This is a genomic window from Micromonospora sp. NPDC049230 (assembly GCF_040647875.1).
Lineage (GTDB): Bacteria > Actinomycetota > Actinomycetes > Mycobacteriales > Micromonosporaceae > Micromonospora.
The window spans coordinates 1-57,351 of the sequence record NZ_JBEZCZ010000014.1; the positions used below are offsets into that span (position 1 = coordinate 1).

At 71.4% G+C, this 57,351-nt stretch carries 51 protein-coding genes, 1 tRNA gene and 1 pseudogene (1 of these 53 only partly in view); 21 read left to right on the forward strand and 32 right to left on the reverse strand.

Going from position 1 to position 57,351, the window contains the following annotated elements; genetic code table 11:
• Positions 1 to 110 precede the first annotated feature (110 nt).
• A complete protein-coding gene (locus AB0A95_RS14570) occupies positions 111 to 971 on the forward strand; it encodes a serine hydrolase (protein WP_357556209.1) in 861 nt (286 codons plus the stop codon).
• 21 nt (positions 972 to 992) lie between these two features.
• Here AB0A95_RS14570 and AB0A95_RS14575 read toward each other — a convergent pair whose 3' ends face one another.
• Entirely contained in the window at positions 993 to 1,790 is a 798-nt protein-coding gene (locus AB0A95_RS14575) for a tyrosine-protein phosphatase (RefSeq protein WP_357556211.1), read from the reverse strand.
• A gap of 44 nt (positions 1,791 to 1,834) precedes the next feature.
• Here AB0A95_RS14575 and AB0A95_RS14580 point away from each other — a divergent pair, with 44 nt between their 5' ends.
• Positions 1,835 to 2,932, forward strand: a complete 1,098-nt coding sequence (locus AB0A95_RS14580; protein WP_357556213.1) for a dipeptide epimerase — start codon at positions 1,835 to 1,837, stop codon at positions 2,930 to 2,932.
• A 59-nt stretch (positions 2,933 to 2,991) separates the two neighbouring features.
• A complete protein-coding gene (locus AB0A95_RS14585; RefSeq protein WP_357556215.1) occupies positions 2,992 to 3,912 on the forward strand; it encodes an NlpC/P60 family protein in 921 nt (306 codons plus the stop codon).
• A 206-nt stretch (positions 3,913 to 4,118) separates the two neighbouring features.
• Here the strand turns inward: AB0A95_RS14585 and AB0A95_RS14590 are convergent, their stop codons facing one another.
• Positions 4,119 to 5,117, reverse strand: coding sequence for a TerC family protein (locus AB0A95_RS14590; protein WP_357556216.1), 999 nt, complete (start codon positions 5,115 to 5,117; stop codon positions 4,119 to 4,121).
• Between the two features lie 435 nt (positions 5,118 to 5,552).
• Positions 5,553 to 5,747 carry an AAA family ATPase gene (locus AB0A95_RS14595; RefSeq protein ID WP_357556218.1) on the reverse strand — a complete coding sequence of 65 codons (195 nt, stop codon included), beginning with the start codon at positions 5,745 to 5,747 and terminating at the stop codon, positions 5,553 to 5,555.
• Between the two features lie 98 nt (positions 5,748 to 5,845).
• Here AB0A95_RS14595 and AB0A95_RS14600 point away from each other — a divergent pair, with 98 nt between their 5' ends.
• Positions 5,846 to 6,139: an antibiotic biosynthesis monooxygenase family protein gene (locus tag AB0A95_RS14600; RefSeq protein WP_357069740.1), complete on the forward strand. Its 294-nt coding sequence runs from the start codon at positions 5,846 to 5,848 to the stop codon at positions 6,137 to 6,139.
• 138 nt (positions 6,140 to 6,277) lie between these two features.
• Here AB0A95_RS14600 and AB0A95_RS14605 read toward each other — a convergent pair whose 3' ends face one another.
• From AB0A95_RS14605 to AB0A95_RS14615, 3 genes are all read right to left on the reverse strand, one after another.
• Positions 6,278 to 7,135, reverse strand: a complete 858-nt coding sequence (locus AB0A95_RS14605; RefSeq protein ID WP_357556220.1) for a helix-turn-helix transcriptional regulator — start codon at positions 7,133 to 7,135, stop codon at positions 6,278 to 6,280.
• A gap of 444 nt (positions 7,136 to 7,579) precedes the next feature.
• On the reverse strand, positions 7,580 to 9,688 hold the full coding sequence (gene uvrB, locus AB0A95_RS14610; RefSeq protein WP_357556221.1) for an excinuclease ABC subunit UvrB: 2,109 nt from the start codon (positions 9,686 to 9,688) through the stop codon (positions 7,580 to 7,582).
• A gap of 39 nt (positions 9,689 to 9,727) precedes the next feature.
• Entirely contained in the window at positions 9,728 to 10,513 is a 786-nt protein-coding gene (locus AB0A95_RS14615; RefSeq protein WP_357556223.1) for a hypothetical protein, read from the reverse strand.
• 40 nt (positions 10,514 to 10,553) lie between these two features.
• Between AB0A95_RS14615 and AB0A95_RS14620 the strand changes: the two genes are divergently transcribed.
• Positions 10,554 to 11,966 carry a hypothetical protein gene (locus tag AB0A95_RS14620; RefSeq protein WP_357556225.1) on the forward strand — a complete coding sequence of 471 codons (1,413 nt, stop codon included), beginning with the start codon at positions 10,554 to 10,556 and terminating at the stop codon, positions 11,964 to 11,966.
• 10 nt (positions 11,967 to 11,976) lie between these two features.
• On the opposite strand, the gene coaE is transcribed toward AB0A95_RS14620, so the two are convergent.
• Positions 11,977 to 13,158, reverse strand: a complete 1,182-nt coding sequence (gene coaE, locus AB0A95_RS14625) for a dephospho-CoA kinase (protein ID WP_357556331.1) — start codon at positions 13,156 to 13,158, stop codon at positions 11,977 to 11,979.
• 516 nt (positions 13,159 to 13,674) lie between these two features.
• Positions 13,675 to 15,186 carry a 30S ribosomal protein S1 gene (rpsA, locus tag AB0A95_RS14630; RefSeq protein WP_130402793.1) on the reverse strand — a complete coding sequence of 504 codons (1,512 nt, stop codon included), beginning with the start codon at positions 15,184 to 15,186 and terminating at the stop codon, positions 13,675 to 13,677.
• A 478-nt stretch (positions 15,187 to 15,664) separates the two neighbouring features.
• Here rpsA and AB0A95_RS14635 point away from each other — a divergent pair, with 478 nt between their 5' ends.
• The 4 genes and pseudogenes from AB0A95_RS14635 to AB0A95_RS14650 form a co-directional block, all read left to right on the forward strand.
• Positions 15,665 to 16,471 carry a class I SAM-dependent methyltransferase gene (locus AB0A95_RS14635; protein WP_357556227.1) on the forward strand — a complete coding sequence of 269 codons (807 nt, stop codon included), beginning with the start codon at positions 15,665 to 15,667 and terminating at the stop codon, positions 16,469 to 16,471.
• A 56-nt stretch (positions 16,472 to 16,527) separates the two neighbouring features.
• On the forward strand, positions 16,528 to 17,130 hold the full coding sequence (locus tag AB0A95_RS14640) for a Uma2 family endonuclease (RefSeq protein WP_357556229.1): 603 nt from the start codon (positions 16,528 to 16,530) through the stop codon (positions 17,128 to 17,130).
• Between the two features lie 53 nt (positions 17,131 to 17,183).
• Positions 17,184 to 17,402 (forward strand): DUF2945 domain-containing protein, encoded by a 219-nt coding sequence (locus AB0A95_RS14645; protein ID WP_357556230.1) that lies wholly within the window; start codon positions 17,184 to 17,186, stop codon positions 17,400 to 17,402.
• Positions 17,389 to 17,730, forward strand: a pseudogene (locus AB0A95_RS14650) (DUF3140 domain-containing protein); the annotation flags it as partial. The gene AB0A95_RS14645 and the pseudogene AB0A95_RS14650, both read left to right, overlap by 14 nt.
• A gap of 400 nt (positions 17,731 to 18,130) precedes the next feature.
• Here AB0A95_RS14650 and polA read toward each other — a convergent pair.
• The 8 genes from polA to AB0A95_RS14690 form a co-directional block, all read right to left on the reverse strand.
• Positions 18,131 to 20,830 (reverse strand): DNA polymerase I, encoded by a 2,700-nt coding sequence (gene polA, locus AB0A95_RS14655; protein WP_357556231.1) that lies wholly within the window; start codon positions 20,828 to 20,830, stop codon positions 18,131 to 18,133.
• 133 nt (positions 20,831 to 20,963) lie between these two features.
• Positions 20,964 to 21,677, reverse strand: coding sequence for an ABC transporter ATP-binding protein (locus AB0A95_RS14660; protein ID WP_357556233.1), 714 nt, complete (start codon positions 21,675 to 21,677; stop codon positions 20,964 to 20,966).
• Positions 21,664 to 22,569, reverse strand: coding sequence for an ABC transporter ATP-binding protein (locus AB0A95_RS14665; protein ID WP_357556332.1), 906 nt, complete (start codon positions 22,567 to 22,569; stop codon positions 21,664 to 21,666). Before AB0A95_RS14665 ends, AB0A95_RS14660 begins: the two co-directional genes overlap by 14 nt.
• Before the next feature lie 28 nt (positions 22,570 to 22,597).
• Positions 22,598 to 23,755 carry a branched-chain amino acid ABC transporter permease gene (locus AB0A95_RS14670; RefSeq protein WP_357556235.1) on the reverse strand — a complete coding sequence of 386 codons (1,158 nt, stop codon included), beginning with the start codon at positions 23,753 to 23,755 and terminating at the stop codon, positions 22,598 to 22,600.
• A complete protein-coding gene (locus AB0A95_RS14675) occupies positions 23,752 to 24,735 on the reverse strand; it encodes a branched-chain amino acid ABC transporter permease (RefSeq protein ID WP_357556237.1) in 984 nt (327 codons plus the stop codon). Before AB0A95_RS14675 ends, AB0A95_RS14670 begins: the two co-directional genes overlap by 4 nt.
• Before the next feature lie 66 nt (positions 24,736 to 24,801).
• Entirely contained in the window at positions 24,802 to 25,953 is a 1,152-nt protein-coding gene (locus AB0A95_RS14680) for a branched-chain amino acid ABC transporter substrate-binding protein (RefSeq protein ID WP_357556238.1), read from the reverse strand.
• A 353-nt stretch (positions 25,954 to 26,306) separates the two neighbouring features.
• Positions 26,307 to 27,494: a hypothetical protein gene (locus AB0A95_RS14685; protein WP_357556240.1), complete on the reverse strand. Its 1,188-nt coding sequence runs from the start codon at positions 27,492 to 27,494 to the stop codon at positions 26,307 to 26,309.
• Between the two features lie 70 nt (positions 27,495 to 27,564).
• The gene (locus AB0A95_RS14690; protein ID WP_357556333.1) at positions 27,565 to 28,188 is read right to left on the reverse strand and encodes a response regulator; all 624 of its coding nucleotides are present in this window, start codon (positions 28,186 to 28,188) and stop codon (positions 27,565 to 27,567) included.
• Positions 28,189 to 28,285: 97 nt separating this feature from the next.
• Between AB0A95_RS14690 and AB0A95_RS14695 the strand changes: the two genes are divergently transcribed.
• The 3 genes from AB0A95_RS14695 to AB0A95_RS14705 all read left to right on the forward strand — a co-directional run bounded on the left by AB0A95_RS14695 (position 28,286) and on the right by AB0A95_RS14705 (position 29,890).
• Positions 28,286 to 28,363, forward strand: a tRNA-Leu gene (locus AB0A95_RS14695).
• Between the two features lie 279 nt (positions 28,364 to 28,642).
• Entirely contained in the window at positions 28,643 to 29,146 is a 504-nt protein-coding gene (locus AB0A95_RS14700; protein WP_357556242.1) for a hypothetical protein, read from the forward strand.
• Between the two features lie 93 nt (positions 29,147 to 29,239).
• Positions 29,240 to 29,890: an NAD-dependent epimerase/dehydratase family protein gene (locus AB0A95_RS14705; RefSeq protein WP_357556244.1), complete on the forward strand. Its 651-nt coding sequence runs from the start codon at positions 29,240 to 29,242 to the stop codon at positions 29,888 to 29,890.
• Here AB0A95_RS14705 and AB0A95_RS14710 read toward each other — a convergent pair whose 3' ends face one another.
• Positions 29,891 to 31,069: a PLP-dependent aspartate aminotransferase family protein gene (locus AB0A95_RS14710; protein ID WP_357556246.1), complete on the reverse strand. Its 1,179-nt coding sequence runs from the start codon at positions 31,067 to 31,069 to the stop codon at positions 29,891 to 29,893.
• 83 nt (positions 31,070 to 31,152) lie between these two features.
• Between AB0A95_RS14710 and AB0A95_RS14715 the strand changes: the two genes are divergently transcribed.
• Positions 31,153 to 31,632 (forward strand): Lrp/AsnC family transcriptional regulator, encoded by a 480-nt coding sequence (locus tag AB0A95_RS14715; RefSeq protein ID WP_357556248.1) that lies wholly within the window; start codon positions 31,153 to 31,155, stop codon positions 31,630 to 31,632.
• An 11-nt stretch (positions 31,633 to 31,643) separates the two neighbouring features.
• Positions 31,644 to 32,687 carry an LLM class flavin-dependent oxidoreductase gene (locus tag AB0A95_RS14720; protein WP_357556334.1) on the forward strand — a complete coding sequence of 348 codons (1,044 nt, stop codon included), beginning with the start codon at positions 31,644 to 31,646 and terminating at the stop codon, positions 32,685 to 32,687.
• Positions 32,688 to 32,887: 200 nt separating this feature from the next.
• Here AB0A95_RS14720 and AB0A95_RS14725 read toward each other — a convergent pair whose 3' ends face one another.
• Positions 32,888 to 35,149, reverse strand: a complete 2,262-nt coding sequence (locus AB0A95_RS14725) for a cellulose binding domain-containing protein (protein ID WP_357556250.1) — start codon at positions 35,147 to 35,149, stop codon at positions 32,888 to 32,890.
• Positions 35,150 to 35,398: 249 nt separating this feature from the next.
• Here AB0A95_RS14725 and AB0A95_RS14730 point away from each other — a divergent pair, with 249 nt between their 5' ends.
• The gene (locus tag AB0A95_RS14730; protein ID WP_357556251.1) at positions 35,399 to 36,838 is read left to right on the forward strand and encodes a pyridoxal-dependent decarboxylase; all 1,440 of its coding nucleotides are present in this window, start codon (positions 35,399 to 35,401) and stop codon (positions 36,836 to 36,838) included.
• A gap of 840 nt (positions 36,839 to 37,678) precedes the next feature.
• Here the strand turns inward: AB0A95_RS14730 and AB0A95_RS14735 are convergent.
• On the reverse strand, positions 37,679 to 38,659 hold the full coding sequence (locus tag AB0A95_RS14735) for a sulfite exporter TauE/SafE family protein (protein WP_357556252.1): 981 nt from the start codon (positions 38,657 to 38,659) through the stop codon (positions 37,679 to 37,681).
• Positions 38,660 to 39,093: 434 nt separating this feature from the next.
• Positions 39,094 to 39,558: an Rrf2 family transcriptional regulator gene (locus tag AB0A95_RS14740; protein WP_357556253.1), complete on the reverse strand. Its 465-nt coding sequence runs from the start codon at positions 39,556 to 39,558 to the stop codon at positions 39,094 to 39,096.
• A 255-nt stretch (positions 39,559 to 39,813) separates the two neighbouring features.
• Here AB0A95_RS14740 and AB0A95_RS14745 point away from each other — a divergent pair, with 255 nt between their 5' ends.
• Positions 39,814 to 40,482, forward strand: coding sequence for a YceI family protein (locus AB0A95_RS14745; RefSeq protein WP_357556254.1), 669 nt, complete (start codon positions 39,814 to 39,816; stop codon positions 40,480 to 40,482).
• A 46-nt stretch (positions 40,483 to 40,528) separates the two neighbouring features.
• On the opposite strand, the gene AB0A95_RS14750 is transcribed toward AB0A95_RS14745, so the two are convergent.
• The 4 genes from AB0A95_RS14750 to AB0A95_RS14765 form a co-directional block, all read right to left on the reverse strand.
• On the reverse strand, positions 40,529 to 41,413 hold the full coding sequence (locus AB0A95_RS14750; RefSeq protein ID WP_357556255.1) for an acyl-CoA thioesterase II: 885 nt from the start codon (positions 41,411 to 41,413) through the stop codon (positions 40,529 to 40,531).
• Entirely contained in the window at positions 41,410 to 42,858 is a 1,449-nt protein-coding gene (pyk, locus tag AB0A95_RS14755; RefSeq protein ID WP_357556256.1) for a pyruvate kinase, read from the reverse strand. The genes AB0A95_RS14750 and pyk overlap by 4 nt, the downstream gene beginning before the upstream one ends.
• Before the next feature lie 199 nt (positions 42,859 to 43,057).
• On the reverse strand, positions 43,058 to 44,440 hold the full coding sequence (locus tag AB0A95_RS14760) for an FAD-binding oxidoreductase (protein ID WP_357556257.1): 1,383 nt from the start codon (positions 44,438 to 44,440) through the stop codon (positions 43,058 to 43,060).
• 133 nt (positions 44,441 to 44,573) lie between these two features.
• Positions 44,574 to 44,936 carry a YciI family protein gene (locus AB0A95_RS14765; RefSeq protein ID WP_357556258.1) on the reverse strand — a complete coding sequence of 121 codons (363 nt, stop codon included), beginning with the start codon at positions 44,934 to 44,936 and terminating at the stop codon, positions 44,574 to 44,576.
• 172 nt (positions 44,937 to 45,108) lie between these two features.
• Between AB0A95_RS14765 and AB0A95_RS14770 the strand changes: the two genes are divergently transcribed.
• Positions 45,109 to 45,981 carry an aldo/keto reductase gene (locus AB0A95_RS14770; protein WP_357556259.1) on the forward strand — a complete coding sequence of 291 codons (873 nt, stop codon included), beginning with the start codon at positions 45,109 to 45,111 and terminating at the stop codon, positions 45,979 to 45,981.
• Between the two features lie 25 nt (positions 45,982 to 46,006).
• On the opposite strand, the gene AB0A95_RS14775 is transcribed toward AB0A95_RS14770, so the two are convergent.
• Positions 46,007 to 46,396 (reverse strand): hypothetical protein, encoded by a 390-nt coding sequence (locus AB0A95_RS14775; protein WP_357556260.1) that lies wholly within the window; start codon positions 46,394 to 46,396, stop codon positions 46,007 to 46,009.
• An 11-nt stretch (positions 46,397 to 46,407) separates the two neighbouring features.
• Positions 46,408 to 48,630: a M48 family metalloprotease gene (locus tag AB0A95_RS14780; protein ID WP_357556261.1), complete on the reverse strand. Its 2,223-nt coding sequence runs from the start codon at positions 48,628 to 48,630 to the stop codon at positions 46,408 to 46,410.
• A 209-nt stretch (positions 48,631 to 48,839) separates the two neighbouring features.
• On the opposite strand from AB0A95_RS14780, the gene AB0A95_RS14785 reads away from it, so the two are divergent.
• Positions 48,840 to 50,198 carry a pentapeptide repeat-containing protein gene (locus AB0A95_RS14785; RefSeq protein ID WP_357556262.1) on the forward strand — a complete coding sequence of 453 codons (1,359 nt, stop codon included), beginning with the start codon at positions 48,840 to 48,842 and terminating at the stop codon, positions 50,196 to 50,198.
• 6 nt (positions 50,199 to 50,204) lie between these two features.
• On the opposite strand, the gene AB0A95_RS14790 is transcribed toward AB0A95_RS14785, so the two are convergent.
• A complete protein-coding gene (locus AB0A95_RS14790) occupies positions 50,205 to 50,780 on the reverse strand; it encodes a helix-turn-helix domain-containing protein (protein ID WP_357556263.1) in 576 nt (191 codons plus the stop codon).
• A 207-nt stretch (positions 50,781 to 50,987) separates the two neighbouring features.
• Between AB0A95_RS14790 and AB0A95_RS14795 the strand changes: the two genes are divergently transcribed.
• Both AB0A95_RS14795 and AB0A95_RS14800 read left to right on the forward strand, forming a co-directional pair.
• Positions 50,988 to 52,454, forward strand: a complete 1,467-nt coding sequence (locus tag AB0A95_RS14795; protein WP_357556264.1) for an MFS transporter — start codon at positions 50,988 to 50,990, stop codon at positions 52,452 to 52,454.
• Positions 52,455 to 52,555: 101 nt separating this feature from the next.
• Positions 52,556 to 53,542: an SEC-C domain-containing protein gene (locus AB0A95_RS14800; RefSeq protein ID WP_357556265.1), complete on the forward strand. Its 987-nt coding sequence runs from the start codon at positions 52,556 to 52,558 to the stop codon at positions 53,540 to 53,542.
• A gap of 24 nt (positions 53,543 to 53,566) precedes the next feature.
• Here the strand turns inward: AB0A95_RS14800 and AB0A95_RS14805 are convergent, their stop codons facing one another.
• Entirely contained in the window at positions 53,567 to 53,833 is a 267-nt protein-coding gene (locus tag AB0A95_RS14805) for a helix-turn-helix transcriptional regulator (RefSeq protein ID WP_357556266.1), read from the reverse strand.
• Positions 53,834 to 53,933: 100 nt separating this feature from the next.
• On the opposite strand from AB0A95_RS14805, the gene map reads away from it, so the two are divergent.
• On the forward strand, positions 53,934 to 54,752 hold the full coding sequence (map, locus tag AB0A95_RS14810; protein WP_357556267.1) for a type I methionyl aminopeptidase: 819 nt from the start codon (positions 53,934 to 53,936) through the stop codon (positions 54,750 to 54,752).
• A 181-nt stretch (positions 54,753 to 54,933) separates the two neighbouring features.
• On the opposite strand, the gene AB0A95_RS14815 is transcribed toward map, so the two are convergent.
• The 4 genes from AB0A95_RS14815 to AB0A95_RS14830 all read right to left on the reverse strand — a co-directional run.
• A complete protein-coding gene (locus tag AB0A95_RS14815) occupies positions 54,934 to 55,197 on the reverse strand; it encodes a DUF6244 family protein (RefSeq protein ID WP_088949318.1) in 264 nt (87 codons plus the stop codon).
• Between the two features lie 255 nt (positions 55,198 to 55,452).
• Positions 55,453 to 56,094, reverse strand: coding sequence for a hypothetical protein (locus AB0A95_RS14820; protein WP_357556268.1), 642 nt, complete (start codon positions 56,092 to 56,094; stop codon positions 55,453 to 55,455).
• A gap of 280 nt (positions 56,095 to 56,374) precedes the next feature.
• Positions 56,375 to 57,205, reverse strand: a complete 831-nt coding sequence (locus AB0A95_RS14825; RefSeq protein WP_357556269.1) for a hypothetical protein — start codon at positions 57,203 to 57,205, stop codon at positions 56,375 to 56,377.
• A protein-coding gene (locus tag AB0A95_RS14830) for an FtsK/SpoIIIE domain-containing protein (RefSeq protein ID WP_357556270.1) crosses the window boundary here: on the reverse strand, positions 57,202 to 57,351 show its 3' end. The gene runs 2,433 nt beyond the window's last position; 150 of the gene's 2,583 nt are visible here — the last part of the coding sequence; its start codon lies off the right edge, out of view; the stop codon is at positions 57,202 to 57,204. The genes AB0A95_RS14825 and AB0A95_RS14830 overlap by 4 nt, the downstream gene beginning before the upstream one ends.

Sequence of the window (57,351 nt, forward strand, 5' to 3'; positions counted from 1 at the left end):
TTCAGACGTGTGCTCTTCAGTTCTGCTTGCGGTCGACGCGCCCGCGCGTTCGCGGCGGGGGTACGCGGGCCGACCCGAGCGGCCGTCGCCGATCGGCTACGGTCACCGGCATGACCTGGGATGATCTCGACGCGCACCTGGACCGGGTGCCCGGCACCGTCTCGGCGTACGTGGGCCGGCTGGACGCACCACCGACCTGGACCCGCCACCCGGACGCCGCCCACTACGCGGCGAGCACCATGAAGGTGGCGGTGCTCGCCGCGCTCCACCGTGCCGCCGAGGCGGGCTCGCTGGACCTGGACGCCCCGGTCCCCGTGGTCAACGAGTTCGACTCCGCCCAGCCCGGCGCGCCCCGGTTCTCCTGCGCCCCGCACTACGACAACGACGACGCGGTCTGGGACCGGCTGGGCGACACGGCGCCGCTGCGCTGGCTGGCCGACCGGATGATCGTGCGATCCAGCAACCTGGCCACCAACCTGGTCATCGATCACGTCGGGTTGCCCGCGGTGGCCGAGGCGTGGGCGCTGGCCGGTGCCCGCACCAGCGTGACGGGCCGAGGCATCGAGGACTTCGCGGCCCGCGCCGCCGGCATCACCAACACTGTCACCGCCACCGACCTGGCCGCGCTGCTCGGCGCGCTGGGCACCGGGGCCAGCACCCCGGGCCGGCTCGCCTCGCCGGCCGCCTGCTCGGCCATGCTGGACGTCCTGCTCGCCCAGGAGCACCGCGAGGACCTGGCCGCCGGCCTGCCCGCGGGCACCCGCATCGCGCACAAGAGCGGTTGGGTACGCGGTGTGCGCCACGGCGCCGGCCTGGTGCTGCCCGCCGACGCCCCGCCCTACCTGATCGCCGTGTGCACCACCACCGACCCGACCGACGGCAACGCCACCGGCGACGAGACCGACGACGACGCCTGCCTGCTGATCGCGCACATCTCCGCGCAGGTCTGGGCCGCCCGCCACCGGCTCTGACCCCGCCGCCGAGTGCACCTGTCACTCCAGCAGCTGCGCCCGTAGTGCCGTGCGGTCGGAGTCGGTGAGCCCCAGCCCGTCGCGCAGGTACGCGTCGAACGAGCCGTGCACCCGGCGCACCTCGGCGTAGCCGGCGTCGAGGTACTCGGCGCGGACCTCCAGCACCGGCAGCACCGCGTCGACGTCCAACTCGGGATTGCGTCGGCGCATCGCCTCGACGATCACCGCCCGCAGGCTGTCGGTCAGCTCGTTGTTGCGCAGGTAGTCGGCGCGGATCGTCGCCTCGTCCACCCCGAGCGCCGTCAACAGGATGACGGTGAGCCAACCCGTGCGGTCCTTGCCGGCGGAGCAGTGGTAGACCAACGGCAGGTTCTCCGGCCGGGCCGCCAGCCGCACCGCCTCGGCGAAACCGACCCGCGCCGACTCACCCGTCACGAACCAGCGGTAGATCGCCGCCATCGCCCCCGCCGTGCCCTGCCGGGCCAACTCCGCGTACGCGTCCAGGTCGTGACCCAGCAGCACCGCCGAGACGTACGTGAAGACCGGGTGCTCCGGGTCGTGCACCGGCAGGCGCACCACCCGTGGCTCACCGGCCAGCCGATCCGCCGGGGCGACAGCGATCTCCGCGGGGGCGCGCAGATCGACCACGCACGCCGGGCCGAGTTTCGCCAGCACCGGTAGGTCGTCGTCGGTCAGCCGGCCCAGCGCCGGAGTGCGGATCAACTTGCCGACGCGCACCCGCCGCCCGCCCGCGCCGACGAGCCCACCCAGGTCACGAGCATTCGGTGCGCCCACCAGATCCCAGCTTCGCCCGGTCATCCGGTCCCCCATCCCGCCGTGTGCCTGCGTATAGGGTGCCGTACATGACGATCTCGGAGGTACGCACCCACCGGGTTTCCGCCCCCTTACACACCCCGTTCGTCACCGCGCTGCGTCGTACCACCACAGTGGACACCCTGGTCGTCGAGCTCGTCGACGCCGACGGCCGATCCGGCTTCGGCGAAGCACCCCAGGTCTGGCAGGTCACCGGCGCGTCGGTCGACGGCACACGGGCGTGCGTACGCGAGGTGCTCGGTCCGCTGCTGATCGGTCGCGATCCGGACGACCTGGTGACCCGTTGCGCCGAGGTGCAGCGCGCCGTGGCGGGCAACGAGGCGGCGAAGGCAGCGGTGGACGTCGCCCTGCACGACCTCGCCGCCCGGCGGCTGGGCGTACCCCTGGTGCGGTTGCTCGGGGGCACCACGCTGCGGGTGCCGACGGACGTCACGCTGGCGGCGGGCGACGCGGTGGACCTGGCGGCGGCGGCGCGGCAGCGGCAGTCCGACGGCTTCGGCGTGCTCAAGTTGAAGGTCGGCACCGACGCGGCCGGCGACCTGGACCGGGTGCGGGCCGTCCGCGCGGCCGTCGGCCCCGGGGTGCGGATCCGGCTCGACGCCAACCAGGGCTGGACGCCCCGGGAGGCGGTCCGGGTGATTCGTGGCATCGAGGACGCCGGGCTCGACGTGGAGTTGGTCGAGCAGCCGGTGGCCCGCTGGGACCTGGACGGGCTGGCCTGGGTCAGCGACCGGGTGTCCGTGCCGATCCTCGCCGACGAGGCGGTCTTCGGGGTCCGCGACCTGGTGGAGGTGATCCGCCGCCGGGCCGCCGACCTGGTCAACGTCAAGCTGGCCAAGTGCGGCGGTCTGCACCCGGCGCGTACCCTCCTCGACCTGGCCACCGCCCACGGGCTGGGCACTGTGGTCGGCTCGATGATGGAGAGCCAGGTCGGCGTCGGGGCGGCGGCGAGCCTGGTCGCCGCGTACGGCACCACCGCGGTCGCCGACCTGGACGCCGCCTGGTGGCTGGCCTGGTCACCGGTGCAGGGCGGCATACGCTACGACGGGGCTTCCGTGGTGCTGCCGAATGCTCCTGGCCTGGGCATCTCCGGTCTGACTGAAGCAAAGGTGCAGTCCTGTGCTTGATGACCGTTGGTTTCTTTCATAGGGTTCCCCTGGACAACCGACTCGATCTGGGGGTTGACGTGGAGCTGCAACCGGGCCGCGAGGCCGTCGTCCGGGTCGCGGTGGCAACACTGTGGACCTCACCCGAGGCGGTCCGTCCGGTCGACCGCCCAGCCCTGAGCGCCGGAGTGGACATCCCCGCCTGGGTCTCCGGTCTCACCACCGACCAGCAGGTCGGCGACTGTGTGCTGAGCCAGCTCCTGCTCGGCGAGCGGGTCCTCGTCAGCGAGCTGCGCCCGGACGGCTGGGCCCGGGTCGTCGCCGTCGAGCAACCGGCCGCCAAGCTGGACCCGCGCGGCTACCCCGGCTGGCTCCCCGCCGACCAACTGACCACTGTCGACCCGGCCACCGGCACCGACCAACCGCTGGTGGTGGACGCCACCCTCACCGGGCTGCGCGCCGCACCGGGCGGCGTGATGGTGTTGCCCGGCGTCGTCGTCGGCACCCGCCTGGTCCCGGCCGGCCCCGCACGCGACGACTGGCGGCCGGTGCGCGTCCCGGGGCAGGCCGCGCCGCTCTGGCTGCCCGACAGCCACCTGGTCCCGGCACCGGCGGCGTCACCGCAGGCCGAGCAGCCGCTCGAGGTGGCGCAGCGGCTGCTGGACGTGCTCTACATCTGGGGTGGGCTCTCCGCGCACGGCATCGACTGCTCGGGGCTGGTGCACCTGTCCTGGCGACGGTTCGGGGTGCTGCTCCCCCGCGACGCCGACGACCAGGCCGCGGCCACCACCCCGCTGCCGCTGGGCACCGAACGCCCCGGCGATCTCTACTTCTTCGCCCGACCCGGCCGCGGCATCCACCACATCGGCATCGTCACCGCCGCACCCGGCGACGACGGCGAGCGGCGGATGCTGCACGCCTGTTACCGGCGGCGGCGGGTCATCGAGGAGCCGCTGCCAGCCGATCGGACCGCCACCCTGGTCGGCGCGCACCGGGTCTGACCGGCTGGGCGGGTCGGACCTTGCCGGCCGGGCGCGTCGGGCCCTTGCCGGCCGGGCGCGTCGGATCTGGCCCGGCCGGCGCGTCGGGCTGAGCCTTCTGGATGCGTCGGACCCCAGGCCGGCAGCGGCGGAGGCGTCATATCCGCGCCTCGCCACCGACCTGGATGCCGCCGGCCGGGCGCCCGACGCGCCCGGCCGGTGTGCGGTCAGCGTCGGGCCTCGGCCAACTCGCGGCGCCGGTCCCGGGAGGACTTGACCAGGCTGGCGGCGGTGGCGATGCCCAGGGTGCCGATGATCACCAACAGCGACAGCCAGATCGGGATGTGCGGCGCCCACCCGACGTGCTCACCACCGTTGATGAACGGCAGGTTGTTGTCGGCCAACGCCTCCAACACCAGCTTCACCCCGATGAAGCCGAGCACGACGGCCAGGCCGTAGCTCAGGTAGATCAGCCGGTCGAGCAGGCCACCGAGCAGGAAGTAGAGCTGACGCAGGCCCATCAGCGCGAAGACGTTCGCGGTGAAGACCAGGTACGGCTCCTGGGTGATGCCGAAGATCGCCGGGATCGAGTCCAGAGCGAAGATCAGGTCGGTGGTGCCGATCGCGATCATCACGATCAGCATCGGGGTGAACAGCCGCTTGCCCGTCGCGTGGGTGGTGAGCTTCGCGCCGTCGTAGTCCTTGGAGATCGGCAGCGCCTTGCGGCTCCACCGGATCAGCACGTTCTCGGAGAACTCGTCCTCGTCCGGCTCACCCTGCCGGGCCAGGTTGACCGCGGTGTAGATCAGGAACGCGCCGAAGATGTAGAAGACCCAGGAGAACTGCGAGATCAACGCCGCACCGGCGGCGATGAACCCGCCGCGCATCACCAGGGCCAGCACTATGCCGACGAGCAGCACCTTCTGCTGGTACTGCCGGGGCACCCCGAAGCGGGCCATGATGATCACGAAGACGAAGAGGTTGTCCACCGAGAGGCTGTACTCGGTCAGCCAGCCGGTGTAGAACTGCCCGGCCGCGCCGGCGCCCGCGCTCAGCCAGACCCCCGCCCCGAAGAGCAGGGCAAGCCCGACGTAGAAGGCGACCCAGAGGCTCGACTCCCGCACACTCGGCTCGTGCGGGCGCCGACCGATGATCAACAGGTCGACGAGCAGGACCGCAGTCAGTGCGACAAGCGTCCCCGCCCACACCAATCCGGACACGTCCAACGTTCATTCCTCCGGCAGACACGCGGCGTCGGGCACACCGTACGCCCCCACGGGGGCCGGCGTGCCGCTGTCGCTCACTCTGGTGGCTGTCGGAGGTCTCTTCCGCCGCCGCCCCGCGAACAGGGCGACGACCCACGGGGCCGGGTCGGGTCACCGTGGTTCCGGCGATCGACCGTGCTGACGACTCCGTCGCGGGGGAATACTCCCCTCCTCGCAGACCATTGTTGCCCACCACGCCCCGTGATCACACCCCGGGCAGCCGGTGGCGCCGAACGGGCCCTCAGATGCGGTGCGTTCGCACGGGGTCGCACCCGGACCGGCGTCACCGGGCTGGGGGTCGCCGGCACACCTGGTCCAGCGATGATCGACTCGGGTTCATGAATGTCGGGGCGTCCCGGGCGCTGGGACACCCCGACATCAGCAAAACGGAGTCGATCATGCGGCCAGCCGCTCGGCGTGCGTCCCGGTCAACTCCACCACCGGCACCCCGCACCCGGCCAGCTCGCTCCGAAACCGCTCGGTCATCCAGGCCCGCAGGTGTTCGCCGTCGCGAAGTCCGTCGTCGGTGAAGGGCACGTCCCGGTGATCCGTCAGCAGGTACCGGGCCGGCCGGCGGGCCGCCGCCCGCACCTGCGACGACGTGCTGCCCCTGCCCCTAGGGGCAGCGTCGACAACGGAACGGACCCCGCGACGGCGCCGATCCGGTCCGCCGTGGGAAACTTCCCGCCATGGTGCTTGAGGTCGCGCTGATCGACGTACTGCCCGGACACGAGGACGCGTTCGCCGCCGCGTACGCCGAGGGTCACCCCGTGCTCGCCGGGGCAACCGGCTGCCGCTCCGTGCGGATGACCCGGGGAATCGAGTCGCCGACGCGCTTCGTGCTGCTTGTCGAATGGGACTCGGTCGAGGCGCACGAGGAGAACTTCCGGGCCACCGAGCGGTTCGACAGGTGGCGGGCGCTGATCGGGCCACACTTCGCCGGGCCGCCCGTGGTCGAGCACTTCCTCGACGTACCGGCCTGACCAGACGTACCGGCCGGACCAGACGCGCCAGTCCGAGCGACACTGTCGTACCCGGCGAATACCGTGCCTGCGCACGCGCCGGCCGCCGGTCCCGACGGGCTCGGGGGCGCCGGGCTCGGTGGCCGCGCGGCGTGCCACCTACTCCCCGGCGCGGCGGGCCAGCGCGGTGACCGTCTCCTCCGGTGACAGCGCGGCCCCCAGCAACGCCTCGGTCATCCGCTCGTAGCGGCCGACGTCGAGCACTGTGGCCAACCGGACGTCGGTGGTCAACGCCTCGATCATCACCGTCCGCGGGTCCGCCGGGTCGGGAAAGGCATAGCAGGAGTACGGCGTGAGCGGGTGCAGCCCGCCACCGGCTGCCCCGCGGGGCAGCAGCCGCACCGTGACGTGGGACAGCCCGGTCACGGTGACCAGGTGCCGCAGCTGCTCACGCCAGACCGCCACCGGCAGCTCACCCGGATCGCAGACGGCCGCGGCGAGCACCGCCGTGTAACGCGGCGGATAGGCCCGCCGCAACACCTCCTGCCGCAGGGCGCGGGCGCGCACCTCGGCCTCCACGTCGATCTCCGGCGTGAGCTGCGCGCCGGCCTCCACCAACACCCGGGTGTACGCGGGTGTCTGGAGCAGTCCCGGCACGACCGTCGGCTGGTACTCGACGATGTCGGCCGCACCCGCCTCCAACTCGGCGTAGGTGCGCTGGCGTTCGCTCATCTCGCCGAGCGTCTTCCACCAGCCTCGGCTGGTCGCCGCATCCCGAGCGATCACTATCAGCGCGTCCCGGGTGGAGGTGGGCACCTTGTAGATGTCCAGCAGATCGAGCACGTCGGCGAGGTCCGGACGGCTCTGGCCCAGCTCGATGCGGGACAACTTCGACGTCGAGGCCCACCCCAGCCGGTCGCAGACCTGCTCCAGGGTCAGCGCCTCGCGCCGGCGCAGCTGGCGCAGTTCTGCGCCCAGACGTGCACGTCGAATGACAGGACTCGTTGGCAGCGGCATCCCGGCCTCCCCAACGAGGGAGCGTACGCAGGACGATCACCCAGTGCAATAGCTCGCTCGCTCACCGCAATCAGGTCATTCGGCGCGGCCGGTCGCCCGGGCCGCCTCAGGGCCGGTAGGTGCCGAACGCCCAGACCGTGCCCGCCAGGTCCCGGGCGGCGTAGTCGCGGGACCCGTAGTCGGTGTCGAACGTTTCTCGGGTGATCTCGGCCCCGGCCAGGCGGGCCTGGGCGCAGTGGGCGTCGACGTCCGGTACGGCCGGCGGACCAGCGGGACGTCCGCCCGTTCCCGGTAGCCGACGTACCTGTCGACGAACGGACGCAGACTGACCTCGGGCAGCCCGAGGACCATCCCCCCGGCCGGTGCCACCGCCGTCACCCGCGCCCGCCCTCCGTACGCCGGCGGCGACCCAGCGGCTCGCTGGTCACGCCCGGCGACTGGTCGTCACTTCACGCCGGCGGCATCCATGCCGCGCAGCTCCTTCTTCAGGTCGGAGACCTCGTCGCGGATCCGGGCCGCCAACTCGAACTGCAACTCGCGGGCGGCGGCCAGCATCTGGTCGTTGAGCTCCTGGATGAGCTGGGCGAGGTCGGCGCGGGCCATCCCCTCCCGCGAGGTGGTGGTGGCGGCGCCCCGGCTCCGGCTGCGGGTCTCCTTGACCGGTGCCTTGCCTCGGGAGAGCTGGCGCACCGCGCCGCCGACCCGGGAGTTTTCGGTGTCCTCCGCCTCGCGGTAGATGTCGTCCAGAATGTCGTGGATCTTCTTACGCAACGGCTCCGGGCTGATCCCGTGCGCCTCGTTGTGCGCGATCTGCTTGGCCCGACGCCGATCGGTCTCGTCGATCGCCGCCGCCATCGACGGAGTGATCTTGTCGGCGTACATGTGCACCTGACCGGAGACGTTACGGGCGGCCCGCCCGATGGTCTGGATCAGCGACCGACCACTGCGCAGGAAGCCCTCCTTGTCGGCGTCGAGGATCGCCACCAGCGACACCTCGGGCAGGTCCAGACCTTCGCGGAGCAGGTTGATGCCGACCAACACGTCGTAGTCGCCCTTGCGCAGCTCGCGCAGCAGCTCCACCCGGCGCAACGTGTCGACCTCCGAGTGCAGGTAACGCACCCGGATGCCGTTTTCCAGCAGGTAGTCGGACAGGTCCTCGGCCATCTTCTTGGTCAGCGTGGTGACCAGCACCCGCTCGTCCCGGTCGGTCCGCAGCTTGATCTCGTGCATCAGGTCGTCGATCTGACCCTTGGTCGGCTTGATCACGACCTGCGGGTCGACCAGACCGGTGGGCCTGATGACCTGCTCGACGAACTCGCCCTGCGCCTGCTCCATCTCCCAGGTGCCGGGGGTCGCGGACAGGTAGACCATCTGGCCGACCCGCTCCAGGAACTCGTCGAAGCGCAGCGGCCGGTTGTCGGCGGCGCTGGGCAGCCGGAAACCGTGGTCGATGAGCATCCGCTTGCGGGACGCGTCACCCTCGTACATGCCGCCGATCTGCGGGATTGTCACGTGCGACTCGTCGACCACGGTGAGGAAGTCGTCCGGGAAGTAGTCGAGCAGGCAGTGCGGCGGGCTGCCGGGCAGCCGCCCGTCCATGTGCATCGAGTAGTTCTCGATGCCGGAGCAGAAGCCCACCTGCCGCATCATCTCGATGTCGTAGGTGGTGCGCATGCGCAGCCGCTGCGCCTCCAGCAGCTTGCCCTGCCGCTCCAGCTCGGCGAGGCGCTCGGCCAGCTCCACCTCGATGTCGCGGATCGCCCGCTCCATCCGCTCCGGACCGGCCGCGTAGTGCGTCGCCGGGAAGATCACCAGCTGGTCGACCTCGCGGACCACGTCACCGGTCAACGGGTTGAGGTAGTAGAGCTTCTCCACCTCGTCGCCGAACAGCTCGATGCGGACCGCCAACTCCTCGTACGCCGGAATGATCTCCAGCGTGTCGCCGCGGACCCGGAACGTGCCACGCTGGAAGGCCATGTCGTTGCGGGTGTATTGAATGTCGACAAGCCGGCGGAGCAACTGGTCGCGGTCGAGCTCCTGACCGGCCTGCACCTTCACCGCCCGGTCCAGGTATTCCTCCGGGGTGCCGAGGCCGTAGATCGCCGAGACGGTCGCCACCACGATCACGTCGCGGCGGGTGAGCAGCGACATCGTCGCCGAGTGCCGCAGCCGCTCCACCTCCTCGTTGATCGAGGAGTCCTTCTCGATGTAGGTGTCGGTCTGCGGGATGTAGGCCTCGGGCTGGTAGTAGTCGTAGTACGAGACGAAGTATTCGACAGCGTTGTGCGGCAGCAGCTCGCTGAACTCCTTGGCCAGCTGCGCGCAGAGCGTCTTGTTCGGGGCGAGCACCAGGGTCGGGCGCTGCAACCGCTCGATCAGCCACGCCGTCGTGGCGCTCTTGCCCGTGCCGGTCGCGCCGAGCAGCACGGTGTTGCGGTCGCCGCGCCGAACCCGGCGGGCAAGATCGTCGATGGCTGCCGGTTGGTCGCCGGCCGGCTGAAACTCACTGACGACCTGGAAGCGGCTGTCGAGCCGGGGAATGTCGAGCGCCATGCCGTCAACGGTACGCCGGAGGTCCGACAGGAAAGCCCGTCACGCCAGGTACGTGATCAGCTTCAATATTCCCATTGTGTGGCCGATGTCACCGGGACTACCCTCTCCATGTAGGCCGCTCGCGGCGGCCGACCGGGCCGGTGGCCAGGCCAACATCAGGCCGGCCACCCCCGGCACTGCGGTCGCAGCACCCGGCTCGTCCGGCGTGCGCACCCGTGTGGTCGCGCTCGAGGCGCAGACCGGCCGCCGCGAGCGCCCCTGCTCGTCACCACGGCGCCTCCCGCCCGTTTCACCTTCCGTGGACACCTCTGCGACCCCGCCGCCCGACACCACCACCCCCACGGGCACGCCCTCGCCGGAGGGCACCCAGCGGCGGAGCGCCTCCGCGGCGGGTAGGCCCGGCACCCCGGCCGGCGGACGACGCGGTGCCGGCCGGCACCGCACCGGTTCGGCCAACGCCCGCGCCGACGCCGACGCGGCCAACCGGTCGGCCGGGAGCCGGAGCCGGAACGGGTCCACCGCCAGCCGGCCCGCCACCGCGCGGCCCACCGACACCGGACAGCCCACCACCACCGGACAGCCCACCACCACCGCGCGGCCCACCACCACCGGGGGGCCCAGCGTCGGAAGGCGCAGCGACACCACCGCAGGGCGCGGCGACACCGAGCAGCCCACCATCCGGTCCGCCACCACCGAGCCCACCGCCACCGAGCCCACCACCGCCCAGCCCACCGCCACCCGTCGAACGGCCACCGGCCGGGGCGCCGACCGGACGCCGACGACCAGCCGCGCCGACGACAGCGCCGAGCCTCCCGCCGACACCACAGGGCCGGCCTCGGCCAGCCGCCGCAGACGTACCGTGCTGATGGTGCTCGCTCTGACCGCCGTGACGTCCGCGACGGCGTTGGTGTTCGGGCTGTTGAGCTGGGCGCCGGCTCCGCCCGAGCCCGCCCGGCCGCTGACTCTCGCGGAGGGCGAGCGGCTGGCTGCCGTGCGGGTCACCAACCTGCGGGACCTGCGCGCCGGGGTCCGCGTCACCGCCGGCGTCGACGCGGCCCGGATCGAGCTGGTCGGCTGGGTGGACTGGTCGCGGTCGCTGCTCTACCTCGACGTGGGCGGGCCCGGCGCGGGTGCGGAGCGCGGGCTGGTGCAGAGGGCCGGCCCGGTGCTGGTGATCCGGCCGGACGCGGTGGCGGTGCCCACTCCCGCCGTACCTCCGCTGGTGCCTCCGGCGGACCGTTGGCGGCTGCACCGCCTGACCTCCGGGGCGAGCCTGGCAGCGGTGCTCGACCTGCTCCTCGGCCTCGCCGCCGACCGCCCGGACGTGACCCCGGCGGTGCCGGACGGCGCCGCGCGCTGGATCGCCCGGGACACCGTGGCGGGCGGCCCGGTGGACGTCCTCCAGGCACCGCTGCTCGCCAGGACACCACCGGCGGGCAGCACCGCGGCACCAGTGCCGGCGGTCGAGTCGTCGGGCACCGGGCCGGACCGGCAGACCCGGTACTGGCTCGACCAGGACGCCCGGCTGCACAAGCTCGTCACCCGGCTGCCCGGCGTCGGACCGGTCACGGTGACCCTGCACCGGGCGGACCGGCCGACACTCCGGCCGGTGGATGCCCTCGGCGGCCGGCCCGGCCTGCCCCGCGCGCTGACCGACGCCGAGCAACGTCGACTGGATCGGCTGCCGGCCCGGCTCCGCGCCCAGGGCGGCGTGGCGGTCACGCTGACCGTGCCGACGGGCACCGACACCAACCTGCGGGGCGCCGGCTGGTTGAGCTGGACCGCGCGTACCGCGTACCTCACTGTCGCCGACCTGGGCACACCGGATCGGCGGACCCTGCTGCGCCGCGACACCGCTGGTCTGGCGCGGGCGGACCTGCCGGCGGCTGCCGCTGGCGGTGGCACGGCGGAGGAGCCGGGCCGGCCGCCCCTGCCGCCCCCGGTCGGAGCGTGGCGGGTTTCCCGATCCGGCGGGGACGACGTGAGCCTGCTCGTCGACGCCGCGGTGGCGGCCGGGTCGGTCGGGCCACACGGCGCGGCCGTGCGGGTACGCGAGGACGTCACCGCCGGACGGGCCGTGGACGTCGTCGAGGTGGGCCCGGCGGCCGCACGGCTGCGCTACTGGATCGACCGCGACGGGTCGCTGCGGCGGCTGGAGCTGCGCACCCGCGGCAACGCGTGGGCCCAACTGGATCTCCACCGCGCCGTGGTGCCCCGACTGGCCCCGGTGCCCCGGCCGGTTGCCAAGCCGGGCCCTCCGACCCCTCGGCCCCGCTGACCCGTGCCGCTCAGGGCCGCCAGCCGGTCTGCGCGGCCCACTGCTCGGCCCGCAGGTACTCCTCGTCGAACCACGGGTCCCGGGCCGTGCCGGAGTCGCCGGCGGCCGGAGCCGCATCGACCAGATCCCGCTTGAGCTGGAGGTACGCGGCCCGGCGATCCGGATCGGCGCGCAGGTGGTCGCGCAGAAGCAACGCGTACCGCCAGCCCGGCGACCCCTCCAGCCGCACGTGCAGGCGCACCGGACGAGCCGGGTCCGCGCTGCCGTGCAGCCGCTTCTCCCACCGCGCACTGCCGGCCGGGCGCGGATCGTCCCACCACTGCCCCGGCACCCGCGGGAACCCGGCGTTCGCCAGCCGGTCGGCCAGCACCCCGTCGGCGTCGACGAGGCTGGGCACTGCCACCTGCACGTCGATGACGTCCTGGGCGGTGAGGCCGGGCACCGCGGTCGAACCGATGTGGTCGATCCGCAGGGCGTCCGAGGCCAGCGTGTGCCGGATCCGGGCGGCCAGCCGCGCGTACTGCTCGGGCCAGCTCGCGTCGGCCATCACCGGGTCACCGCCACCCGGCGGGACCACCCGCCGCTGCCGCAGGTTGTCCTCGTAGGGCAGCAGCCGCTGCGACCAGAGCGCGTCGACGGCGTCGTGCAACGCCGCCAGGCTCCCGTCATTGCCGAGCACCACGTCGGCAGCCGCCCGACGGCGGGCGTCGTCGGTCTGCGCGGCGATCCGCCGCTCGGCCTCCGCGCGACCCATTCCCCGGTGGCGCACCAGTCGTTCCAGTCGGGTCGTCACGGCCGTCTGCACCACGATCACCAGGTGGTACGTGGGCGCGAGACCCACCTCCACCAGCAGCGGTACGTCGTTGACGACGATCGCGTCGGGTGGTGCCGCGGCGGCCAACTCCGCGGTGCGGGCCCGAACCCGGGGGTGGGTGATCGACTCCAGCCGACGGCGGGCGGCCTCGTCGGCGAACACCACAGCGCCCAGCGCGGCACGGTCCAGGGCGCCATCGGCATCCAGCACCGTGTCGGAGAAGGCGGCAACGATCTCGGCCAGCCCCGCGCTCCCCGGGGCGACGACCTCGCGGGCCACCTGGTCGGCGTCGATGAGCACCGCGCCCCGCTCGACGAGCCGTGCCGCCACCGCGCTCTTGCCCGACCCGATCCCGCCGGTCAACCCCACTCTCAGCACCCGACCAGTCAACCGGATCACGAGCCCTGCCGCCAAACCCACCACGATCGCGTGCCCCCGGCCCGCCGACCCACTGATCGGAGAGGCCCGCTCCCCGATCGACGCGATCTCCAGCGTCCGCGCCCAGCACCCAGCAAGACCGTGCTCGATCCAGGTCGTAGTGGTGTCCTGGTCGTCCGCGGCCCCGATATCCCGGGCAACGCCGTTGCGTTAGGTGGAACGGCTGTTCGTCAACCAGCACCGCCTCGCCGATCATGGAGTTGTGGTGGGTAACAGAGCGCCCGTAAACCCCCAAAGTCGGCACCACAACTCCATGATCGCCAAGCCGGGCCCAGATCGGGCACTCCTGTCCCGGGGTGCCTGCCGGCTACGGTCCCAACGCAGCGGTGTTGATATCCAGGGTCGAGCACGATCTTGCGAGCCCGGCGGTCGCGAGGAGGGTACGGCGAAGGCCCCGCCCCCGACGATCCGGAGATCGCGGGGGCGGGGCCCGTCGTCGTTCAGTCGTTCAGCGGGTCACTTGCCGCCGGCGAGCTTCTCCCGCAGAGCGGCGAGCGCCTCGTCGGTGGCCAGCGTGCCGGCCGGCTCCTCGGCCTGCCGGCTCGGGGCCGGGCTGGACGAGGAGGTGGTGCCACCGCCACCGGTGCCGCCAGCGGCCGGAACGGCCGGAGTCGGGTTGGCGGCAGCCTCGGCGTCGGCGGCCCGAGAGGTCTGCACCTGCTTGGTGTGGGCCTCCCAACGCTGACGAGCCTCCGCGTACTGGTTCTCCCAGGTCTCGCGCTGCTTGTCGTACCCCTCGAGCCACTCGCCCGTCTCCGGGTCGAAGCCCTCCGGGTAGATGTAGTTGCCCTCGGTGTCGTACGTCGCGGCCATGCCGTAGAGGGTCGGGTCGAAGTGCTCCTCGCCCTCGACGAAGCCCTCGTTGGCCTGCTTGAGCGACAGCGAGATCCGGCGGCGCTCGAGGTCGATGTCGATGACCTTGACCATGACCTCGGAGCCGACCTGGACGACCTGCTCCGGGATCTCCACGTGGCGCTCGGCCAGCTCGGAGATGTGGACCAGGCCCTCGATGCCGTCGTCCACCCGGACGAACGCACCGAACGGCACCAGCTTGGTGACCTTACCCGGCACGATCTGCTGGATCGCGTGGGTGCGGGCGAACTGCCGCCACGGGTCCTCCTGCGTCGCCTTCAGCGACAGCGAGACCCGCTCGCGGTCCAGGTCGACGTCCAGGACCTCGACCTCGACCTCCTGGCCCACCTCGACGACCTCGGACGGGTGGTCGATGTGCTTCCAGGACAGCTCGGAGACGTGCACCAGACCGTCGACGCCGCCGAGGTCCACGAAGGCGCCGAAGTTGACGATCGAGGACACGACGCCCTTGCGGACCTGGCCCTTCTGCAGCTTGTTGAGGAACTCGGTGCGCACCTCGGACTGCGTCTGCTCCAGCCAGGCCCGGCGGGACAGAACCACGTTGTTGCGGTTCTTGTCCAGCTCGATGATCTTGGCTTCGAGCTCCCGCCCGACGTACGGCTGCAGGTCACGCACACGACGCATCTCGACCAGGGAGGCGGGCAGGAAGCCGCGCAGCCCGATGTCGAGGATGAGGCCGCCCTTGACCACCTCGATGACCGAACCGCGGACGACGCCGTCCTCGTCCTTGATCTTCTCGATCGTGCCCCAGGCCCGCTCGTACTGTGCCCGCTTCTTGGAGAGGATCAGACGACCCTCCTTGTCCTCCTTCTGGAGGACAAGGGCCTCGATGTGGTCGCCAACCGTCACAACCTCGGCGGGGTCCACGTCGTGCTTGATCGACAACTCACGAGAGGGGATGACGCCCTCGGTCTTGTAGCCGATGTCGAGCAGGACCTCGTCCCGATCGACCTTGACGACGGTGCCTTCGACAATGTCGCCGTCGTTGAAGTACTTGATGGTCTCGTCGATCGCGGCGAGGAATGCCTCCTCGGAACCGAGATCGTCGTGGGTGACCCGGGTGGCGCTCGAGGGGGCCTCGATGCTGCTCGTCATGTGGGCGGTTGCTCCGGTCGGTGGGTTGTCACAGCAGGCTGGTGTCGCAGTGACCTGTTCGCGCCAGCGGATCCGTCGCCGGGCACACCGAACGATCGCCTAGTGAGATCATGATGTGGCTCCGTCGACCGCGCACCTGCTCCCTGCCGAGGCAACGCGATCCGCGAGCGCATCGTCTAGCCTACCGTGCGCATTACCACAGCGTGCAAGCCCTCCCGGCTTCTCTCCGTGTGATGACCTGCGAAAGACGAACAATCGCCCGGAAAACACCCCTGCTGTCTCGTGCGTCACAGCAGCCCCAGCCGCAGCGCTGCGGCACGCCTGATCGACTCGGTTTCCTGCAAGTCGGCGCATCCCACCGACCCGGACACCGCGACTTTACGAAAACCGAGTCGATCAAGCAGCATCGCGCGGAAGCCGCGCGGATCGTGGACGCGCCGCCGCTCCCAACCTGGCGGATGGGGCCTAGCGTGGGCGCGTGGATGACGACAACCGGGTCACCCGGCGCCGGGTGGGTGACGCCGAGGCCCGGCGGGCCAACCGCGGCTGGTGGGACACCGACGCCGACGACTACCAGGCTGAGCACGGCGCGTTCCTCGGCGACGTGGACTTCGTCTGGTGTCCGGAGGGCCTGCGCGAGGCCGATGCCCGACTGCTCGGCGACCTGCCCGGTCGCCGGGTGCTGGAGGTCGGCTGCGGCGCGGCCTCCGCCGCCCGCTGGCTGGCCACCCAGGGCGCCCGGCCGGTCGCCTTCGACCTGTCCGCCGGCATGTTGCGGCACGCCGCCAGGGCCGCAGACCGCACCGGGGTACGCGTACCGCTGGTGCAGGCCGACGCGCTCGCCCTGCCGTTCGCCGACCGGTCGTTCGACCTCGCCTGCACCGCCTTCGGCGCGATTCCGTTCGTGGACGACTCGGCGGCGCTGCTCGCCGAGGTGCACCGGGTGCTGCGCCCCGGCGGGCGGTGGGTGTTCTCGGTGACCCACCCGATGCGGTGGATCTTCCTCGACGACCCCGGCGAGGGCGGGCTGACCGCCGTGCACTCGTACTTCGACCGCTCCCCCTACGTCGAGCAGGACGAGGCCGGCGTCGCCACGTACGTCGAGCAGCACCGCACCCTCGGCGACCGGGTCCGGGAGCTGGTCGGTGCCGGCTTCCGGCTGCTGGATCTGGTGGAGCCGGAATGGCCGCAGGGGCACGAGGGCATCTGGGGGCAGTGGAGCCCGTTGCGCGGTCGGCTCTTCCCCGGCACCGCCATCTTCGTCACCGAGAAGCCCGCGGAGTGAGCGCGTCGCACCCGCGGTCCGCCGTGCGTCGCATCGACCGCCGGTAGGCTCGTCCCATGAGCGCCGAGCCCATCCCGACATCACCTGGCCCCTGGTGTCCGGACCCGATGCGGCAGCAGCGTGCCGACTACACGCTGGAGGACCTGCTCACCCTGCCGGACGACGCCCCCCGCGTCGAACTCGTCGACGGAGTCATCCAGGTGACACCCTCCCCCACCCTGGGCCATCAAGACATCTCGTTACTGCTTGCGCACTGGCTGCTGCAACACGTGCCGGCTGACCTCCGGGTAGTCCAAGCCGTCGGAGTCGGGCTGAGTCCCAACACCAGCCGACAACCGGACGTTCTCCTGCGGCGGGCCGGCGTGGCTCCCTCCCGATCCTCGCTGCGTCCGGCGGACGTGGTCCTCGCCGTGGAGATCGTCTCGCCCGGGACGCGACGGATCGACAGGTTCGCGAAGCCCGGCGAGTACGCCGCCGCCGGCATCCCGTTCTACTGGCGCATCGAGCAGGACCCGGTACACGTCTACGCGTACCGGATCGGCGACCGGGTGGGCCCCGGCGGTGAGCGGCAGTACGAGCTGGTCGCCGACGGCGCCGACGTGATCGAGCTGGCCGAGCCGTTCGACATCAAGCTGCCGATCGCCGAGATCACCCCGTAGCGCGTCCCCCGGACCGGCCGTTTCACCGCGCCGGTGTCGGGTAGCCGAGGAGCATGGCCGAACAGCGATTCCGCGCGGGCGACCACGTTTCCTGGTCGGCCCACGGCAGCCGCGCGTACGGCGTGGTGCAGGAGACGATCACCGAGCGGACGCGGATCCGCGGACGGGCCGTGAACGCGGCCCCCGACGACCCGCAGTACCGGGTTCGCAGTGACGGAACGGGCCGCGACGTGGCCCACCGACCCGAGGCGCTGCGTCATGAGCAAGGCTGACGACCGGGGCCGGGACACCTACCGGGACTTCACCGAGGCGGTGAACATGAAGCCCGGCGAGCTGTCCACCTGGCTGGAGACCGACGAGTCGAAGCAGGTTGGCTGGCACAAGGGAGGCCGCTCCGGTGGCGGCGAGTCCGTCGGACACGAATCCGGCCGAAAGATCATCAACCTGCTCCGGCGCAAACGTGGCGACCTGTCCGAGGGCGACTACAAGCACATGCGCAAGGTCGTCGGGTACGTACGCCGGCACATGGCACAGCGCCCCTCCGGCAACGTCCGCGACACCAAGTGGCGCTGGTCCCTGATGAACTGGGGCCACGACCCCATGAAGTAACCAACCACCCAACCAGCCCGCCCCGCCCGCGCAAGATCCGCACAACTTCGGCGAAGTTGGTGCCTCAGACCACCACGACCCGGCACTTTCCCCGAAGTTGCGCAGATCTTGGGAAGTGCACACCGGCCGGCGCCGGCAGTCGCCGGGGCGGGGCGGGCTGGCACGGCGGACGCGGCGCGGCGCGACACGGCGGACGCGGCGGTCCGGGGGGGCACGCTTGACCTGGCCCGCGCCCACGACCCAATGGCCGCCCCCAGGACGACCTGGTCAGGGGTTTCGGGGCAGCCCGACCCACGCAGGGATCAAGCCTGACCGCCCGGAGTGGGTCGGGCTGCCCCAAAACCCCCACACCGCAACCACCAAGAACCCCAAACCCGCGACCAAACGAAGATCAGTGATCGGCGCTGTTCCAGTCGCGCCCGTCGCCGACCGACACCGACAACGGCACCGACAGCGGGTACGCGTCGCCCATCTCCCGCCGGACCAGTGCCTCCAACGCCTCCCGCTCGCCGGGGGCGACCTCGAAGACCAGCTCGTCGTGCACCTGCAACAGCATCCGCGAGCGCAGCCCGGCCTTGCCCAGCGCGGCGTCGACGTGCAGCATCGCCACCTTGATGATGTCGGCGGCGGAGCCCTGGATCGGGGCGTTGAGGGCCATCCGTTCGGCGATGTCGCGGCGTTGCCGGTTGTCGCTGACCAGGTCGGGCAGGTAGCGACGGCGACCCAGGATGGTGGAGGTGTAGCCGTCCTGACGGGCCTTGGCGACGACCTGGTGCAGGTAGTCGCGCACCCCGCCGAAACCGGCGAAGTAGTTTTCCATCAGCCCGCGCGCCTCTTCGGTGCTGATGTTGAGCTGCTGGGACAGGCCGAACGCGCTCAGCCCGTACGCCAGGCCGTAGTTCATGGCCTTGATCTTGCGGCGCTGGTCGGCGCTGACCTCGTTGAGGGGCACCCCGAAGACCGACGAGGCGGTGGCGGCGTGGAAGTCGGCGCCGGAGTTGAACGCCTCGATCAGCGCGTCGTCCGACGACAGGTGCGCCATGATGCGCATCTCGATCTGGCTGTAGTCGGCGGTGAGCAGGCACTCGTACCCCTCACCCACCACGAAGGCCCGCCGGATCCGCCGGCCCTCCTCGGTGCGGATCGGGATGTTCTGCAGGTTGGGCTCGGTGGACGAGAGCCGGCCGGTGGCCGCCACCGTCTGGTTGAACGTGGTGTGGATCCGACCGTCGTCGGAGACCGACTTGAGCAGCCCGTCGACAGTCGACTTGAGCTTGGCCACGTCCCGGTGGCGCAGCAGGTGGGCCAGCACCGGGTGCGGCTGCTGCACGTAGAGCCACTGCAGGGCATCGGCGTCGGTGGTGTAACCCGTCTTGATCTTCTTGGTCTTGGGCAGGCCCAGCTCGGTGAAGAGGATCTCCTGCAACTGCTTGGGCGAACCGAGGTTGAACTCCCGACCGACCGCCTCGTAAGCGCCCTGCGCGGCGGCCTTCACCTCGGCGGCGAAGTGCGCCTCCAACTCGGACAGATAGTGCGTGTCGGCGGCGATGCCGGTGCGCTCCATGCCGGCCAGCACCCGCATCAGCGGCAGCTCCACGCCGGCCATCAGCCGGGCGGACTGCTCGCCGTCACGGGACAGCTCGGCGTCGATCGCGTCGGCCAGGTCGAGGGTGGCCCGGGCCTGGAGCATCAGGTTCTGCTCGGCCACGCCTTCGTCGCCGAGCCCGTCGAGGGTCAGCTGACCGGACTCCGGGACGTCCACCCGCAACTCCCGGTGCAGGTAGCGCAGCGCCAGGTCGGTCAGGTCGTAGGACCGCTGGTCGGGGCGGGCCAGGTACGCGGCGATCTGGGTGTCGCGGACGATGCCGGCGAGCTGCCAGCCGTGCGCGGCGCAGGCCAGCACCGCCGGCTTGCTGTCGTGCAGCACCTTGGGTCGCTGCGCGTCGGCCAACCAGCCGGCCAGGGCGCCCTCGTCGGTGGCGTCGAGCCGGGTGGGGTCGACCCAGGCCGCCGCACCGCCGGCGGTGGCCAACGCCAGCCCGAGGATGGCGGCGGTGTGCCGGCGGTTGGGGCCGGTGTCGAGCTTGACCGCCAACCCGACCGGGGTGCCGGTGGGGGCGTGCGTGGTCAGCCACCCCGCGAGCGCGCCGGGCTCGGTGAGCACCTCGCCGGTGAGGTCGAAGCCGGACTCGGCCTCCGGCTCGACGGCCTCCAGGTATTGATAGAGACGGTCGCGCAGGATGCGGAACTCCAGGGTGTCGAAGACCTGGTGCACCGCCTCCCGGTCCCAGCCGGCCCAGCGGGTGTCCTCCGGGCGCAGCGGCAGCTCCAGGTCGGAGACGAGCCGGTTGATCTCGTAGTTGCGGATCACGTCGGCGAGCCGCTCCCGCAGACTGTCGCCGGCCTTGCCCTTGATCTCGTCGGCGCGGGCGATCACGCCCTCCACCCCGCCGTACGTGGTGATCCATTTGGCCGCGGTCTTCGGGCCGACGCCGGGGATGCCAGGCAGGTTGTCGCTGGTTTCGCCGACCAGCGCGGCGAGGTCGCGGTACTGCTGGGGCCCGACGCCGTACTTCGCCTCGATCGCCGCCGGGTCCATCCGGGCCAGGTCGGAGACGCCCTTGCGCGGGTAGAGGACGGTGATCTGGTCGTCGACCAGCTGGAACGCGTCGCGGTCACCGCTGCTGATCAGCACCGACATGCCCTGGTCGCGGGCCTGGCAGGCGAGCGTGGCGATGACGTCGTCGGCCTCGTAGCCCTCCATCTCCACCACCGGGATCTGGAGCGCGGCCAGGACCTCCTTGACCAGGCTGACCTGGCCCTTGAAGTCGGTCGGGGTCTCGCTGCGGCCGGCCTTGTACTCCGCGTACTTCTCGGTGCGGAAGGACCGGCGGGAGACGTCGAAGGCCACGACGATGTGGGTGGGCTGCTCGTCACGCAGCACGTTGATCAGCATCGAGGTGAAGCCATACACCGCGTTGGTCGGCTGACCCGTCGTGGTGGAGAAGTTTTCCACGGGCAGGGCGAAGAAGGCCCGGTATGCCAGGGAATGTCCGTCGACGAGGAGCAGGCGCGGCGTCGTAGCTGTCACGGCAGCGACTCTAGTCCGTCGCACCGACATCCCTGGCCGGCGGCACCGGGTGACCCGGCGGGAAAACGGCAGCGGCCCGAACGCCGACGGCCGGCCACCCCCGGAGGGGACGACCGGCCGCCGCTCGGATGGCTCAGGCCACGCCGAGGTACGCCTCCTTGACCGACGGATCGTGCAGCAGGTCCTGACCGGACCCCTCCTTCACGATCTGACCGGTCTCCAGCACGTAGCCGCGGTGTGCCCGCGACAACGCCTGCTGGGCGTTCTGTTCCACGAGCAGGATCGTCATGCCCTGCTGGTTGATCTCCGTGATGATGTCGAAGATCTGCCGGATCACCAACGGGGCCAGACCCATCGACGGCTCGTCGAGCAGCAGCAGCTTCGGTCGGCTCATCAGCGCCCGCCCGACCGCGAGCATCTGCTGCTCGCCGCCGGAGAGGGTGCCACCGGCCTGCTTGCGCCGCTCGGCCAACCGCGGGAACAGGGTCAACACCCGGTCCAGGTCGGCGGCGATGCCGGCGGAGTCCCGCCGGGTGTACGCCCCCATGTCCAGGTTCTCCATGACCGTCATACCGGGGAAGATCTGCCGTCCCTCGGGCGACTGACACAACCCCCGGACCACCCGCAGGTCGGCCCGGAGCTTGCTGATGTCCTCGCCGTTGAACGTGATCTTCCCGTCGGCCAGTGACCTGGTCCCGGAGATGGCCCGCATGGTGGTGGTCTTTCCGGCGCCGTTCGCGCCGATCAGAGCCACCACCTCACCCTCGTTGACGGTGAGGTTGATCCCGTGCAGCGCCTCGATCCGGCCGTACGCGACGGCGACGTTCTCCAGCTCAAGCAGCGTCATCGGCGGGCTCCCCCAGGTAGGCGGCGATCACCTTCGGATCGCGGCTGACCTCCGCGGGCGCACCCTCGGCGATCTTGCGGCCGAACTCCAGCACCACGATCCGGTCGGTGACACCCATGACCAGCCGCATGTCGTGCTCGATGAGCAGGACGGTCAGGCCCATGTCACGGATCTGGCGAATCAGGGTGAGGAGCTCCTCCTTCTCCGCCGGGTTGAAGCCGGCGGCCGGCTCGTCCAGGCAGATCAGCTTCGGCTCGGTGGCCAGCGCGCGGGCGATCTCCAGTCGGCGCTGGTAGCCGTACGGCAGGTTGCGCGCCTCGTCGTTGGCCCGGTCGGCGATCCCGACGAAGCGCAGCAACTCGAGCGCCTTGGCCTCGGCCGCCCGCTCCTCCAGGATGTGCCGGGACAGACCGAAGACCTTCGCGGCCGACAGGCGCACCTGCTGCCAGGTCCGGGCGAGCCCGGACGCGGCAGTGACCTGCGGCAACTCCTCCGGCTTCGGTCGCACCCGGTAGAGCCGGAACAGCGCCCCGGGCACGCTCGTCTTGTGCCGGGAGTCGGTGCCGACCATCACGTTCTCGAGTGCTGTCATCTCCGGGAAGAGCCGGATGTTCTGGAACGTCCGGGAGATGCCCAACTGGCTGATCTGGTGCGGCTTGCGGCCGGTCACACGCTGACCGCGGAACCGGACCGCCCCCGAGGTCGGCTTGTAGACCCCGGTCATCACGTTGAAGCTGGTGGTCTTGCCGGCGCCGTTGGGCCCGATGAGGCCGAGGATCTCGCCCTCGTAGATCTGGAAATTGATCTTGTCGAGGGCGACAACGCCGCCGAAGCGGAGCGTGACGTCGTCGACTTCGAGCAGCACCGACCGAGGCCCCGCCTGAGTCGGGATCTTCGGCGTCGCGGTGCTGGTGGTCGGATCAGACACGAGCGGGCACCTCCTCTGCCTCTGCCGCGCGGTCTTTCAACTCACGGGCACGCCGCCGACTCGGGACCAGGCCCTGCGGACGCAGGATCATCACCAGGACCATGGCCAGCCCGAAGACCAGCCACCGGTAGTCGGCGAAGTCGCGGAACCGCTCCGGCAGGTACGCCAGCAGCACCGCGCCGAGCGAGACGCCGATCATGTTGCCGGACCCACCGACCACGACCATGGCGACGAACAGGATGGACAGGTTCGCGTTGAACTGGGTCGGGTCGATGAACGCGTTCCGACTGCCGAACAGAAAGCCGGACAGGCCGCCGAGCGCCGCGCCGATGGCGAACGCCCAGAGCTTGAACTTGAACGGGTACACACCCATCACCGCGGCGGCGTCCTCGTCCTCGCGGACGGCCAACCACGCACGGCCGACCCGGCTGTGCTCCAGTCGACGAACCAGGAACACCATCACCAGCACGAAGGTGATCGCCAACCAGTACCAGGGCTTCGCGTCGATCAGACCGAAGACCTTGTTGTCCGCCGACGGCGCACCCTCCGGGCCGGGGATGGCCGAGATACCCACCGGGCCGTTGGTCAGCCCGGTGGCGTTGCGCGCGACGATCCGGATGATCTCGCCGAAGCCCAGCGTCACGATGGCCAGGTAGTCACCGCGCAACCGCAGCGTCGGCCAGCCCAGCAGCACCCCGGAGATCATCGTCAGCACGATCGCGATGAACAGACAGATCGCCCAGGTCACCGCCCAGGTTGGCGGCAGGTTGAACTCCTGCTGGATCCACTTGACCACCGGCGAGTTCACCGAGCCGAACAGCGCCACGCTGTACGCCCCGATGGCGAAGAAGCCGATGTAGCCCAGGTCGAGCAGGCCGGCGAGGCCGACCACCACGTTCAGCCCGATCGCGACAAGCACGTAGATGGCACAGACGAAGAGCACGCCCGCCCAGTTGTTGCCGCCCTCGATCGAGTCGGTGCGCAACCAGGTCAGACCTGGGATGCCGAGCAGCGGCAGGTAGTAGAGGATCGCCACGAAGGCGGCCAGGCCGATGGCCTGCTGCCACTTCGGCAGCGCCCGCCAGCGGTCGCCGACCGAGGTCAGCGCACCGACCCGGCGACGGTCTGCGGAGCGAATCTTGTCGATCATGCGCGGGCCCTCCCGAGCGACTCACCCAACAGGCCGGTGGGCCGGAACATCAGCACCACGATCAGGACCACGAAGGCGATGACGTCCTCCCAGTTGGACGCGAAGAGCGTGGCGCCGTACACCTCGACGATGCCGAGGAAGAGGCCGCCCAGCAACGCGCCGCGCAGGTTGCCGATGCCACCGAGCACCGCGGCGGTGAACGCCTTCAGACCCAGCACGAAACCGATGCTGTTCTGCGTGAAGCCGAACCGCATGCTCCACAACAGCGCGGCGGCGCCGGCCATGATGCCACCCAGCACGAAGATCAGCATGATCACGCGTTCCTGGTTGACGCCCATCAGCGCGGCGGTCTCCGGGTTCTGCGCCACCGCCCGCACACCCCGCCCGTAACGGGTGCGGTTGATGAACCAGTCCAGCACGGCCATCATCGCCACCGCCGCGACGAAGACGATCAGCTGGATGTTCGTGATCGCCGTGTTGCCGATGGTGAACAGGGTCTCCTGCTGGATGATCGTCGGCATACCGACGATCTGCCGGGGCCGACCGAACGCCTCCGGCAACACGCCACCGAGCAGCTTCGGCAGCACCTGCCCGAAGAGCTCCACGAAGACCAGCGACAGACCGATCGCGGTGATCAGGAAGATCAGCGGCGGCGCGTTCTTGCGCCGCAACGGCCGGTACGCGATCCGCTCGAGCGCGAGAGCGGTGCCGCCCGAGGCGACCGCCGCGACGACCAGACCGAGCACCAGGAACAGGATCGCCTGTCCGACAGGCGGGTTATTTTGCACCCCGAGCTGGGTCCACAGGATCAGCACCGCGAAGGTACCGACCATGAACACCTCGGAGTGCGCGAAGTTGATCAGACGAAGGACGCCATAGACGAGGGTGTAGCCAAGGGCGATCAGGGCGTAGATGGCGCCCTTGGACAGGCCGTCGACCGTGTGCTGGCCGAGATGGCCGATCAGTTCATCGAAATGCACCGGGGGTCTCCTTGAATCGAGAGCGGCCGGGGTGAGACACCCCGGCCGCACTCCATTGCGTGGGCGTCAGCTGAGCTTGAGCTCCTGCAGCGCCTCGATGGCAGTGCCCTTGATCTGGTAGGCCCAGATGACGACCTTCGCCTTGTCCACGTCGCCGTTGGCGTCGAACTTGATGTACTTCGACACACCCTGCTTGTCGTACGACTTGACGAACTCCAGGATCTCGGCGCGGCTCTTCTTGCCAGCCTTGAAGGCGTCCAGGAAGATCGTCGCGCCGTCGAAGCCCTCGGCACCGTAGGAGCCCGGCGGGATGCCGTACTTCTTCTGGTAGTCAGCCGAGAAGGTGCCGCCGGCCTTGTCAGCCGGGAGGCACGGGCAGGTGATGATCGCGCCCTCGGCACCGCCGGAGGCACCCGCCGGGAACGCCGGGTCGTACAGACCGTCCGGGCCGACGAACTTGGCCTGGACACCGGCGGCACGCATCTGCTTCACCAGCGGAGCGGCCTCACGGGTGTAACCGCCGTAGAAGACGAAGTCCGCCTGCGCGGCCTTGATCTTGGAGATGGTGGCGTCGAACTGCGCCTGCCGCTCCTGGATCTTGTCCTTGTTCACGATCAGCGAGCCGAGCTGCTTGCCCAGTTCCTCGGTGATGCCCGCGCCGTACGCGCTGGCGTCATCGACGAGGAAGACCTTCTGCGCGTTCTGCGTCTTCAGGTAGCTCGCCACCGCGCCGGCCTGCGTGCCGTCGTTGCCGACCACGCGGTAGAAGGACTTGTTGCCCTTCTGGGTCAGGTCCGTCCGGGTCGCCGACGGGCTGACCATCGCCAGGCCAGCGGCCTGGTAGATCGGCATCGTCGCGTCCGACTCACCGGAGAAGTGACCACCGATGACACCGAGGAACGAGTTGTCCCCCGCGATCTGGTTCGCGAACGGGGTCGCCACCGCAGGGTCACCCTGGGTGTCGAACCGCTGCATGGTGACCTTGCAGTTCGGGTTCGCCGCGTTGAACTGCTCCAGGGCGAGCTCCGCGCCGTTGAGCGACGGAATCACCAGACCCGCGTTGTCACCGGTGAACGCGCCGAAGATCGCGATCTTGCCACCGCAACTACCGGACGCGGCCTTATCGTCGCCCCCACCAGAATCCTGGCAACCAGCCGCGACCACCAGGGTCGCGGCGAGCGCAACGGTACCCAGCGCCCGTACATAGCTTCGCCTCACGGCTTCTGACCTCCTCCAGATGCGGACGCGACTGACCCGTTGCGACGGCGACAGCAGCAGACCGCAATTCCACCCACCCCGCAGGGACTCCCCCTGCGTTACGGCTCGTGATGGCGGAGCGTACCGACACGACATACCGTCCCGGAAGGCCTGAAGGCGGGGTCTGCGAAACCGTTACGAAGACGTGGGCAATCATGTCGATGCCCGTAACAGGCGAATCCGCCAGTTGGTCCTTAAGCCCGGGCCGGGCCGGCGTCCGGCCACGCTCACAGAGGCCAGCACAATCCGACAGAACCCACGCTGAACAGCGAAAACAGCCGGACGAAGCACCGCTGGGGGCCTTGCGTCGGCTTTCAGACTCCCGGACCGGACGCCCACCACAGCCCGGCCCGCGAACCGTCGTCCGCCGCCAACCACCACCGGTCGCCCACCGCCACAAGCGTCACATCCCGATCGACGCCCGCCGACACATCCAGCGGCATCGTGACCTCCCGCCACGACCCACCCAGATCCGTCGACACCCACACCGAGTGCCGTGCGCCATCGGTCACCGCGGCGAACAGCCGATCCCCGGACGACACCAGCGACGCCACAGCCTGCACCCCGGCCCCGGCCCACCGCCCGAACGTCCCGCCGGCCACCCAGCCCCCGGCCTCCTGCCGCCACGCCCCGAACGTCGCCCCGCGCAGCCCCACCGCCACCGGCACCCCGCCGACAAGCGTCACCCGCTGCAACTCCTCGTACTCCGACCCGCCCGGCAACACAGTGCGCCGCCACGAGCGCCCGTCCGGCGACGACCACACCGCCGGGTCACGGTCGATCCGGCCAGCCGGCAACAAACCACCCACCGCCAGCCAACCCGACGACGTCGCCACCGCGTCGAACGCCCAGGTCACCCCCGCCGGGTCACTGGCCAACTCCGGCGCACCCTCCACGAGCGCGAACTCCGCCGCGGCCGGTGACGACACCCAGGAGGCCGCACCCGCCGAACGGTTGCCGACGATCAACCAGCCCGGCGCACCCCCCGTCAGCCGGGACACGTTCACCGCCGTCGGCCCGCCGTACGTCTCGAACGACGCCTGCACCTCGACCAGCGCGCCATCGGCCACCTGCCGCCACGTGCTCACCCGCGGATAGCCGTGCGCGCCGCCGACCTTGGCGCCGATCAACGCCGCCGCACCCTCGCGGCAGGCCACCGACAGGAACACGTTCTGCCGACCGTAGAAGGAATCCGCACGCACCGGTTGGACCGTCCACGTCGTACCGTCCACGCTGGTCCAGGCCGCCGGACGGGTGCCGCCCTGCGCGTCGAGCACACCACCGACCAGGAACCACCGACCCGCGCACGACGTCGCGTCGCGAAGCAGAAGGCGACCCGCACCGCCCGGCGGCGCCGGCAGCGCCACGGGTTGCCAACTCGGCCGCAGCGCCGGAGCGGCGGCCTTCGCCGAACCGCCGCCGCCCGGCGCGGTCGGCCCGTCACAGCCGGCGAGCAGCAGCGCGAAGAGGCCGAACACCGCGATCACCCGTCGGACGGACACCCGTCGATGCTAACCACCGGCGGTCGCGCGCGGTGGCCCCGGCGCGGCCCGGATCGCACGGATCGGGGACTCAGACAGAGGGCTGCTGGGACACCTCGCCGCCGGCGGTCTCCGCGAGGATCCGCTCGGCGACCTCCTTCATGGTCATCCGGTGGTCCATCGCCGTGCGCTGGATCCACTTGAAGGCCTGCGGCTCGGTCATCCCGTACGTCGTCATCAGCGCGCCCTTGGCGCGCTCCACCGCCTTGCGGATCTCCAGACGGTCGGTCAGGCTCGCGACCTCCGCCTCCAGGGCCGCGACCTCCGAGTAGCGCGACAGCGCGATCTCCACCGCCGGGACCAGGTCGCTCTTCTGGAAGGGCTTCACGAGGTACGCCATCGCGCCCGCCGCCCGCGCCCGCTCCACCAGGTCACGCTGGCTGAACGCGGTCAGGATGATCACCGGGGCGATCCGGGCGCCGGCGATCCGTTCGGCGGCGGCCAGCCCATCCATGATCGGCATCTTGATGTCGAGGATGACCAGGTCGGGCTTCAGCTCCTCGGCGAGGCGGACGGCTGTCTCGCCGTCACCGGCCTCCCCCACCACCTCGTAGCCCTCTTCGACGAGCATCTCGGCGAGGTCCAGCCGGATCAGCGCCTCATCCTCGGCGATCAGTACGCGCCTGCGCTCGGCATCCGTCGGCATCTCAGCCACCAGCCCTACCCCCACCAGTTCGAACGCGTCACCCGCCCAGCCGGGTGTCACCGCCCTCAGCGTAGTAGGTATCCTGTCAGTGCTGAATCAGGGAAGCGCCCTCGTAGCCCAACTGGCAGCAGGCAATGGTCTCAAACTCCATACAGTGTGGGTTCGAATCCCACCGAGGGCACCAAAATTTGTCGTACGGGTGTTCGAGAATCTTCTCGTGCATCCACCCGAGATACGTGCCCGTGCGCGACAGCTCTTCCTCGCTGGCGGCACGGTCGCCGACACCGCTCGTGCGGTCGGCCTGCCTTATCGGACTGTCTGGCACTGGTGCAACGACCGTCCAGAGACGAAGTTTCAGGGCACGCAGCACCGATGTTTTCGCTGTCGTGAGGGTGTCGACAGTCCGACAGACCCGAAGGCCTACGCCTACCTGCTCGGCCTCTACCTCGGCGATGGCCACCTGGTGACGACCGCACGCGTGCCGGTGTTGCGCATCTACTGCTCCGACGCATGGCCCGACCTGATCGAGGCGTGCGACATCGCCATGCGTGCCGTGCTCGCGTCGAAGGTGCAACGCGTCCAGAAACAGGGTTGCGTGGGGGTGCAGAGCTACGGCGTCCACTGGCCGTGCCTGCTCCCCCAGCACGGCCCCGGCAAGAAGCACGAGCGACCGATCGTGCTGGCCGACTGGCAACGACCGATCCTCGAACGACACCCCGGCGACTTCCTGCGCGGCCTGTTCCACTCCGACGGCTGCCGCATCGCCAACCGGGTCACCGTGCGCGGCCGGGCGTACGTCTACCCGCGCTACATGTTCGTCAACGAGTCGACCGACATCATGGCGCTCTGCCAGTGGAGTCTCGACCTGCTGGGCATCGCCTGGCGGATGAACCGGCGCAACTCGCTCTCGGTGGCCCGGCGGGCCGCCGTCGCCACCCTGGACCGGCACGTCGGCCCGAAATCCTGATCGTCTGTCGCGCGGATCACGTCGATCGTGGGAGCCTGACCGACGCGCGGGCGGATGGCCGGTTGCCGGGTCGACGACAGGGGTGCAAAAGCGATGCGGGTGGTTGTCTTCGGCGCGACCGGCATGGTCGGCCAGGGCGTGTTGCGGGAGTGTCTGCTCGCCGACGACGTGCGGGAGGTGCTGACGGTGGGCCGCCGGCCGACCGGTCGGCAGGATCCGAAGTTGCGGGAGCTGACCATCGCGGACGTGGGCGAGTTGGACCCGGTGCGGGCCGACCTGACCGGTGTGGACGCCTGTTTCTACTGCCTGGGGGTGTCCTCGTTGGGTCTGGACGAGGCGGCGTACACGCGGGTCAGCTACGACTATCCGCTCGCGGCGGCACGACTGTTGGCGGAGGTGAGCCCGCGGGTCACGTTCGTCTACGTCTCGGGGCAGGGGACCGACTCGTCGGGTCGGGGCCGGGTGATGTGGGCGCGGGTCAAGGGTCGCGCCGAGAACGCGATCATCGAGTTGCTGCCCAACGGCTACGCGGCACGACCGGGTTTCATCCAGCCGACGTACGGGGCGGTGTCGAAGACACTGTGGTACCGGTTGGGGTACGCGGTCACGCGTCCGCTGTTCCCGGTGTTGCGGCGGTTGCTGCCGAACCAGGTCACCACCACCGACGGGATCGGTCGGGCGATGCTGCGGGTGGCCCGGCAGGGCTCGTCGACACGGGTGTTGGGCAACCGCGAGCTGCGCTGATCAGGCGATCGTGTCGAGAGCGGCGGCGAGGTCGGCGCGCAGGTCTTCGGGGTCTTCCAGGCCGACCGAGAGGCGCAGCAGGGCGGCCGCGGGTTTCGCGTCGCCCTCGACGGGGCGGTGGGTGAGCGAGGCGGGGTGCTGGATCAGGGTGTCGACGCCGCCGAGGGACACGGCGTGGGTGATGAGCTGGCAGGCGCCGGCGACGGCGGCCGCGGCGGGTGCGCCGCCGCGTACCTCGAAGGCGAGCAGGCTGCCGGGTCCGGACATCTGGCGGCCGACGAGCGCCGCCGGGTCGTGCGTCGAGGGGTGGTGCACCCGGTGTACGGCGGGGTGGCCGGCGAGCCAGCCGGCGAGCTTCTCGGCGGTGGCCTGCTGGGCGCGCACGCGCAGCGGCAGGGTTTGCAGGCCGCGGTGCAGCAGGTAGCCGCCGAGCGGGTGCAGGATCGCGCCGGTGACGGCGCGGACCTGGCGTAGTCGCACGGCCCAGCCGTCGTCGCAGGCGACGACGCCGGCCAGCACGTCACCGTGCCCACCGATGCTCTTGGTGGCGCTGTGCAGGACGAGGGCGGCGCCGTGTCGGGCGGGTTGTTGCAGGACAGGGGTGGCGACGGTGTTGTCGACAAGCAGCGGGACGTCGCCGGCCGCGGTGGCGAGGGCGGCGATGTCGACCAGGTCGAGTGTGGGGTTGGCGGGTGTCTCGGCGATGACGAGCGCGGTGTCGGGGCGGATGGCGGCGGCGACCTCGTCGGGGCGGGCCCAGGTGACCGTGGTGCCGAGCAGGCCGGTGGCGAGGACGTGGTCGGTTCCGCCGTAGAGGGGTCGGACGGCGACGACGTGCCGACGGTCGTCGCGGGCGGCGGCGAGCAGGGTGGCGGTGAGGGCGGCCATGCCGCTGGCGAAGGCGACGGCCTGGGCGGTGCCTTCCAGCTCGGCGAGGGCGGCTTCGAAGCGGGCGACTGTGGGGTTCCAGAGCCGTTGGTAGACGGCGCCGCCGTCGGTGGGGAGGGTGCCGCCGGTGGCGAGTTGCTCGTAGGCGGCGCCGCCGTCGTCGACCGAGGGCAGGGGGTTGGTGGTGGACAGGTCGATGGGTGGTACGTGCACGCCGAGGGTGCGCAGGTCGTCGCGGCCGGCGTGTACGGCCCGGGTGTCCATCGTTGTCATGGCGGTAGCGTCGAACATCTGCCGGCCTAAGAGCAACGGTTCGGTAGATGATTCTGTGAATCCGGCTTGTTTCCGTGTTGGGTTCGGGCGAGGATGGCGTAATGCCCGCTGAGCCGAATGATCTGCGGCCGTATCCGGCTCTGGACGAGGTGGATCGCGCGATTCTGACCGAGTTGGCCGCCGATGGTCGTCTGCCGAACAACGCCCTCGCCGAGCGGGTGGGGGTGGCGCCGTCGACGTGCCTGACCCGTACGCGGGCGCTGCGCGACCGGGGGGCGATCCGCGGTTTCCACGCCGAGGTGGACCCGGCGGCGCTCGGTCTGCCGTTGCAGGCGTTGGTGTCGGTGCGGCTGACCGCGCACGAGCGGGCGGCGGTGGATGCCTTCCGGGCCCGGTCGGTGCGGCTGCCGGGGGTGGTGTCGGTGTTCCACGTGGCGGGTGCGGAGGATTACGTGCTGCACGTGCGGGCGGCGTCCGGTGACGCGTTGCGCGACTTCGTGCTGGACCACCTGGCGGTGGATCCGGTGGTGCAGCACACCCAGACCAGTCTGATCTTCGAACAGGCACGTGGGAGGGGGTGAGCGGCGGTGGAATGAACGGGCCGGCCGGGGAGTTGGCACTGCGTGTGATCACCGTACCGTTGTCTGTTCTTGATCTTGCCCCGGTCGCCAAGGGCACCACCGCCGGCGCGGCACTGGAGGCCACCACCGAGCTGGCCCGCCGCACCGAGGAGTTGGGCTACCGCCGGTTCTGGGTGGCCGAGCACCACAACATGCCGGCGATCGCCAGCTCCGCCCCCGCGGTGCTGCTGGCGCACCTGGCGGCGAACACGTCGACGATCCGCCTCGGGTCGGGCGGAGTGATGTTGCCCAACCACGCGCCGCTGGTGGTGGCGGAGCAGTTCGGCACCCTGGAGGCGCTGCACCCCGGTCGGATCGACCTGGGCATCGGCCGGGCGCCGGGCACCGACCAGGTGACCGCGCTGGCGTTGCGGCGCACCATGGAGGGCCTGTCCGCGGAGGGTTTCCCGCGCGAGCTGGCCGACCTGATGAACTATTTCAGCGGCGAGAAGCCGGGGCAGATCATCGCCACGCCGGGCCGCGGTGAGCAGCCGGCCGTGTGGCTGCTGGGTTCCAGCGGTTTCAGCGCCCAACTGGCGGGGCTGCTGGGTCTGCCGTTCTCCTTCGCGCACCACTTCAGCTCGGCGAACACCCTGCCGGCGCTGGCCCTGTACCGGCAGAACTTCCGGCCGTCGCAGTGGCTGGACAAGCCGTACGCGATGGTGGCGGTCAACGCGGTCTGCGCGGAGACCGACGAGCGGGCCGAGTGGCTGGCGGGGCCGAGCGCGCTGTCGTTCCTGAAGTTGCGCTCCGGTCGGCCGGAGCCGTTGTCGACGCCGGCCGAGGCGGCCGCGTACCCGTACTCCGAGATCGAGCGGGAGTTCGTGCTGCAACGCCGCGACGGTCAGGCGATGGGTTCGCCGGAGACGGTGCGCCGGCAGCTCACCGAGCTGGTGGAACGTACCGGCGCGGACGAGCTGATGCTGACCACGCTCGTGTACGACGTCGCCGACCGGGTGCGGTCGTACGAGTTGATCGCCGAGCAGGTGGTGGGCGGTCTGCGCCGGGGCGCATGAAACACGATCTTCACGTCAGTGTCACCCCAGCGACCCCGACGCTGCCTAATGTTGGTGCCGGTGGTGGTACGGCATTCCCGGTCGGGACGGGTCGGGAATGCCGCGGTGTGGCGCACCGGGCCGGAGCTGAGCGGATTCCGCGGCTGCGGCCCGGTGCCTGCCACCCTAGGCGACCCCGATCGGGACCGCCAGGGGTCAAATCAACGTAGGTAGATGTTCGGGGCCGGTGGGCTGGCCATCTGGTCGCCGATGAAGAACCCCGGGTGCGGCGGCTGGTTGTAGGCGGTGTTCTGCCACGCGATCGCCACCCGATACTGCGGGTCGTGCATCAGGGTGTGGATCCGGGTGCTTGTCGGCGTGGGCGTGCTGTAGATGCGCAGAGCCCGACTGTCGGTGGTTCGCCAGATCACCTCCTCCCGCCAGTCACCGAGGATGTCGCCGGAGAGCGCCGGCGTGGACTTGGTGCCGTTGTTCGACGCCACCCCGCTGCCGTCGAGCAGCCGGGTCTCGCCGCCGGTGCCGTACTTGTCGATCTTCGTGCCGTCGAGCAGTTCGCGTACCGGGTCGCCGTCCCACCAGGCCAGGAAGTTCGCCGACGACGGCTTGCGCCCCACGTTCTGCCCTCTGGTGTTGGCCAGACCGCCGACGGCCGAGGACCAGGACTCCGCGCCGGGGCTGCCGGCCCAGATGTCCGCGGAGACGCCCCGGCCGTTGTCACCGGAGGCCGGTGTGGACCAGAGGATCTGACCGGTACGCGCGTCGGCGAAGTAGGAGCTGGGCTTGCTGCCGTCCTCGTCGACCTTGAAGACCTCCAGGCCGGAGCGGCCCGGGTCGAGGTCACCGACGTGCATGGCGTCGCCGTGCCCGTTGCCCGTGGAGTAGAGCAGCCGGCCGTTGTCGTCGATGGTGGCGGCGCCGTAGACGATCTCCTGACGGCCGTCGGCGTCGACGTCGGCGACGGAGAGTTGGTGGTTGCCCTGGCCGGCGGCGGCGCCGTTGCCGGAGGAGTTCGAGTCGAACGTCCAGCGCTTGGTCAGCGTGCCGTTGCGGAAGTCCCAGGCGGCGATGACCGCGCGGGTGTAGTAGCCCCGGGCCATGATCAGTGAGGGACGCTGTCCGTCCAGGTACGCGGTGCCGGCGAGGAACCGGTCGACGCGGTTGCCGTACGAGTCACCCCAGGACGACACGGTGCCCCGCGGCGGGTCGTAGCTGACCGTGGAGAGGATCGCGCCGGTCTGGCCGTTGAACATTGTCAGGTACTCCGGGCCGGCCAGCACGTAGCCGCTGGGGTTGCGGTGGTCCGCCGACGACGAGCCGATGAGCTGGCCGGTGCCGGAGCGGGTGCCGTCGGCGGTCTTCACTGCCACCTCGGCGCGGCCGTCACCGTCGTAGTCGTACACCTGGAATTGGGTGTAGTGGGCGCCGGCCCGGATGTTGCGTCCCAGGTCGATCCGCCACAGCCTGGTGCCGGTGAGGGTGTACGCGTCGACGTAGACGTTGCCGGTGTAGCCGGACTGGGAGTTGTCCTTGGCGTTCGACGGGTCCCACTTGAGGACGATCTCGTAGGTGCCGTCGCCGTTGAGGTCCCCGACCGAGGCGTCGTTGGCGCTGTAGGTGTAGTTCTCCCCGCTGGGGGTGGTGCCGCCGGCCGGGACCTGCAACGGCACGTCCAGGTAGCCGTTGCCGAACTGTAGGGCCGGTGCCGACGCCGCCTGCTCGGCGCCGCCGACCACGGCCCGCACTGTGTACGCCGAGCCGGCCGCCGCGCCGCTGTCGAGGTAACTGGTGGCGCCGGTGATCGGGCTGGCGTTGACCCGTGTCGACCCCCGGTAGAGGTTGAACGCCACCCCGGAGGTCTCGGTGCCGAGCAGTCGCCAGGAGACCAGGTTGCCGCTGCCGGAACGGACGCTGACCAACCCCCGGTCCAGGTTCTCCATCTGTTTCGCCCCGGCCGGCGGAGTGGTCGGCGGCGGGGTCGTGGTGGGTGGTGCCGTGGTCGGGGGTGCGGTGGTCGGGGGTGGCGGGGTGGTCGGTCCGTCGGTGGCCGGGGTGCCGGTGCAGGTGGTGCCGTTGAGCGCGAAGCTGGTCGGCGCCGGATTGCTGCCGGTCCACGAACCGTTGAAGCCGAACGCGGCGGTGCCGTTGGTGGCGATGCCGGCGTTGTGGTCGACGTTGCGGGCTGTCACCTGGGCGCCGGACTGGGTGACGACCGCGTTCCACGCCTGGGTGACCTGTTGCCCGGCCGCGTACGACCAGGTGAGGGCCCACCCGTCGACCGGGTCGCCGAGGTTGGTGACTGTGACGTTGGCGCCGAAGCCGCCCTGCCACTGGTTGGTTACTTGATAGTCGACCCGGCAGCCGACGGCGGCGGCCGAGGCGACCACAGTGCCGAGGGCGCCGGCCACGACGGCGGCCGCCGTCGTGCCGGCGAGCAGGATCAGCCGATGTCTGGACGGGTGCATGACTGCCTCCGAGGATCCGCGGATGATCGCGGCGGCCCACCTCGCCCGGCCCGGGACACGCGGTGGACCCGTCGCGCCGCCACGGCGGCGGACGGCGATCTGATCGGGGTGAACGCCCTGGAACTCGCGGATCCGACTCACCGCGCATCGTAGGGCAAGCGCTTTCCGCCCCGCAACATCGATGACCATTGCTGGCTGCCGCTCCGGCCCGTCTTGCCTCCACCATCGATGGCTGATCAACTCGTAGGGGTGAGCAGCCCGCACATGGACCCCGCCGAGTTCCGTCGCGCCGGCCACGCGGTCGTCGACTGGATCGCCGACTACTGGACGACGCTGGCGCAACGACCTGTCACCTCCGCCGACCCGCCGGGCACTGTGGCCGCCGCCCTCCCCGCCGCGCCGCCCACCGCCGGCGGCGAACCGGTCGAGGCGCTCCTCGCCGACCTGGACTCGATCGTCCTGCCCGGGCTGACCCACTGGCAGCACCCGGGCTTCTTCGGCTACTTCCCCGCCAACGCGTCCGGTCCGAGCGTGCTCGGTGACCTGGTCAGCTCCGGGCTCGGCGTCCAGGGCATGCTCTGGGCGACCAGCCCCGCCTGCACCGAGTTGGAGACGGTGTTGATGGACTGGCTGGCCCAGCTGATGGACCTGCCGCACCGGTTCCGCTCCACCGGCACCGGCGGTGGGGTCATCCAGGACTCGGCGTCGTCGGCGACCCTGGTGGCCACCCTGGTCGCGCTGCACCGGGCCAGCGGAGGCCGGTGGCGCGACACCGGCATCGACAGGCGCTACCGCGCGTACACCTCCGTGCACGGGCACTCCTCCATCGAGAAGGCCGCCCGGATCGCCGGGCTGGGCACCGACGGCATCCGGTCGATCGACGTCGACCCGAAAAGCCAGGCCCTGCTGCCGGCCGCGCTCCGCGCGGCGATCGAGGCCGACCTGGCCGCCGGGGACGTACCCGCCATCGTGGTGGCAACAATCGGCACCACCTCCACCACCGCGATCGACCCGCTGCCGGAGATCGGTGCCATCTGCGCCGAGTACGGCATCTGGCTGCACGTGGACGCCGCGTACGCGGGCGCCGCCGCCGTCTGCCCCGAGCTGCGGTGGTCGCACGCCGGCCTGGAGTACGCCGATTCCTACTGTTTCGACCCGCACAAGTGGCTGCTCACCGGCTTCGACTGCGACGCGTTCTGGGTGGCCGACCGTGCCGAACTGATCGACGCGCTGACCGTACTGCCGGAGTTTCTGCGCAACGCGGCCTCCGAGTCCGGCGCGGTGATCGACTACCGGGACTGGCAGGTGCCGCTGGGCCGACGGTTCCGCGCCCTGAAGCTGTGGTTCGTGGTGCGCTGGTACGGCGCCGAGGGACTGCGGGCGCACATCCGCTCCGGCGTGGCGCTGGCCGACCGGTTCGCCCAGCGGGTCCGCGCCGACGACCGGTTCGAGGTGACGGCGGCGCACCCCTTCTCGCTCGTCTGCTTCCGACTGCGCGCCGACGACGACGCCAACGCGGCACTGCTGGCAGCGGTCAACGCCACCGGCCGGGTACACCTGACGCACACCCGCGTCGCCGGCCGTTACACGCTACGGCTGGCGGTCGGCTCGCCACAGACCACCGAAGCACACGTCGACGAGGCCTGGACACTGCTCGCCGAGAGGGCCGACAACCCGCGTTCTCCCTAACCGCCGCAGCCCCGTCGGCCAGCGATCCGGCGACCCGGCCGGTGCCGGTGCCCGTCCCCGTGTGCCCGCGCCCGTGCCCGTGCCCCATGATCGACTCGGTTTCATGAAAACCGGGCTGTCCGCGCGACCAGAACACCGCGACTTCCAGAAACCCGAGTTGATCAACGCCCACACCCACCGGCTCACACCCCGCCACCCCACCAACCCCGCCCACTCAGCCACCGAGCCATCCGGCGACCCGGCCACTTGGCACTTGGCACTTGGCACTTGGCACTTGGCACTTGGGCCGATGATCGACTCGGTTTCACGGAAGCTGGGCTGTCCATGTGGGAGCAATATCCTCGATCTTGCGCGATCTTGACGACGAACACCATCGCCGGAAGACCGAGGGCGGGATGTGGGGCGCACGCGGCGGGATGTGGGGCGCTCGCGGCGCCATGGTCACGCTCGAACCAGGATGTAGTGGCCACGACGCGCCGGGGAGGCCACTACATCTGGATCGTGCACGATCTTGGTGACCCGGCCCTGGCAGTCGCGGCGCTAACCGGGTCCCACGGCGCTCCGGCCCGTGCGCCACACCCCCGGCGCGGCACCCACCGTCGCTCATGGAGTTGTGATGCCTCATCGTCGGGGCAAGGCCGGACCGCGGAGCAAAGCCTCACCACCGGGGCAAGACCTCGCCACCGGGGCAAGACCTCGCCACCGGGGCAAGACCTCGCCACCGGGGCAAGACCTCGCCACCGGGGCAAGACCTCACCACCGGGGCAAGACCTCACTGCCGCGGCAAGACCTCCGGCGCAAAGCCTCACCGCCGGAGCAAAGCCCGAAGCGGAACGGCGGTCAGCGTGTCGTGGGCGTAGCTGTGGCGGCCAGATCGGCCGCTGCCTCATCGGTGGTAGCAACCTCGGGCAGCGCGGCGGGGACGGTCGCGGCGGAGGGAGCGCTCGCGGCTTCGGCGCGGGCCCGTCGGGTGCGGCGGAGTGCCCGGACGGCCAGCACCAGGGCGGCCAACCAGCCGGCGGCCAGCAGGGCGTACGTGACCGGGCGGACCGGGCCGTCGAGTTCGGCGGAGCGGATCAGCGTGCGGGCGTTGGTCAGCACGATCACGCCGCCGACCGCCGCACCGAGCAGTTGGGCGGGCACGATGCGCACCAGCCAGGCGGCCAGCGGGGCGGCGATGAGCCCGCCGATCAGCAGCGCGGCGACGGTGGGGAGCAGGAACCCTTCGGACCCCAGCCCGATCAGGAAGCCGACACTCGCCGCACCGGCCACGACGAACTCGGCGGTGTCCACCGAGCCGATCACCTTGCGGGGCTCCATGCGGCCGGAGACCAGCAGCGCGGGCGTGGCCACCGGCCCCCATCCGCCGCCGCCGGTGGCGTCGACGAAGCCGGCGACCAGACCCAGGGGGCCGAGGAAACGTCCGCGTAGCCGCCCGCCGACCCGATCGGTGCGCAGCGGTCGGGCGAAGCGGACCAGCAGGTACGCGCCGAGGGTGAAGAGGATGCCGGCCATCCATGGCGCGGCCGCCTCGGTGGAGATCGAGCTGAGCAGGGTGGCACCGGCGAATGCACCGATGGCGCCGGGTAGGGCGATGCGGGTCACCACCCGCCAGTCGACGTTGCCGAAGCGCCAGTGCGCGACCCCTGCGGCGAGGGTGGTGCCGATCTCGGCCAGGTGCACCGAGGCCGAGGCGGCGGCCGGGGCGACCCCGGCGACCAGCAGCAGAGTGGACGAGGTCAGCCCGTACGCCATGCCGAGCGAGCCATCGATCAGCTGCGCGACGAGCCCGACCAGAGCGAGTACCAGCAGCTTGCGCACGAGCGCCCCCTGACTTTGCGGTATCTCCTATCGACTTAGTCGACAATGCGGCACGGAGCGGCCGGGGTCAAGCCTCTGATCGGTGGATGGGACGCCCACCGTGCGACGCACCGCGGTCGATGCCGACACGACCGGCGAGAGCCGACGCGACGCGACGCAACACGGTAAGGCACGGCACGACGCGACACGGCACGGCACGGCACGACGCCACGCCACGCGACACGGCACGACGCCACACGACACGGCACGACGCCACGCGGCACGACGCCACGCGGCACGACATCACGCAGCACGACGCCACGCGGCACGACATCACGCAGCACGACGCCACGCGGCACGACACGACGCCACGCGACGCAACACGGCAAGGCGCGGCGCGGCACGACACGACCGGTGAGAGGCGGGTGACGCGGGGCCCGGGACCGGGCCGGCGCTCAGATCCAGGCGCGCGGGTCGGCGACCAGTTCGGTGATACGCGGGGGCAGGGTGCCCGCGGCCACGTCGGCGACGCTTACCAGTTCCAGGATCTCCCGTTCGCTCGCCCGCAGCGCGATCCAGACCTCCTGGAGCGCGCGGGCCGGGCCGTGGTAGCCGAGTTGCTCGGGGCGTTGCCCGCGGACGTGGGCCAGCGGCCCGTCGATGACCCGGATCACCTCGGCGAGCGTGATCTCCTCGGCGGGGCGGGCCAGCCAGTAGCCACCCTCCGGGCCGCGCTGGGCGTGCACGATGCCGCCCCGGCGCAGTTGCAGCAGGATGCTCTCCAGGAACTTCGGCGGGATTTCCTGGGCACGGGCGATCTGGTCGGCCGTGACGGGCCGGCCGCGCCCAGGACCACTGGCCGTCGCGGCGAGCTCGGCGGCCGCGCGGAGGGCGTAGTCGACCCGGGCGGAGAGGCGCATGCCGGCAAGGTTAGCCCCCGGTCAACCGGCCGGGCGGGCGACCCTCGGCCGATCGGTCACGCATCGATGGAATTCGCGTCATTCGCGCCCGTTCCGGCTGTCGTCGAGGACCAGTCAAAGCACGCCATGATCCACCGTAAGGTGGGGGCCGAAATGCCGGTATGGAGCGTCCTTATGCTGGGCGGGGGTACGACCGCCAGACCGTCGCGGCGGTGCCGGTCAGCAGATTGACAAACATCGGGGGAAGGCAACACGATGACCGATATCGCGACACGCACCTGGGATGGCATGACCATCCCGGTGGCCGGCACCTATCTTCTCGATCAGGCGCACAAGCGGATCGGTTTCCTGTCCCGGCACATGATGGTGAGCCCGGTGCGGGGCGAGTTCGCCGAGGCCACGGCGCAGATCTTCGTGGCGGAGGACCCGCTGCTCTCCTCGGTGACGGCGACCATCGCGTCGGCCAGCATCACCACCGGCAGCGGCGACCGGGACACGCATCTGAAGAGTGCCGACTTCCTCGACGTGGAGCGCTATCCCACGCTCGAATATCGAAGCACCGGTATCAGGTGGCAGGGCAACGAGGACCCCATCTTCCAATGGGCCCGGCTGCGCAGCCATCGGCTCGGTGGACGTGGTCGGAGTCCGATTGTGCCGCCGCAGTCCGACGCCACACCGGGGCGATTCGTGCTGACCGGTGAGTTGACAGTGAAAGGAATCACCAGGGCTGTCGACCTGGAGGTGAATTTCGGCGGCGCCCGTCGTGATCCGTACGGGCAGAACATCTTCGGGTTCAGCGCGACGGCCGAGATCAACCGCGAGGATTACGGCCTGCTCTGGAATGTGATGCTGGAGAGCGGCGGGGTCCTGGTCGGCAAGACGGTCCAGATCGAGATCGCGGGCGAGGCGATCCACCAGGCCTGACCGAGGCCATCCCCGCCAGGTCCTGGCGGGGGACGTGTCGACAGCGTCAGGCGCCGACTCGGCGCAGGAGGCCCTCCTGGACGGCGCTGGCGATCTGCTGGCCGTCGGTGGTGAACATCCGGCCGGTGGCGAGGCCACGCGCGCCGGACGCCGACGGGCTCAGGCAGTCGTAGAGGAACCACTCGTCGGCGCGGAACGGCCGGTGGAACCACAGCGCGTGGTCCAGGCTCGCGCCGACCAGCCCGCCCGGCCCCCACACCTCGCCGTGCACGGAGAGCACCGAGTCCAGCAGGGTGAGGTCCGAGGCGTACGTCAGCGCGCAGGCGTGCAGTAGCGGATCGTCGGGCAGTTTGCCGTCGATGCGCATCCAGACGCGCTGGTGCGGGTCGGCCGGCCGGTCGCCGGGACGGACCCAGCCGGGCTCGCCGACATAGCGCACGTCGATCGGTCGCGGGATCTGACCCCACATGCCGAGGCGTTCCGGGTAGCGGGAGAGCCTGTCGCTCATCGTCGGGACGTCCTGCGGCGGCGGCACGTCCAGCGGAGCCGGGGCCTGGTGGTCCAGACCCTCCTCGGCCCGCTGGAACGACGCCGACATGAAGAAGATCGGCTTGTCGTGCTGGAGCGCTACCGCGCGGCGGACCGAGAAGGACCGGCCGTCGCGGATGTTCTCCACCTGGAAGGCGATCGGCTCGACCGGGTCGCCGGGGCGGACGAAGTAACCGTGCAGCGAGTGCACGAACCGCTCCGGGTCGACGGTGCGGCCGGCGGCGACAAGCGCCTGACCGGCGACCTGGCCGCCGTACACCCGTTGTGGGCCGACCGGGGGGCTCATCCCCCGGAAGGCCATCTCCCCGGTCGGGTCGAGGTCCAGCACTTCCAGCAGCTGGTCGACAGCCGCCTGGCCGACCGCGACCCGACCGTCGCTCACTGCAGCGCCCGTGCCGACGCCGCGTCGACAAGCGACCCGAGCTGGTGTACGCGCAGCGTGTTGGTCGAGCCGGGGGTGCCGGGCGGGCTGCCCGCCACGATCACCACGTAGTCGCCGGGGTTGGCCCGGTCGAGGCCGAGCAGCGCCTGGTCGACCTGGCGGAACATGTCGTCGGTGTGCTGCACGAACGGCATCAGGAAGGTCTCCACGCCCCAGGTGAGGGCGAGCTGGTCGCGCACCTCGGGGACCGGCGTGAAGGCCAGCAGCGGCAGGTCGCAGTGCAGGCGGGACAACCGCCGGACGGTGTCACCGGTCTGCGAGAAGGCGACCAGGGCCTTGGCGTTGATGGCCCGGGCGATCGACGAGGCGGCGACGGTGAGCGCGCCACCGTGGGTGCGCGGGTCGTGCTGCAACCGCGGCACGCCGATCGAACCGGCCTCGGTGGTCGTCACGATCTTGGCCATGGTGCTGACCGTCAGCACCGGGTACTTGCCGACGCTGGTCTCGCCGGAGAGCATCACCGCGTCCGCGCCGTCGAGCACCGCGTTGGCGACGTCGGAGGCCTCCGCCCGGGTGGGGCGGGAATTTTCGATCATGGAGTCGAGCATCTGGGTGGCCACGATGACCGGCTTGGCGTTTTCCCGGCAGAGCTGCACGGCGCGCTTCTGCACCAGGGGGACCTGGTCCAGTGGCATCTCGACACCGAGGTCACCGCGGGCGACCATGACGCCGTCGAAGGCCAGCACGATGGCCTCCAGGTGCTCCACCGCCTCCGGCTTCTCGACCTTGGCCAGCACCGGGCGGAACACGCCCTCCTCGGCCATGATGTTGTGGACGAGCTTGATGTCCTCGGCCGAGCGGACGAAGGACAGCGCGACCAGGTCGACGCCGAGACCCAGCGAGAAGCGCAGGTCCTCGGCGTCCTTCTCGGACATGGCGGGCACGCTGACCGCCACGTTGGGCAGCGAGACGCCCTTGTTGTTGGAGACCGGGCCGCCCTCGGTGACCAGGCAGCGGATGTCGTTGCCGGTGACGTCGGTGACCTCGACCGCGACACGACCGTCGTCGATCAGCAGGCGATCACCGGGCTTCACCTCGTGTGGCAGCTTCTGGTAGGTGCAGGAGACCCGCTCCTTGGTGCCCAGGATGTCGTCCCCGGTGATCACGACCGAGTCACCGGTGCGCCACTCGTGCGGGCCGTCGGCGAACTTACCGAGCCGGATCTTGGGGCCCTGTAGGTCGGCGAGGACCGCCACCGGCTTACCCGCCGCCTCGGACGCCTCCCGGACGAGTCGATAGACCGACTCGTGGTCGGCGTGGCTGCCGTGGCTGAAGTTGAGCCTCGCCACGTTCATGCCGGCCTCGACGAGACCCCGGATGCGCTCCGGGGACGAGGTGGCGGGACCAAGGGTGCAGACGATCTTCGCGCGGCGTGTCACGCCCATCAGGCTAGTCTCTCCTTCAGGTCGGACTCGGGGCCGACCCATTGCAGGCAGCGGAACATGTGTCGAACGACGCGCGGCGCGCGTCGGGCCGGCGGGCGGAACCGCACCGGAAACGTTGTGGCGACGGGCAACGGCGACCGCGCGCCGGGAATCGTACGCCTCCGTCGGTGTGCGCTGTCGGGGTGCTCCCGAGGAACGCTCACCGTGGGTGCACCGACGGCGGCAGGGTGGGCACGGCGGTCAGCAGGTCACGGGGATCGTAGCGACGCTTGGCCCGGCGCAGTCGCGCCCAGTTCGCGCCGTAGGCGAGCCGAACCCGGTCGGTCTCCTCCGGGGCGAGCAGGTTGGGGTAACCGCCGGGCAGGGCGTGCCCGGCGAGCGCGGTCGAGGTGCGCTCGGCCCACTCCCGGTGCGGCCCGGCCTGCTCGCCGGGCGCCCAGACCGCGATGATCTCGGTCAGCAGGTGGTCGCGGCGCAGGCCGAAGGCCGTGTCGGCGAGCCGGACCCGGGTGGCCGCACCGTGGAAGTGGTGCACGGCCAGCGCCGAGAACGGCGAGCTGACCTGCCGGGCCGCGTCGACGAGCGCGTCCGCCACACCGTCGGTGAGCGCGGGCAGCCAGCGGGTACGCAGCAGGTAGTGGTTGCCGTCGACCATCCCGCCGTCGAACATCCGCAGCGCGTCCGCGTACGGCATCGGGGCGATCTGGTCGACGAGCGGGGTGCCCAGCGCGCGCAGCCGGGCCATCCACGGCAGCCCGGCGGCCAGGTCCGGCCCGCTGTAGAACGGGCAGACGAAGACCGTCGGCTCACCGGCCGGGCCGGGCAGGAAGCCGGTCATCACGGTCAGCTCGTCCGGGGCCTCGGCGATGAGCGTGCCGTAGCCGCGCAGCACGGCGGGCGCCTCGGCCAACGGGAACATGATCATGCCGGCCAGCACGCCGGGCAGCCGGTGCGCGCGCAGGCGCAGTTCGGTGACGACGCCGAGGTTGCCCCCGCCGCCGCGCAGCGCCCAGTACAGCTCGGCGTCGTGGTGGGGGTCGGCGGTGACCCGACGGCCGTCGGCGAGGACCACCTCCGCACCCAGCAGGTTGTCCAGGCTCAGACCGAACCTGCCGCACAGCGGGCCGTACCCGCCGGCGAGGGTGAGCCCGGCCACGCCCACGTCGCGGACCACGCCGGTGGGCACCACCAGGTCGTACGGGCGGGTGGCGGCGAGCAGCTCGGCCGTCGTGGCACCACCGCCGACGCTCACCGTGCACGCGTCCGGGTCGACCCGGACGGCACGCAGCGCGGTCAGGTCGAGCACCAGGCCGCCGTCGCGCAGCGCCCGGCCGGCCCAGTCGTGCCCGCCGGAGCGGACCGACAGGGGCAGGTGGCACCGGGCGGCGATGCGCACCGCGCCGGCCACCTCGTCGGCGTCCCGGCAGCTGGCGACCAGGATGGGCGCGCGGTCCACGGCACCGTTCCAGAGCCTTGTGGTGGTGTCGAAAGCGGGATCGCCCGGCTCGTGCAGCCGGTCACCGAGCAGGGCCCGCAGGCGGGCGGTGGCCGTCGCGACATCGGGGGTGGCAGCGGAGATCATGGCGACTCCTCGACCGGGCCGGCCCCACGCTTCCGGGTGCGCCCCGGCGGCGGCCCGCACTGGGCGCGACCGTAGCACCGGCACGCCGCCGAGCACCGTCGCCAACACGACAGCGCCTCGACTGACCGACAGCTCAGCTCTCGGTCTTGACCAGTGGGAACTCCAGGGACCCGGCCGGGCAGAGGAAGGTCAGCACGTCCACCCGGTAGAGCCCGGCCTGCACCGCCGGGTCGGCCTCCAGCACGCTGCGGACGTCGTCGACGCTGCCGGTGCGGGCCAGCCCGAAGCCGATCGGCGGCTCCGGCTCGCGGGCCGGCCCGTCGATCGAGCCGGCGACCAGGATGATTCCGCCGCGCTGCAACGCCTGCATGTGCTCGGCGTGCTCCGACTGCAACCGCTGCACGGTCTCGGCGGGCAGGGCCCGACCGGCCGCGCCGGGATAGATCACGATGCACTCGTACGTGTCGAGCGCGAAGTTGACCTGCGGCACTCCCATGGGTGCTCCCCTCCGCCGTCGCGCCGGACGGCACCGGCCCCGCCAGCGTCGCACGGACACCCCGGTCGTACCGGGCGCTTCCCGGCAATCCGCTCGACCGCACACGGCGGGTCCACCCGGACAGTCGGCCGACGTGCGGCATGCCCGTCGACTTCCGGGGGATGATCTACCCATGGCGACAAACATCAGTGAGCAGCCCGCGAAGGCGTCCGGCACGTACCGGATCGGCGGGGATGTGACAGTCAACCGGCTCGGCTACGGGGCGATGCAGATCACCGGCCCCGGCGTCTGGGGTGATCCGAAGGACCCGGCGGAGGCGGTCCGGGTGCTGCGCCGGGCCGTGGAGCTGGGCGTGACGTTCATCGACACCGCCGACTCGTACGGGCCGTTCGTCTCGGAGCTGCTGATCCGCGAAGCCCTGCACCCGTACGCCGACGACCTGGTCATCGCGACCAAGGCCGGGCTGACCCGCTCCGGCCCGGGCGACTGGCGTGCGGTGGGCCGCCCGGAGTATCTGCGCCAGCAGTGTGAGCTGAGCCTGCGCCACCTCGGCCTGGACACGATTCCGCTCTATCAGTTGCACCGGATCGACTCGAAGGTGCCGCTCGCCGACCAGTTGGGCGAGCTGGCGCTGTTGCGGCAGGAGGGCAAGATCCGGCACATCGGGCTGTCCGAGGTGAGCGTCGCGCAGATCGAGGAGTCGCGTGCGATCACCACGATCGCCTCCGTTCAGAACCTGTACAACCTCGCCAACCGCGGCGCCGAGGACGTGCTGGAGTACTGCGAGCGCAACGACCTCGCGTTCATCCCGTGGTTCCCGATCGCCACCGGCGAGCTGGCCCGCCCGGGCGGGCCGTTGGACGCGATCTCCACCGCGCACGGCGCGTCGCCCGCGCAGCTCGCGCTGGCCTGGCTGCTGCGCCGCTCGCCGGTGATGCTGCCGATCCCCGGTACGTCCTCGGTGGCGCACCTGGAGGAGAACGTGGGCGCGGCCGACGTGCGGCTGACCGACGACGAGTTCGAGTCGCTGGCCAAGGCGAGCTGACCCGCTGGTGCGGACGCCGCCGGTCTCAGTCGGCGGCGTCCGGGCCGGGCTCCCGGGCGGCCCGCAGCGCCTCGGTCGCCTGGGCCAGCAGACGAGCCGAATCGGTACGGCCGCTCACCTGCAACTCCACCTCGGTGTCCCCGGCCTGGATCCGGATGCTGGCCTCGGTGCGCTGCTGGTCGACCCAGGACTGCAACAGGTTGAACAACCCGGGCAGCAGCCCCTGGGCCAGCACCGCGATGATCACCGCGTCGCTGAAGCCCGCCCGTCCCCCGCCGCCGGCCGGACGGACCACCGGTCGGTACTGGGGGTCGCGGTGGATCCAGTCGAGCAGGGCGACCGGTGGCGGCTGCCGGTGCCGCGGACTGATGGTCAGCCGGACGGGCTGTCGCGCGGCGGTGTCACTGTCGGTCACTGTTGCTCCGGTCAGTTGGCGGCGGGACGGAACTCGACGGTGTCCCCGTCGGCGGTGGCGACACCCGACACGGTGATCGTGTCCTCGTCGGTGAACGGCGAGGCGGTGCCGAAGTACGTGGTGGTGCCGCTGACCTGCACCCTTCCCCGGGTCTCGGACGGGGTGGTGACCTGCGCGCTGGCCGGGCCGGTCAGTTCGACGGCGATCTTCGGGTATTCCAGGATCTTCCAGGTGACCTTCTGCGCGGAGCCGCCGTAGTAGCGGAACGGGCAACCCGGCGGCGCGACGACCGTCTGCTTGGCGCACTCGTCCAACCAGGCGCGTACGCGGGCCTCGACGGCCTCGCCGGCCGCCGGCTTGAGCACCGGGGCCAGTTGCAGCGTGGCGGTGCTCTGCCCCGGGCCGACCGCCACGATCTCGCTCGGCGTCTCACTGAGCGCGCTGGACGGGCCGGTCGCCGTGTACTCACCGGGCAGCAGCACCAGTGCGGGACCCTCGGCGGCGCCCGGGAGCGCCACCTCGTTGAGCTGCACGCCGGGGCCGGCGATCGGGGTGTCGAGCGGGGTCAGCCCGCCGCTCACCCGCCAGCCGTGGAAGAGCCCGGCGGTGGTCTCCTCCTCGCGGTGCAGGGTGAGGGTGGCGGTCTCCCGCGCGTCACCCAGCCGGTACGCCACAGTGGCGGTGGCGCTGTCGCCGTCCCGTTCCAGTTTGGTGATCTCGACGTCGGTCGGTGGTCGGTAGCCCTTGCCGCGCAGCAGCTGGGCGAGCAGCTTGCGGTCGGTGACACCGCTCTGGTCGCCCAGGAAGTCGAGCGCGGCGTCGCTGTCGCGGTCGGCGAGTGCGGAGAAGTATCCGTCGACGGTCGCCTGCGGTCGGAAGAACGCCCACTGCACCACGCCGAGCCCGCCGGTGCCGAAGCAGGCCGCGAGCACGAGGGCGCCGACCAGCAGCCAGGTACGGCGGGTGCCGACCGGGCCGGAGTGGCCGAACAGCCGCTCGGCGGTGACCGGTTCGTCCGCTCCGGCGGGCGCACCAGCTCCGGCGGGCACGCCGGCCACCGACGCCCGCTCCAACGCGTCGAGCCGCAGCTCGTGCGGCGGGTGGGTGGCGCAGACCGCCTCGTCCCAGCCGCTGCGGCCGGTCTCGAAGGACAGCCGCCGCTCCAGGACGCGGCGCATCCCGTCGACGTGCCCGGTGAGCACGGCGCCGAGGTCGGCCCGGTACTCGGCCGCCCGCACGTCGCGGGCGTGCAGCGGCAGCACCACGTAGCGCATGGTGAGCAGCACCGGCCAGAAGAACAGGAAGACCACGAAGTTGGTGCCCGGGTGCGGGAACGTCCGCATCAGCCAGGTCGGCAGGGCGTGCGCGAGGGTCAACGGCAGGCCCACACCCCGCACGAAGGCGCTGGTGATCTCGTCTCCGGTGCGCCAGTGCACCAGCTCGTGGCTGAGCAGCGCGGCGACCTCGTCGTCCGGCTCGGTCAGCACGGCGGTGGTGACCACCACGTGCCTTGCGTACGTGCGGGCGTTGCTCAGGACGGGGTCGTCCTCCATCAGCAGCCGGGGCACGCTGGACAGGCCGAGCCGCCGCGCGCAGTCGTCCAGCACCGGGCGCAGCCGCGCGGACTCCCGGCGGCTGGGCTGGCGGGCGCCGGAGACCACCAGCAGGCGCGGTTCCAGCAGCACCCGGTAGAGGGTGTAGAGCACCCCGATCAGCGCCGCCGCGGCGACCGTGCCAACGAGACCGGTGGCCACCGTGAACACCCCGTTGTCGGCACCCAGCCAGGGCACCACCAGCACGGCGAGGAAGCCGATCAGGAAGCCGGCGACGAAGCCGGCCACGCCGCCGAGCACCCCGCCGGAGCGGGTCAGGAACGCGTCCAGCAGGGAGCCGATCAGCGGGGCGTCGCGCAGCACCTGGGGCACCTGGTCGTCGGCGCCCATCCCGCCGGCGAAGAGCCCGGTGACGGCGAAGGCGAGACCGCCCCAGAACGCCAGGAGCAGCGCGATCGGCAGGTAGAACCAGGTGGCGACGAACGCGCCGAGCACGCCCCGCCAGTCCCGCAGGATCCCGGCGCGCAGCCAGACCAACGCACTCGGATAGCCGGGTGGCCGGTCGGCGAACCCGCCGGTGGACGGTGCGGGGGCGGCGGTCGGTGGCTCGGCCGCCCGGACGTCGAGCTGCGGCACTGTCGGCGGGGTGCCCTCCGACGGCACGGCGTGCGGCTCGGTCATGCGCGCTGCTCCTCTGGGACGTCACCTCTGTCGGGAATGGACAGCCGCAGCAGGTTATCGAGCGCGTCCGATGGCGCACACCCCCTTTCCCCGCAACGTCGTCCACCCGACATTTTCTGTCGGGCGTCAGTGCGGATGGGCCGCCCGGGACCGCCCGCGCGGCCCGGTGCGTACCCCCGGGCGGTGACCGCGAATGGCATGCTGTGGCCGTGGCCGCCGACGAACCTCCCGAGCGCCAGTTGCGGGTGATGCCGTGGTGGCTGGTGCTCGTCGGCCTGGTGGTCGCCGCCGCGTTGGGCTGGCTGGTGCTGGGCCTGCTGCTCGCCGAGGCCGACCGGGCCGGCCAGCCGGACACCCGCGCCACACTGCGCATCGACGCGATCCGCACCGGCCTGACCGTGGTCGCCGGCACCGGCGGAGGGCTGGCCCTGCTGCTGGCCGCCCGCCGTCAGTGGATCACCGAGCGCGCCCAGCGACACCAGGAGAGCGTCGCCGCCCGCGACCAGGCGCACCGCGACCGGGTGCAGGCGCATGCCGAGGCGGTGGCCGAGGCCGCACAGCGCCACCAGGACCGGCAGTCCGGAGCCGCCGAGCACGACGCGGCGGAGCGCCGGCTGACCGAGCTGTACACCCGGGCGGTCGAGCTGCTCGGCAACGACAGCGCGGCGGTACGCCTCGGCGGCCTGCACGCGCTGGAGCGCCTCGGTCAGGACAATCCGCGGCAGCGCGCGACGATCGCGGCGGTGCTCTGCGCGTACCTGCGGATGCCGGCGCCGGACGGCGAGCCGCGCGAGACGGAGGTCCGGCGCACCGCGCAGCGCGTGCTCACCCGGCACCTGCGCGCGGACGACGCGACCCACTGGCCGGAGCTGACGCTCGACCTGACCGGTGCGGCGCTCGTCGACTTCGACGTCACGGGCTGCACGCTGGTCGACGCGACCTTCACGGGGGCGGCGTTCACCGGCACGACCTCCTTCGCGGGTGCCACGACACGGGGGCGGCTCCTGCTCGGGGCGGCCACCTTCGGCGACGTGAGCTTCGAGGGTCTCGCGGCCGACGGTGGGGTCCTGCTGGACGGCGTGCGTGTCGGCGGTCTGGCCAGCTTCGACGGGGCCACGTTCGCCGGTGAGCTGTCCTGCCGACGAGCCAGCCTCGCCGGCCCGACCTCGTTTCGCCGAGCGACCTTCGGCCAACCGACCAGCTTCGACGCGACCCGCTTCGAGGACGCCACCTCGTTCCGGGAGGCCGTCTTCGACGCCGCCCTGTCGATGGAGCACACCGAGTTCGGTGGCTCGGCCAACTTCCACTCCGTCCGGTTCCGGCACATGGCGCTGTTCCGCTGGACGATGTTCGGCGCGGAGGCGTTGTTCGACAGGGCCCGCTTCACCGACGCGGCGAACTTCGGCCGGGCGCGGTTCCACAGCATGGCCAGCTTCCGCGACGCGCAGTTCAGCCGGCCACCGCAGATCGATCAGGCCCGGGCGATGGTCAATCTCGGTCACCGCTGGCCGGCGGGCGCTGTGGTGGAACGACTCGACGACGAGTGGCTGCTGCTCGTCGACCGCTGACGCGGGTCAGCGGGTGGGAGCGCGCAGGCCGTCCAGGGCCACGCCGAGCACCCGGTCGCGCTGCTCCGGTGACGGGAACTGGGCCATGGTGAGCCCGCTGATCAGGCGTATCACGTCGTCGAAGCTGACGTCGGCACGGACCGCGCCGGCAGCCTGGGCGCGGCGCATCAGCGGCTCGCCGGCGGCGTAGATCTCCGTCCGGCAACTGGTGAAGATCTCCGAGTCGTGCAGCAGTTGCTCGGCGAGCGCCCGCTTGGTGGCGACGTACGCGACGAACCGGTGCAGCCAGGCGACGAGCGCGTCCCACGGGGGCAGCTCGGCCAGGTCCTCGGCGGAGCGGCTCAGCGCCCGGACCTCCTCGACGTAGACGGCCTCGAAGAGGTGCCGTCGGCTGGGGAAGTTGCGGTAGAGCGTGCCGATGCCCACCCCGGCCCGACGGGCCACGTCCTCCAGGGAGGCGGCGGCGCCGTTCTCGGCGAACGCCTCGCGCGCCGCCACGATCAGGGCGTCGTAGTTGCGCCGCGCATCGGCCCGCTTGGGGCGCTGGGCGAAGACCTCGGACGCCTGCCCCGCACTGGTCATGACGTGCGTCACCTCACCCTGGTTGCATCCGGAGGCAACCCTCCGATAGCTTAGTGGAGGCACCCCTCCGGAATCCCGGAGGCCTGCCTCCGGTTAGCTTACCTCGGTACCCGCCCGATCGCCGCCTGGCCACCCGATCGCCCGGACCCGACAGCCCTGCCCGTCGCAGACGACGGGCTCAGTACGTCATCAGGGGAGTCCTCTCTCGTGGCAGTAACCTCCCGACGCAGCTCGCGCCGGCTCACCTTCACCGTGCTCGCGGCCGGTGCCGGGTTCTTCGCGATGCTCCAGTCGCTGATCACCCCCGTGCTACCGACCATCCAGCAGGACCTGCACACCTCCCAGAACACAGTGACCTGGGTCCTGACCGCCTACCTGCTCTCCGCGTCGATCTTCACGCCGATCCTCGGCCGGGTCGGCGACATGGTGGGCAAGGAACGGATGCTCGTCGTCTCGCTCGCCGCGCTCGCGCTCGGCTGTCTACTGGCCGCCATCGCGCCGAACATCGGCGTCCTCATCCTCGCCCGGGTCGTACAGGGCATCGGCGGGGCGGTCTTCCCGCTGTCGTTCGGCATCATCCGCGACGAGTTCCCGGCCGCGCGGGTCTCCACCGCGGTGGCCGCCATCTCGGCGATCGTCGCCGTCGGCGGTGGCCTTGGCATCGTGCTGGCCGGCCCGATCGTCACCACGCTGGACTACCGCTGGCTGTTCTGGATCCCGATGGTCGTGGTCGGGCTGACCGCCGTGGCCGCCCACCTGTTCGTGCCCGAGTCGCCGGTCCGCACCCCCGGGCGCATCGACTGGCGTGCCACAGTGCTGCTCTCCGGCTGGCTGGTGGCGCTGCTGCTGCCGATCAGCCAGGGCGCGGCCTGGGGCTGGACCTCCACCCGGGTGCTCGCTCTGCTGGCGCTCGCCGTGGTGCTGCTGGTCGGCTGGCTGGTCGCCGAACTGCGCTCCAGCAACCCGCTCATCGACATGCGGATGATGCGCCTGCCCGGCGTCTGGACCACCAACCTGGTCGCCCTGCTCTACGGCGCGTCGATGTTCTCCGTGTACGCGTTCCTCCCGCAGTTCCTACAGACGCCGACCGCCGCCGGTTACGGCTTCGGGGCGAGCATCAGCCAGGCCGGTCTGCTCATGCTCCCGATGGTCAGCGCGATGTTCGTCGCCGGCATCATCGCCGGGCGACTCCAGGCCGTCTTCAGCGCCAAGGCGCAGCTCGCCACCGGCGCCGCGTTCAACGTGGCCGCCTCCGCGATGCTCGCCGCCGCGCACGACACCCGCTGGGAGGTCGGCATCGCCGGCGGTCTGGTCGGCCTCGGCATCGGCCTGGCCTTCGCGTCGATGGCCAACCTGATCGTCGCCAGCGTGCCGGCCAGCCAGACCGGCGTGGCGACCGGCATGAACGCCAACATCCGCACCATCGGAGGCGCGATCGGCGCCGCCGTGGTCAGCGGCGTGATCACCGCCCACCCGCAGGCCAACGGCCTACCCCGGGAGGCCGGCTTCACGAGCGGGTTTCTCGTCCTCACGGCGATCGCCCTGGCCGCCGCGCTCGCGGCCCTCGCCGTCCCGTCCGCCCGGCGGAAGGCGACCGGTCGCCGGCCGTCCACCGCGACGATCGTCGAGTCGGAGCTAGCCGGCGAGTTCGCCACAATGCCGGCGACCCGCTGAGGGAACGTGGCGCAGCCCGGGCGGTTCACTGCCCGGGCTGCGCCATGGTGCGGAGTACGCTGACCGCTCCCCCACCGACCGTCGTCTTTCAGGATGCGCCCATGTCCGAGTTGCTGACCGCCGACCGCATCGAAGAGCTCGGCTCGCTGGGGCCCGAGAGCCCGGACCCGGCCGCGCTTGTCGCCGAGCTGGTGGGCGCCGTCGACGAGGGCCGCGTCGCCGACCCGGACGACACCGGGTACGCCCTGCTGGTCGCCGCGGACATCCTGGAGCAGGCGGGCGACCGGGCCGACGCCCTCGCACTGGCCACCCGCGCCATCGCCGAACAGCCCGACGAGGACGCGTACCCCCGAGCGGTGCGCGGCGGTCTGCTGCTGCGCCTCGGCCGTACCGACGAGGGCTTGGCCGAGCTGACCGAGCTGCGCCCCCTGCTGGAGACCCACCCCGACGCCACGTACCTGGTCGACGAGCTGGCCGAATCCGGCCACACCGACCTGGCGCTGGAATGGCTCACCGCGGCGCTGGACGCGATCCTGGAACGCACCCGCACCCAGCAGCACGCGTCCGACGACGCCCAGGACGAGGCCGCCGCCATGATCTACGGCCTGGCCCAGCAGCGACACGACCTGCGCGAAGTGCAGGGCCTACCGCACGACGAGTACGACAACCTCGCCGACCGGCTGCGCGCCGCGAGCGACCACGCGCTCGACGCCCTCGACGACGGCCCGGCGACGCTGCTGTTCTGGCCGCAGGCGGAGTACACCGCGCTGCTGCTGCGCTGGCCCGCGCTCGTCGACAGCTACCCCGCCACCTGGGACGACCACCGCGCCCAGATCGAACGCGCCCTCGTCGAGGCGTCCGGGCTGGGCGGCGCCGACCTGGGCGTGGTCGTCGGCTCCGTCGCCGGGCTGGCGGCCTTCGCCGAACGCGAGGGCAGCGACCCCACCGACGAGGAGACCCAGGACGAGTACGCAGACTCCCTCACCGGGCCCGACCTGCGGGCCTGGCCGCCCGGCCGCAACGACGCCTGCTGGTGCGGATCGGGTACGAAGTACAAGAAGTGCTGCCTGCCGCGCTCGCGCGGCTGACCTGCCCCGCTGGCGGACGCTCGTTCAGGACGCTTCGCGGATGCGCAGGTCGGCCAGCCACACCTCGGCGAGGTCGCTGAGCGCGACGCCGAGGACCTCACTGAGGCAGACCACAGTGCCGAACGCGGGTGCCGGGAGCCGACCCACCTCGATCTTGCGGAGGGTCTCCGGCGAGATGCCGGCCGCCAGTGCCACCTCGACGAGGGGGCGGGCACCTCGCGCGACCCGAAGCGCCGCACCGAGACGTTGACCTGCGGCGATCTGCGCGGGCGTGAGCGGTGGGCGAACCATGTGAGCAGGATAGATCCGCCTCGGCGGGGCAGCAACGCCATCCGGGCGGGCGCGCCGAGGCGTGGTATAAATATACCGCTACGGACAGGGAGGGTTGGTCGTGATCGAGCTTAAGTCCCCCGAGGAAATCCAACGGATGGCCGTGACCGGCCAGTTCGTCGGCGAGTTACTGGAGGAGCTGCGGGGGGTCGCCGCCGTCGGGGTCAACCTGATGGACATCGAGCACCACGCCCGCCGTCGGATCAAGGAGCGTGGCGCCGAGTCGTGCTACTGGGACTACGCGCCGTCGTTCGGCCGCGGCCCGTTCCGCAACGTCCTGTGCCTCTCGGTCAACGACGCCGTGCTGCACGGCCTGCCGCACGACTACGTCCTGCGCGACGGTGACCTGCTGAGCATCGACATGGCGGTCGGGATCGACGGCTGGGTCGCCGACTCCGCGCTGTCCGTCATCGTCGGCACCCCCGCCCCGGAGGACCTGAAGCTGATCGAGGCCACCGAGGTCGCGTTGGCCGCCGCGATCGACGCCGCGCAGCCGGGCAACCAACTCGGCGACGTCTCCGCCGCCATCGGCGAGGTCGCCCACCGCTACGGCTACCAGGTCAACAACGAGTTCGGCGGGCACGGCATCGGCCGCACCATGCACGAGGCCCCGCACGTCGCCAACAGTGGCCGGTCCGGCCGAGGCATGAAGCTCAAGCCCGGCCTGACGATCGCGATCGAGCCGTGGTTCTGCCGCAGCACCGACAAGATCAAGTTTGACAAGGACGGGTGGACGATCCGGTCCGCGGACGGCTCACGCACCGCCCACTCCGAGCACACCGTCGCGATCACCGAGGCCGGCCCCCAGGTGCTGACCACCCGCCCCGGTCAGGGCACCCGGCCGACCGACCGCAGCGGACGGTCCACCGCGACGTCCTGACCGGCCTCGGCGGCGTACGCAGCTCGACAGCTACACCGGCGGACCCCAGACCGTGCAGGGGCGAGCCTGGGCAGAAAGCGGCGGGCTTGTCCACCTTGTCCAGACAGTTGAACCACCAACCCCCTTACTCTTCGGGCAAGCGGGCAGGAGACTCGCGGCCACAACGAGCGCAAGCGCGTAGTCAGTTTCCCAGCGCTCGGACCTTGGCGATCGTCTCCTGCACGTGCTGCTTGGCTGGGTCGCCACCCTGGGACGCCTGTGCGAGCGCCTGGCGGTACGCGTCGATCATGCCGACCAGCGGGCCCGCAGCCACGCCTTCCAGCGCACCGGCGACGAGTGCCCGCGCCTCGGCCGCGTCCTGTGCTGCCGCTGCGGTCTTCGCCTTCGCCTCGTCCAGCTTCTGCGACGCCGCCGCCAACCTCGCGATGATCTGTGCTGCGCTCACGCGCGCCCTCCCCGTGGTCGGCCATCGCCTCCACCACCGCACCGGCGGAGACCACCTGGGAGCGTACGAGATCCGCGCACCCAGCGCGACCGCCTGATCGCGCATCAGTTACCCCACAGCGGTAGATCTTGGAAGGATTCGGCCCCTCCAGGGGCACCTTCCTTCCAAGATCTCGTGGCGTCGACGGATGGTTCGTCCACGAACACCCCGAGCCGGTGTACGCCGGGACAGGCCGCCGGACGGCCGGGCGGCGCGCTACGGCGACGGCGGGCCGCTCTGTGCCCGGGTGATCAGGTCGTGCAACGGCTTGGTGCCGCTGCCGACCATCACACCGGTGACGACGGCATCGACCCAGACCGCCACCCCGTTCCAGTCGGCACCGGCGACCGCGTGCAGAACGTAGAACCCGCCGGCGCTGGACGCCACGGTGGCCATTCCGCTGGCGAGGCCCCACGCGACGATGGTGCGGTTCGCCTTCGCCCGCGCGACCTTGGCGGTGGCCACGGCGAGCGTCTCGCGGTCAGCCTCGGTGGGGCCGTCGACCCGACTGTTCACGTCGGTCACCGTTCGGGACAACGCGGCCTCGGCGGCACGTCCCGGCAGCCACCGCGAGAACGGTTCCAGGATCCGCTCGACCGCTGCGGCGAAGACCAGCAGGGTGAGGAAGACGCCCGTGGTGTCCTCGGGCTGGATCTTCGCCGCGGAGGCGCCGCTACGCCAGATCATCCAGCCGGCGACAGCGCCGGCGGCGATCAGCCCGAACCCCGCAACCACCGCTCCCGGCCCGGCCTGCTGCGACGCGGCGACGACCGACAGCCCTGACTCCTGGTCGGAGCGAGGCGTCGCCGCATCGGCGTTGACCGGCGGCGGAACGGCATTCCCGCCCCCTGCCGGCATCGGCTCAACCTGGATGGACGTGTGTCCCTGCAATTCCCTGACCAACCTTTCGACCTGCCGCTCGCGAGACGTCGAGGCGTGACGTTCCAGAGCCTCTGCCTCCCCAACGGCACAGCGCACCGTTTGCGCCCGGGGCGCGAGACTACGGCACAGAGGCGAACACAGTGGAGGGCCAGGAGGTGTGCCATCCTCCCGACACGTTTTCCTCGAAGCCGGGGTGTCCCGGCGGCCCGGACACCCCGACTTCAACGAAGCCGAGTGGATCACGCGCGGGCTGGGCTCAGCGCAGGCCGCGGACCAGCAGCAGGTAGGCGCAGTAGGCCATCGGCACCAGCAGGAAGCAGATCAGGAACCCGAGCGGCAGATAGCGCGGCGGGGTGCCGGCGACCATGGCCGGTCGCCCCCACCGGCCCAGCACCAGGTACCCCCCGAAGAACGCCACCGCCGGCAACCCCGCGCAGATCCACGCGCCGAGGGTGAACCCGTCCACCAGGCCCACCCCGGAGGCGAGCACCAGGGCCAGCACGATCACCCCGGCCGCGGCCCCACAGCCGGCGTAGACGGCGACCGCCCGGGCCAGCGGCGACCACGTCGGCAGGAGCGCCGGCCACTGGGCCAACAACTCCGCCTGCTGCCCGTGCCGGTCGGCCTCCTCGGCCATCCGCCGGGCCAACTCCAGCTCCACCACCGGGTCGACCGCCGCCGCCCGCTGCGCCGGCACCCCGGCGCCCGCCGGGCTCACCGCCGTCGGCAGCGCCAGCCTCGCCTCCCCCGCCGGCACCTGGGGGTACGCCCCGACCCCCGCCCGCCCCGACACGCCGGCTGCGCCGTCGGATGCCCCGTCCCCGGGTCCGGGTCCGGCGGAAGCCCCGGCAGGGGAGGCCGAGCCAGCGCCGGAAGCGGGAGACGCGGGCGGCTGGTCGATGCCGATGGCTCGGCCGAGTTGGTCGAGGCGGTGCCCCTGAGCGGTCAGCCGCTGGTGCAGGTAGTCGACGGCGGCGTGCAGGTCACGACGGCGCTCGGACTCGGCGGCGGCGTGCTGCTCGCCGGCGCGGCGCTGCTCGGCGAGCTGTCGGGCCAGCGCCGCGTACTCCTCGAAGGACACCGTCACCGCTCCCCGTCCGGCTCGTCCGCCACGCCGGCGAAGGCCGGCTCGTCCGCCGCGCCGGCGAACGGGACGATCAGCCGGGTGCGCTGGTCGTGCCGGTCGATCAGCAGCGCCCGGTCGGCGCGGGGCGTGTAGGCCAGGTCGTGCGT

Bases quoted from the DNA above. Each gene is read 5' to 3' on its own strand.
- AB0A95_RS14800 (WP_357556265.1), top strand. From the start codon at position 52,556: ATGTCCGAGTTGCTGACCGCCGACCGCATCGAAGAGCTCGGCTCGCTG.
- AB0A95_RS14745 (WP_357556254.1), top strand. From the start codon at position 39,814: ATGACCGATATCGCGACACGCACCTGGGATGGCATGACCATCCCGGTG.
- AB0A95_RS14740 (WP_357556253.1), bottom strand. From the start codon at position 39,558: ATGCGCCTCTCCGCCCGGGTCGACTACGCCCTCCGCGCGGCCGCCGAG.
- AB0A95_RS14705 (WP_357556244.1), top strand. From the start codon at position 29,240: ATGCGGGTGGTTGTCTTCGGCGCGACCGGCATGGTCGGCCAGGGCGTG.
- AB0A95_RS14670 (WP_357556235.1), bottom strand. From the start codon at position 23,755: ATGATCGACAAGATTCGCTCCGCAGACCGTCGCCGGGTCGGTGCGCTG.
- AB0A95_RS14640 (WP_357556229.1), top strand. From the start codon at position 16,528: ATGAGCGCCGAGCCCATCCCGACATCACCTGGCCCCTGGTGTCCGGAC.
- uvrB (WP_357556221.1), bottom strand. From the start codon at position 9,688: ATGGCGCTCGACATTCCCCGGCTCGACAGCCGCTTCCAGGTCGTCAGT.
- AB0A95_RS14620 (WP_357556225.1), top strand. From the start codon at position 10,554: ATGGTGCTCGCTCTGACCGCCGTGACGTCCGCGACGGCGTTGGTGTTC.
- AB0A95_RS14770 (WP_357556259.1), top strand. From the start codon at position 45,109: ATGGCGACAAACATCAGTGAGCAGCCCGCGAAGGCGTCCGGCACGTAC.
- AB0A95_RS14645 (WP_357556230.1), top strand. From the start codon at position 17,184: ATGGCCGAACAGCGATTCCGCGCGGGCGACCACGTTTCCTGGTCGGCC.
- AB0A95_RS14780 (WP_357556261.1), bottom strand. From the start codon at position 48,630: ATGACCGAGCCGCACGCCGTGCCGTCGGAGGGCACCCCGCCGACAGTG.
- AB0A95_RS14765 (WP_357556258.1), bottom strand. From the start codon at position 44,936: ATGGGAGTGCCGCAGGTCAACTTCGCGCTCGACACGTACGAGTGCATC.
- AB0A95_RS14715 (WP_357556248.1), top strand. From the start codon at position 31,153: ATGCCCGCTGAGCCGAATGATCTGCGGCCGTATCCGGCTCTGGACGAG.
- rpsA (WP_130402793.1), bottom strand. From the start codon at position 15,186: ATGACGAGCAGCATCGAGGCCCCCTCGAGCGCCACCCGGGTCACCCAC.
- AB0A95_RS14660 (WP_357556233.1), bottom strand. From the start codon at position 21,677: ATGACGCTGCTTGAGCTGGAGAACGTCGCCGTCGCGTACGGCCGGATC.
- AB0A95_RS14790 (WP_357556263.1), bottom strand. From the start codon at position 50,780: ATGACCAGTGCGGGGCAGGCGTCCGAGGTCTTCGCCCAGCGCCCCAAG.
- AB0A95_RS14720 (WP_357556334.1), top strand. From the start codon at position 31,644: ATGAACGGGCCGGCCGGGGAGTTGGCACTGCGTGTGATCACCGTACCG.
- AB0A95_RS14600 (WP_357069740.1), top strand. From the start codon at position 5,846: ATGGTGCTTGAGGTCGCGCTGATCGACGTACTGCCCGGACACGAGGAC.
- AB0A95_RS14820 (WP_357556268.1), bottom strand. From the start codon at position 56,094: ATGCCGGCAGGGGGCGGGAATGCCGTTCCGCCGCCGGTCAACGCCGAT.
- AB0A95_RS14570 (WP_357556209.1), top strand. From the start codon at position 111: ATGACCTGGGATGATCTCGACGCGCACCTGGACCGGGTGCCCGGCACC.
- pyk (WP_357556256.1), bottom strand. From the start codon at position 42,858: ATGGGCGTGACACGCCGCGCGAAGATCGTCTGCACCCTTGGTCCCGCC.
- AB0A95_RS14805 (WP_357556266.1), bottom strand. From the start codon at position 53,833: ATGGTTCGCCCACCGCTCACGCCCGCGCAGATCGCCGCAGGTCAACGT.
- AB0A95_RS14710 (WP_357556246.1), bottom strand. From the start codon at position 31,069: ATGTTCGACGCTACCGCCATGACAACGATGGACACCCGGGCCGTACAC.
- AB0A95_RS14725 (WP_357556250.1), bottom strand. From the start codon at position 35,149: ATGCACCCGTCCAGACATCGGCTGATCCTGCTCGCCGGCACGACGGCG.
- AB0A95_RS14605 (WP_357556220.1), bottom strand. From the start codon at position 7,135: ATGCCGCTGCCAACGAGTCCTGTCATTCGACGTGCACGTCTGGGCGCA.
- AB0A95_RS14580 (WP_357556213.1), top strand. From the start codon at position 1,835: ATGACGATCTCGGAGGTACGCACCCACCGGGTTTCCGCCCCCTTACAC.
- AB0A95_RS14575 (WP_357556211.1), bottom strand. From the start codon at position 1,790: ATGACCGGGCGAAGCTGGGATCTGGTGGGCGCACCGAATGCTCGTGAC.
- AB0A95_RS14760 (WP_357556257.1), bottom strand. From the start codon at position 44,440: ATGATCTCCGCTGCCACCCCCGATGTCGCGACGGCCACCGCCCGCCTG.